The organism is Kitasatospora sp. NPDC057015, from assembly GCF_042673745.1.
Taxonomy (GTDB): Bacteria; Actinomycetota; Actinomycetes; order Streptomycetales; family Streptomycetaceae; genus Kitasatospora.
This window is the reverse complement of the sequence record NZ_JBHUSG010000004.1, coordinates 270,172-325,402: the sequence shown is the minus strand read 5'-3', so window position 1 is coordinate 325,402 and position 55,231 is coordinate 270,172. Positions and strand designations below refer to the sequence as shown.

At 74.0% G+C, this 55,231-nt stretch carries 44 protein-coding genes, 1 tRNA gene, 2 pseudogenes and 1 riboswitch; of the genes and pseudogenes, 30 read left to right on the top strand and 17 right to left on the bottom strand.

Annotated elements, in window-relative coordinates:
* Positions 1–160 precede the first annotated feature (160 nt).
* Positions 161–1,225, bottom strand: a pseudogene (locus tag ACFTWP_RS06285) (sugar phosphate nucleotidyltransferase); the annotation flags it as partial.
* Between the two features lie 354 nt (positions 1,226–1,579).
* Positions 1,580–3,799, bottom strand: coding sequence for a (Fe-S)-binding protein (locus tag ACFTWP_RS06280; RefSeq protein WP_380263082.1), 2,220 nt, complete (start codon positions 3,797–3,799; stop codon positions 1,580–1,582).
* A gap of 617 nt (positions 3,800–4,416) precedes the next feature.
* Between ACFTWP_RS06280 and dnaK the strand changes: the two genes are divergently transcribed.
* The 5 genes from dnaK to ACFTWP_RS06255 all read left to right on the top strand — a co-directional run bounded on the left by dnaK (position 4,417) and on the right by ACFTWP_RS06255 (position 9,926).
* Positions 4,417–6,261, top strand: coding sequence for a molecular chaperone DnaK (gene dnaK / locus ACFTWP_RS06275; protein ID WP_380263081.1), 1,845 nt, complete (start codon positions 4,417–4,419; stop codon positions 6,259–6,261).
* Positions 6,258–6,875: a nucleotide exchange factor GrpE gene (gene grpE / locus ACFTWP_RS06270; RefSeq protein ID WP_380263080.1), complete on the top strand. Its 618-nt coding sequence runs from the start codon at positions 6,258–6,260 to the stop codon at positions 6,873–6,875. Before dnaK ends, grpE begins: the two co-directional genes overlap by 4 nt.
* A gap of 150 nt (positions 6,876–7,025) precedes the next feature.
* The gene (gene dnaJ / locus ACFTWP_RS06265) at positions 7,026–8,183 is read left to right on the top strand and encodes a molecular chaperone DnaJ (RefSeq protein ID WP_380263079.1); all 1,158 of its coding nucleotides are present in this window, start codon (positions 7,026–7,028) and stop codon (positions 8,181–8,183) included.
* 7 nt (positions 8,184–8,190) lie between these two features.
* Positions 8,191–8,700: a heat shock protein transcriptional repressor HspR gene (locus tag ACFTWP_RS06260; protein ID WP_380263078.1), complete on the top strand. Its 510-nt coding sequence runs from the start codon at positions 8,191–8,193 to the stop codon at positions 8,698–8,700.
* A gap of 197 nt (positions 8,701–8,897) precedes the next feature.
* Positions 8,898–9,926 carry a LuxR family transcriptional regulator gene (locus tag ACFTWP_RS06255; protein ID WP_380263077.1) on the top strand — a complete coding sequence of 343 codons (1,029 nt, stop codon included), beginning with the start codon at positions 8,898–8,900 and terminating at the stop codon, positions 9,924–9,926.
* Positions 9,927–10,006: 80 nt separating this feature from the next.
* Here the strand turns inward: ACFTWP_RS06255 and ACFTWP_RS06250 are convergent, their stop codons facing one another.
* Positions 10,007–10,201, bottom strand: coding sequence for a hypothetical protein (locus tag ACFTWP_RS06250; RefSeq protein WP_380263076.1), 195 nt, complete (start codon positions 10,199–10,201; stop codon positions 10,007–10,009).
* Between the two features lie 371 nt (positions 10,202–10,572).
* On the opposite strand from ACFTWP_RS06250, the gene ACFTWP_RS06245 reads away from it, so the two are divergent.
* Positions 10,573–11,202 (top strand): hypothetical protein, encoded by a 630-nt coding sequence (locus ACFTWP_RS06245; protein ID WP_380263075.1) that lies wholly within the window; start codon positions 10,573–10,575, stop codon positions 11,200–11,202.
* Between the two features lie 364 nt (positions 11,203–11,566).
* Here ACFTWP_RS06245 and ACFTWP_RS06240 read toward each other — a convergent pair whose 3' ends face one another.
* Positions 11,567–12,544, bottom strand: a complete 978-nt coding sequence (locus ACFTWP_RS06240; RefSeq protein WP_380263074.1) for a LuxR C-terminal-related transcriptional regulator — start codon at positions 12,542–12,544, stop codon at positions 11,567–11,569.
* A 798-nt stretch (positions 12,545–13,342) separates the two neighbouring features.
* Here ACFTWP_RS06240 and ACFTWP_RS06235 point away from each other — a divergent pair.
* The gene (locus ACFTWP_RS06235; protein ID WP_380263073.1) at positions 13,343–14,995 is read left to right on the top strand and encodes a hypothetical protein; all 1,653 of its coding nucleotides are present in this window, start codon (positions 13,343–13,345) and stop codon (positions 14,993–14,995) included.
* A 69-nt stretch (positions 14,996–15,064) separates the two neighbouring features.
* On the opposite strand, the gene ACFTWP_RS06230 is transcribed toward ACFTWP_RS06235, so the two are convergent.
* Positions 15,065–15,502 carry an HPP family protein gene (locus tag ACFTWP_RS06230; protein WP_380263098.1) on the bottom strand — a complete coding sequence of 146 codons (438 nt, stop codon included), beginning with the start codon at positions 15,500–15,502 and terminating at the stop codon, positions 15,065–15,067.
* Positions 15,503–15,859: 357 nt separating this feature from the next.
* Between ACFTWP_RS06230 and ACFTWP_RS06225 the strand changes: the two genes are divergently transcribed.
* From ACFTWP_RS06225 to ACFTWP_RS06215, 3 genes are all read left to right on the top strand, one after another.
* Positions 15,860–16,513 (top strand): CGNR zinc finger domain-containing protein, encoded by a 654-nt coding sequence (locus ACFTWP_RS06225; protein ID WP_380263072.1) that lies wholly within the window; start codon positions 15,860–15,862, stop codon positions 16,511–16,513.
* Positions 16,514–16,692: 179 nt separating this feature from the next.
* Positions 16,693–17,109: a YciI family protein gene (locus ACFTWP_RS06220; protein ID WP_380263071.1), complete on the top strand. Its 417-nt coding sequence runs from the start codon at positions 16,693–16,695 to the stop codon at positions 17,107–17,109.
* 317 nt (positions 17,110–17,426) lie between these two features.
* On the top strand, positions 17,427–18,860 hold the full coding sequence (locus ACFTWP_RS06215) for an RNA polymerase sigma factor (protein WP_380263097.1): 1,434 nt from the start codon (positions 17,427–17,429) through the stop codon (positions 18,858–18,860).
* A gap of 94 nt (positions 18,861–18,954) precedes the next feature.
* Here the strand turns inward: ACFTWP_RS06215 and ACFTWP_RS06210 are convergent, their stop codons facing one another.
* On the bottom strand, positions 18,955–19,584 hold the full coding sequence (locus ACFTWP_RS06210; protein WP_380263070.1) for a response regulator: 630 nt from the start codon (positions 19,582–19,584) through the stop codon (positions 18,955–18,957).
* Complete coding sequence (locus ACFTWP_RS06205; RefSeq protein ID WP_380263069.1) at positions 19,581–20,840, bottom strand: sensor histidine kinase; 1,260 nt, start codon at positions 20,838–20,840, stop codon at positions 19,581–19,583. Before ACFTWP_RS06205 ends, ACFTWP_RS06210 begins: the two co-directional genes overlap by 4 nt.
* Before the next feature lie 304 nt (positions 20,841–21,144).
* On the opposite strand from ACFTWP_RS06205, the gene ACFTWP_RS06200 reads away from it, so the two are divergent.
* The 7 genes and pseudogenes from ACFTWP_RS06200 (at position 21,145) to ACFTWP_RS06170 (ending at position 26,973) form a co-directional block, all read left to right on the top strand.
* Entirely contained in the window at positions 21,145–21,705 is a 561-nt protein-coding gene (locus ACFTWP_RS06200) for a heme-binding protein (RefSeq protein WP_380263068.1), read from the top strand.
* A 126-nt stretch (positions 21,706–21,831) separates the two neighbouring features.
* A complete protein-coding gene (locus tag ACFTWP_RS06195; protein WP_380263067.1) occupies positions 21,832–22,257 on the top strand; it encodes a PPOX class F420-dependent oxidoreductase in 426 nt (141 codons plus the stop codon).
* Between the two features lie 163 nt (positions 22,258–22,420).
* The gene (locus ACFTWP_RS06190) at positions 22,421–22,858 is read left to right on the top strand and encodes a hypothetical protein (protein WP_380263066.1); all 438 of its coding nucleotides are present in this window, start codon (positions 22,421–22,423) and stop codon (positions 22,856–22,858) included.
* Between the two features lie 182 nt (positions 22,859–23,040).
* Positions 23,041–23,517 (top strand): annotated as a pseudogene (locus ACFTWP_RS06185) (NAD(P)-dependent oxidoreductase); the annotation flags it as partial.
* The gene (locus ACFTWP_RS06180) at positions 23,512–23,940 is read left to right on the top strand and encodes an NAD-binding protein (protein ID WP_380263096.1); all 429 of its coding nucleotides are present in this window, start codon (positions 23,512–23,514) and stop codon (positions 23,938–23,940) included. The pseudogene ACFTWP_RS06185 and the gene ACFTWP_RS06180, both read left to right, overlap by 6 nt.
* A gap of 413 nt (positions 23,941–24,353) precedes the next feature.
* Complete coding sequence (locus ACFTWP_RS06175) at positions 24,354–25,457, top strand: LPXTG cell wall anchor domain-containing protein (protein WP_380263065.1); 1,104 nt, start codon at positions 24,354–24,356, stop codon at positions 25,455–25,457.
* Between the two features lie 289 nt (positions 25,458–25,746).
* Positions 25,747–26,973 carry a hypothetical protein gene (locus ACFTWP_RS06170; protein ID WP_380263064.1) on the top strand — a complete coding sequence of 409 codons (1,227 nt, stop codon included), beginning with the start codon at positions 25,747–25,749 and terminating at the stop codon, positions 26,971–26,973.
* A 32-nt stretch (positions 26,974–27,005) separates the two neighbouring features.
* Here ACFTWP_RS06170 and ACFTWP_RS06165 read toward each other — a convergent pair whose 3' ends face one another.
* Positions 27,006–27,740 carry an aquaporin gene (locus ACFTWP_RS06165; RefSeq protein WP_380263063.1) on the bottom strand — a complete coding sequence of 245 codons (735 nt, stop codon included), beginning with the start codon at positions 27,738–27,740 and terminating at the stop codon, positions 27,006–27,008.
* 205 nt (positions 27,741–27,945) lie between these two features.
* On the opposite strand from ACFTWP_RS06165, the gene ACFTWP_RS06160 reads away from it, so the two are divergent.
* Positions 27,946–28,716: a MerR family transcriptional regulator gene (locus ACFTWP_RS06160; RefSeq protein WP_380263062.1), complete on the top strand. Its 771-nt coding sequence runs from the start codon at positions 27,946–27,948 to the stop codon at positions 28,714–28,716.
* Between the two features lie 57 nt (positions 28,717–28,773).
* Here ACFTWP_RS06160 and ACFTWP_RS06155 read toward each other — a convergent pair whose 3' ends face one another.
* Complete coding sequence (locus ACFTWP_RS06155) at positions 28,774–29,811, bottom strand: helix-turn-helix domain-containing protein (protein WP_380263061.1); 1,038 nt, start codon at positions 29,809–29,811, stop codon at positions 28,774–28,776.
* 440 nt (positions 29,812–30,251) lie between these two features.
* Between ACFTWP_RS06155 and ACFTWP_RS06150 the strand changes: the two genes are divergently transcribed.
* The gene (locus ACFTWP_RS06150) at positions 30,252–30,941 is read left to right on the top strand and encodes an RNA polymerase sigma factor (RefSeq protein WP_380263060.1); all 690 of its coding nucleotides are present in this window, start codon (positions 30,252–30,254) and stop codon (positions 30,939–30,941) included.
* A complete protein-coding gene (locus ACFTWP_RS06145) occupies positions 30,938–32,335 on the top strand; it encodes a hypothetical protein (RefSeq protein WP_380263059.1) in 1,398 nt (465 codons plus the stop codon). The genes ACFTWP_RS06150 and ACFTWP_RS06145 overlap by 4 nt, the downstream gene beginning before the upstream one ends.
* Before the next feature lie 81 nt (positions 32,336–32,416).
* Here ACFTWP_RS06145 and ACFTWP_RS06140 read toward each other — a convergent pair whose 3' ends face one another.
* Both ACFTWP_RS06140 and ACFTWP_RS06135 read right to left on the bottom strand, forming a co-directional pair.
* Positions 32,417–33,907, bottom strand: coding sequence for an aminopeptidase P family protein (locus ACFTWP_RS06140; RefSeq protein ID WP_380263058.1), 1,491 nt, complete (start codon positions 33,905–33,907; stop codon positions 32,417–32,419).
* A 184-nt stretch (positions 33,908–34,091) separates the two neighbouring features.
* The gene (locus ACFTWP_RS06135) at positions 34,092–35,549 is read right to left on the bottom strand and encodes a PP2C family protein-serine/threonine phosphatase (protein ID WP_380263057.1); all 1,458 of its coding nucleotides are present in this window, start codon (positions 35,547–35,549) and stop codon (positions 34,092–34,094) included.
* Between the two features lie 647 nt (positions 35,550–36,196).
* Here ACFTWP_RS06135 and ACFTWP_RS06130 point away from each other — a divergent pair.
* Positions 36,197–36,832 carry a bifunctional DNA primase/polymerase gene (locus tag ACFTWP_RS06130; protein ID WP_380263056.1) on the top strand — a complete coding sequence of 212 codons (636 nt, stop codon included), beginning with the start codon at positions 36,197–36,199 and terminating at the stop codon, positions 36,830–36,832.
* Positions 36,833–37,194: 362 nt separating this feature from the next.
* Here ACFTWP_RS06130 and ACFTWP_RS06125 read toward each other — a convergent pair whose 3' ends face one another.
* The 4 genes from ACFTWP_RS06125 to ACFTWP_RS06110 form a co-directional block, all read right to left on the bottom strand.
* On the bottom strand, positions 37,195–38,190 hold the full coding sequence (locus tag ACFTWP_RS06125) for a DUF5926 family protein (protein WP_380263055.1): 996 nt from the start codon (positions 38,188–38,190) through the stop codon (positions 37,195–37,197).
* A 112-nt stretch (positions 38,191–38,302) separates the two neighbouring features.
* The gene (locus tag ACFTWP_RS06120) at positions 38,303–38,776 is read right to left on the bottom strand and encodes an ATP-binding protein (RefSeq protein WP_380263054.1); all 474 of its coding nucleotides are present in this window, start codon (positions 38,774–38,776) and stop codon (positions 38,303–38,305) included.
* Between the two features lie 473 nt (positions 38,777–39,249).
* Entirely contained in the window at positions 39,250–40,074 is an 825-nt protein-coding gene (locus ACFTWP_RS06115; RefSeq protein ID WP_380263053.1) for a glycerophosphodiester phosphodiesterase family protein, read from the bottom strand.
* A 135-nt stretch (positions 40,075–40,209) separates the two neighbouring features.
* Complete coding sequence (locus ACFTWP_RS06110; RefSeq protein ID WP_380263052.1) at positions 40,210–41,574, bottom strand: purine-cytosine permease family protein; 1,365 nt, start codon at positions 41,572–41,574, stop codon at positions 40,210–40,212.
* 82 nt (positions 41,575–41,656) lie between these two features.
* Positions 41,657–41,806, bottom strand: a riboswitch (TPP riboswitch).
* 323 nt (positions 41,807–42,129) lie between these two features.
* Between ACFTWP_RS06110 and ACFTWP_RS06105 the strand changes: the two genes are divergently transcribed.
* The gene (locus tag ACFTWP_RS06105; protein WP_380263051.1) at positions 42,130–43,866 is read left to right on the top strand and encodes a S1C family serine protease; all 1,737 of its coding nucleotides are present in this window, start codon (positions 42,130–42,132) and stop codon (positions 43,864–43,866) included.
* Positions 43,867–43,963: 97 nt separating this feature from the next.
* Positions 43,964–44,051: transfer RNA gene (locus ACFTWP_RS06100), tRNA-Ser, on the top strand.
* Between the two features lie 194 nt (positions 44,052–44,245).
* Here the strand turns inward: ACFTWP_RS06100 and ACFTWP_RS06095 are convergent.
* The gene (locus ACFTWP_RS06095) at positions 44,246–44,908 is read right to left on the bottom strand and encodes an HAD family hydrolase (protein WP_380263050.1); all 663 of its coding nucleotides are present in this window, start codon (positions 44,906–44,908) and stop codon (positions 44,246–44,248) included.
* A gap of 286 nt (positions 44,909–45,194) precedes the next feature.
* Here ACFTWP_RS06095 and ACFTWP_RS06090 point away from each other — a divergent pair, with 286 nt between their 5' ends.
* The 5 genes from ACFTWP_RS06090 to ACFTWP_RS06070 all read left to right on the top strand — a co-directional run bounded on the left by ACFTWP_RS06090 (position 45,195) and on the right by ACFTWP_RS06070 (position 50,942).
* Positions 45,195–46,328, top strand: a complete 1,134-nt coding sequence (locus tag ACFTWP_RS06090) for a peptidoglycan-binding protein (RefSeq protein ID WP_380263049.1) — start codon at positions 45,195–45,197, stop codon at positions 46,326–46,328.
* A 181-nt stretch (positions 46,329–46,509) separates the two neighbouring features.
* Complete coding sequence (locus tag ACFTWP_RS06085; RefSeq protein WP_380263048.1) at positions 46,510–47,334, top strand: MerR family transcriptional regulator; 825 nt, start codon at positions 46,510–46,512, stop codon at positions 47,332–47,334.
* 172 nt (positions 47,335–47,506) lie between these two features.
* Positions 47,507–48,871: an FAD-binding oxidoreductase gene (locus tag ACFTWP_RS06080; RefSeq protein WP_380263047.1), complete on the top strand. Its 1,365-nt coding sequence runs from the start codon at positions 47,507–47,509 to the stop codon at positions 48,869–48,871.
* A gap of 509 nt (positions 48,872–49,380) precedes the next feature.
* The gene (locus tag ACFTWP_RS06075) at positions 49,381–49,722 is read left to right on the top strand and encodes a hypothetical protein (RefSeq protein ID WP_380263046.1); all 342 of its coding nucleotides are present in this window, start codon (positions 49,381–49,383) and stop codon (positions 49,720–49,722) included.
* Between the two features lie 497 nt (positions 49,723–50,219).
* The gene (locus ACFTWP_RS06070; protein ID WP_380263045.1) at positions 50,220–50,942 is read left to right on the top strand and encodes a pyridoxal 5'-phosphate synthase; all 723 of its coding nucleotides are present in this window, start codon (positions 50,220–50,222) and stop codon (positions 50,940–50,942) included.
* Positions 50,943–51,050: 108 nt separating this feature from the next.
* On the opposite strand, the gene ACFTWP_RS06065 is transcribed toward ACFTWP_RS06070, so the two are convergent.
* Positions 51,051–52,145: a DMT family transporter gene (locus tag ACFTWP_RS06065; protein WP_380263044.1), complete on the bottom strand. Its 1,095-nt coding sequence runs from the start codon at positions 52,143–52,145 to the stop codon at positions 51,051–51,053.
* Between the two features lie 130 nt (positions 52,146–52,275).
* Between ACFTWP_RS06065 and ACFTWP_RS06060 the strand changes: the two genes are divergently transcribed.
* Both ACFTWP_RS06060 and ACFTWP_RS06055 read left to right on the top strand, forming a co-directional pair.
* The gene (locus ACFTWP_RS06060) at positions 52,276–53,190 is read left to right on the top strand and encodes a DUF1906 domain-containing protein (protein WP_380263043.1); all 915 of its coding nucleotides are present in this window, start codon (positions 52,276–52,278) and stop codon (positions 53,188–53,190) included.
* Positions 53,191–53,443: 253 nt separating this feature from the next.
* Positions 53,444–55,102, top strand: a complete 1,659-nt coding sequence (locus ACFTWP_RS06055) for a long-chain fatty acid--CoA ligase (protein ID WP_380263042.1) — start codon at positions 53,444–53,446, stop codon at positions 55,100–55,102.
* Positions 55,103–55,231: the final 129 nt, after the last annotated feature.

Here is a 55,231-nt window from a genome sequence, read left to right as displayed (position 1 = left end):
GAACCCGAGGGTTCCGGCCCGAGCCGGCGGGCGCCGCTGCGGCTGCTACCGGGCCGTGCCCGGTGCCGGGCCGCTTCTAGTGCTGGGCGCCGACCCGCGGGGCGTGGACGGCCGCCGCGGCCGAGGCGCCGGCCGGGCAGCCGCCCGGGCCGGCGGTGGTCCGGACCGCGCCGACCGGCAGCAGGGTGCCGCAGGCGATCCGGATGCCGTTCGGGAGCTCGTTGTCGGCCTCGACGGTCGCGCCGTCGCCGATCACCGCGCCGTCCAGCGAGGTGCGGGCGCCGATGACGGCGTACGCGCCGACGATGGAGTCCTTCACGTAGGCGTCCGCGGCGATGGTCGCGCCCGGCAGCACCACGCTGCCCTCGACGATGGCGCCGGCCTCGACGACCGCGCCCTCGGAGACCACGGTGCCGGAGCTGAGCACCGAGCCGGGGTGCACGCTGGCGCCCGGCAGCAGCAGCGCCTCACCGGTCGGGCCGGGCACGGCGGGGGAGTCGACCCGGCCGAGGACGAGGTCCGCGGAGCCGCGCACGAAGGCGGCGGGCGTGCCCAGGTCCAGCCAGTACGAGGTGTCCACCACGCCGCGCAGCAGGGCGCCGGTGGCCAGCAGCTCGGGGAAGGTCTCGCGCTCGACCGAGACCTCGCGGCCGGCCGGGATGCGGTCGATCACCGAACGGGTGAAGACGTAGCAGCCGGCGTTGATCTGGTCCGTGACGATCTGCTCGGGCGTCTCCGGCTTCTCCAGGAACTCCAGCACCCGGCCGTCCTCGTCGGTCGGGACGAGGCCGAAGGCGCGCGGGTCCTCCACCCGGGTGAGGTGCAGGGTCACGTCCGCGCCGGCGGCCACGTGACCGTCGCGCAGGGCGGCGATGTCGACGCCCGACAGGATGTCGCCGTTGAAGACCAGGACGGGCTCGTCCGGTCCGCAGGTCAGCCCGGACGCGGCGTTGCGGATGGCCCCGCCGGTGCCGAGCGGCTCGCGCTCGGTCAGGTAGACCAGCTCGATCCCGTACGGGGTGCCGTCCTGGAAGTGGTCCTCGAACACCTCGGCCAGGTACGACGTGGCGAGCACGACCCGGGTGACGCCGGCGGCCGCGGCGCGGGCCAGCTGGTGTGCGATGAACGGGACACCCGCCACGGGGAGCATGGGCTTGGGGGTGTGGGTCGTCAACGGGCGCAGTCGTGTGCCCTTGCCGCCGACCAGCATGATCGCCTCGGTCATGGTCTGCGCTGTTCCCCTTGTGCTCCGGTGTGGCGCCGCCGCCGGTGCGGCTGCAGCCTCCGCTGGTGGTGTGACCCCCCCGGTCGGTCCGGGTGCGGATCAGGCCCGCACGGCGCGGGTCAGGCGCCTACTGTATTTCCTTCCCGCGCGGGCCTGACCAGGCGCCTGCCCGATTGGCGGGACGTCCAGCCGCAAACGCCCCTCGCGGGCCCCTGTCACGACCGGGCCCGGCCGACGCCGAGAAGGCGTCGACCGGGCCCGGTGCAGCGGAAGTTGTGGCAGAACTGTCGAACAACAGGGCGGTCGGGTGCCGAACCGCGCCGACTCCCGGCGCCGTTCGGCGGTCCGTCCGGATCAGGCGTCGACGGTCTCGGACTGCGCCTCGGCGGGCGGCGCGGCCTTGACGGAGTCCAGCAGCAGCTGGGCGACGTCGACCACCTTCAGGTGCTCCTTGGCCGCGCCCTCGTTCTTCTTGCCGTTGGCCGAGTCGGAGAGCATCACCAGGCAGAACGGGCAGGCGGTGGAGACGATGTCGGGGTTGAGCGACAGCGCCTCGTCCATCCGCTCGTTGTTGATGCGCTTGCCGATCCGCTCCTCCATCCACATCCGGGCACCGCCGGCGCCGCAGCAGAAGCCGCGCTCCTTGTGACGGTGCATCTCCTGCTGGCGCAGACCCGGGACCTTGTCCATGATCTCGCGCGGCGGGGTGTAGACCTTGTTGTGCCGGCCCAGGTAGCAGGGGTCGTGGTAGGTGATCAGGCCCTCGACCGGGTTGACCGGCAGCAGCCGGCCCTCGTCGATCAGGTGCTGCAGCAGCTGGGTGTGGTGGATGACCTCGAAGTGGCCGCCCAGCTGGGGGTACTCGTTGGCGATGGTGTTGAAGCAGTGCGGGCAGGTCGCCACGATCCGCTTGGTCGGCGCGTCCTCCAGCGCGGCGTTCAGCGTCTCGACGTTCTGCGCGCCGAGCATCTGGAACAGGAACTCGTTGCCCAGGCGGCGCGGGGAGTCACCCGAGCAGGTTTCCTCCTTGCCGAGGATCGCGAACTTGACGCCCGCGGTGTGCAGCAGCTCGGCGAAGGCCTTGGTGGTCTTCTTCGCGCGGTCCTCCAGCGCGCCGGCGCAGCCGACCCAGTAGAGGTACTCCACCTCGGCGGGGTCGATGTCCTCACCGATCACCGGCACCTCGATGCCGGTCTCCTTCTTCAGCTCCTTGACCCAGTCGAGGCGCGCCTTGGTGGCCATGCCCCACGGGTTGCCCTTGTTCTCCAGGTTCTTGAGCATCGTCCCGGCCTCGGTCGGGAAGGAGCTCTCGATCATCACCTGGTAGCGGCGCATGTCGACGATGTGGTCGATGTGCTCGATGTCCACCGGGCACTGCTCGACGCAGGCGCCGCAGCTGGTGCAGGACCAGAGCACGTCCGGGTCGATGACGCCGTTCTCCTCGGCGGTGCCGATCAGCGGGCGCTCGGCCTCGGCCAGCGCGGCCGCCGGGACGTCCTTGAGCTGCTCGGCGGTGGCGATCTCGTTGCCCTCGGCGTCCTTGCCGCCGCCGGCCAGCAGGTACGGCGCCTTGGCGAACGCGTGCTCCCGCAGGCTCATGATCAGCAGCTTGGGGGAGAGCGGCTTGCCGGTGTTCCAGGCGGGGCACTGCGACTGGCAGCGACCGCACTCGGTGCAGGTGGAGAAGTCGAGGATGCCCTTCCAGGAGAAGTGCTCGACCTGGGAGACGCCGAAGACGGCGTCCTCGGCCGGGTCCTCGAAGTCGATCGGGGCGCCGGCGCTGGTCATCGGGCGCAGCGCGCCGAGGGCGACGCCGCCCTGCTCCTCGCGCTTGAAGAAGATGTTGAAGAAGGCGAGGAAGCGGTGCCAGGCGACACCCATCGACGGGTTGATGCCGATGGTGGCGGCCCACGCGAAGGAGATGCAGATCTTCAGCATCGCGAAGAGGTAGATCAGGTTTTCCAGCGTGCCGTGCGACAGGCCCTTGAAGGCCAGCACCAGCGGGTACGAGACCAGGTACGCCGCCTCGTACGACTCGACGCCCGCGAGGGCGCCCTCCAGGCCGCGCAGCACCATGATGCAGATGCCGATGCCGAGGATCGTGTACTCGACGTAGAAGGCCTGCCAGGCGATGGAGCCGGCGAAGCGGGACTTGCGGCCGGCCCGGCCGGGCAGGCTGAGCAGCCGGATCACGATCAGGGTCGCGATGCCCAGCGTGGTGAGGGTGCCGACCAGTTCGGTGAAGACCTCGAACGGCAGCCAGTGCCCGATCACCGGGATCGTCCACTCGGCGTCGAAGAGCTGCCCGAAGGCCGTGACCAGGGTCGTGACCAGGGTGAAGAACCCGACCGCGACGAACCAGTGGGCGATGCCGACGATGCCCCACTGGTTCATCCGGGTGTGGCCGAGGAACTCGACGGCCACCGTCCTCGTCCTGCGTACCGGGTTGCCGGTACGGGTGGCGTCCGGCGAACCGGTCTTCACCACCCGGTAGATGTACGCGGCCGCACGGGCGGCGAGCGCGGTGCCGATCACAGTGGTGACCAGCGAGATGACGATCGCTGCTAGCTGCATCGGCTCTCCGTCTCCTGCGGCTGGGGTCGAGCTGTGTGTAGAGGGGTCCGACCGATTGTACTCATCGGTAACTTGCAGGTGGACCTCGGCGGAGACTATCGCTCGTTAACGCTCGTTCAGAAGATGCGCAAGGTATGGCGGCAGTCACTTAGGGCTCACTCACCCGCCTGGTCGAGGCTCGCTCGCCGCCGGGGCTGATTGTTTGGGCTCGCTCGCCGCCGGGGCTGATTGTTTGAGTTCACTCGCCGCCGGGGCGCTTCGGTCCGGTGCCGACGGTCGTCGCTTCGTCGCTCCTTCGTCGCTCCCGCGCTCCTCCCTTTCGGCACCGGCGCGCCCCTTTGGCTCGCTCACGGGGCGCCCTGTCGTCCGTCGCCGGGTTGTCGGGTCACTCGTACGTGTCGCGGGGGGCGGGCGGTGGGGGTGACGGGTGAGAGTGGTGGGAGGCGATGGGGGTGGACGTGCGCCGGTGAGCCGGGTCGGGGCGGCGTGGCGCAGGGTGTCGTACAGGCGAGCGCGCAGTAAAGTTGAGCGGTGCCGACTCAAGCCTGTTGACGCCTCGGATCCGGTCAGGCATGCTTGAGCCTGTAAAGCTCAACTCTTCCGTGGAGGTATTTACGATGGCACGCGCGGTCGGCATCGACCTCGGTACGACGAACTCGGTCGTCAGCGTTCTGGAGGGCGGCGAGCCCACCGTCATCACGAACGCCGAGGGCGCTCGGACCACGCCGTCCGTCGTCGCCTTCGCCAAGAACGGCGAGGTGCTGGTCGGCGAGGTCGCCAAGCGCCAGGCGGTCACGAACGTCGACCGGACCATCCGCTCGGTCAAGCGCCACATGGGCACCGGGTGGAAGGTCAACCTGGACGGCAAGGACTTCAACCCCCAGCAGATCAGCGCCTTCATCCTGCAGAAGCTCAAGCGGGACGCCGAGGCCTACCTGGGCGAGACGGTCACCGACGCCGTCATCACCGTTCCGGCGTACTTCTCGGACTCCGAGCGCCAGGCCACCAAGGAGGCCGGTGAGATCGCGGGCCTCAACGTCCTGCGCATCGTCAACGAGCCCACCGCGGCGGCGCTGGCCTACGGCCTCGACAAGGACGACCAGACCATCCTGGTCTTCGACCTCGGCGGCGGCACCTTCGACGTCTCCCTGCTGGAGATCGGCGACGGGGTCGTCGAGGTGAAGGCCACCAACGGTGACAACCACCTCGGTGGTGACGACTGGGACCAGAAGGTCGTCGACCACCTGGTCAAGGTCTTCCAGTCCGGTCACGGCGTCGACCTGTCCAAGGACAAGATGGCCCTGCAGCGTCTGCGCGAGGCGGCCGAGAAGGCCAAGATCGAGCTGTCCTCGTCCTCCGAGACCTCGATCAACCTGCCCTACATCACGGCCTCCGCCGAGGGTCCGCTGCACCTGGACGAGAAGCTCACCCGGGCCCAGTTCCAGCAGCTCACCGCCGACCTGCTGGAGCGCTGCAAGACGCCGTTCCACAACGTGATCAAGGACGCCGGCATCTCGCTCTCCGAGATCGACCACGTCGTCCTGGTCGGTGGCTCGACCCGTATGCCGGCCGTCGCCGAGCTGGTCAAGGAGATGACCGGCGGGCAGGACGCCAACAAGGGCGTGAACCCGGACGAGGTCGTCGCCATCGGCGCCGCCCTGCAGGCCGGTGTCCTGAAGGGCGAGGTCAAGGACGTCCTGCTGCTCGACGTCACCCCGCTGTCCCTGGGCATCGAGACCAAGGGCGGCATCATGACCAAGCTGATCGAGCGCAACACCACGATCCCGACCAAGCGCTCCGAGATCTTCACCACGGCCGAGGACAACCAGCCGTCGGTGCAGATCCAGGTCTACCAGGGCGAGCGCGAGATCGCCTCGTACAACAAGAAGCTCGGCATGTTCGAGCTGACCGGCCTGCCCCCGGCCCCCCGTGGCCTGCCGCAGATCGAGGTCACCTTCGACATCGACGCCAACGGCATCATGCACGTCGGCGCGAAGGACCTCGGCACCGGCAAGGAGCAGCGGATGACCGTCACCGGCGGCTCCGCGCTGCCGAAGGACGACATCGAGCGCATGATGCGCGAGGCCGAGCAGTACGCCGAGGAGGACCACAAGCGTCGCGAGTCGGTCGAGACCCGCAACCAGGCCGAGCAGCTCGTCTACTCGACCGAGAAGTTCATCGCGGACAACACCGACAAGCTCCCGGCCGACGTCAAGACCGAGGTCGAGACCGCGATCGGCGAGCTCAAGGAAGCCCTCAAGGGTGAGGACATCGCGGCCATCCGCGAGGCCACCGAGAAGGTCTCCACCACCGCCCAGAAGCTCGGCACGGCGCTCTACGCCAACGCCGACGCCGCCGGTGCGGCCGCTGCCGGCGACGGCGCCGCGGCCGGTGCCCCCGAGGACGACGTGGTCGACGCCGAGATCGTCGACGACGAGAAGCCCAAGGGTGGTGCGGCATGACGGAGAAGCCGCAGGGCGCTGAGCCCGGCGACGACTCCACCGCTGAGGAGGCCGTCCTCAAGGCTGCCGAAGAGGCGGTCTCGGGCGGTGCCTCGGAGGAGCTCGCCGCGGCCAAGCGCGAGGTGGCCGAGCGCACTGGTGACCTCCAGCGCCTCCAGGCCGAGTACCAGAACTACCGCAAGCGGGTCGAGCGGGACCGCATGACGGTCCGCGAGATCGCGGTCTCCAACATCCTGGAGAGCCTGATCCCGGTGCTGGACGACATCGGCCGGGCCCGCGAGCACGGCGAGGTGACGGGCGGTTTCAAGTCCGTCTCCGACAGCCTGGAGACGGTCGTCGCCAAGCTGGGCCTGCAGCAGTTCGGCAAGGAGGGCGAGCCCTTCGACCCGACGATGCACGAGGCGCTGATGCACAGCTACTCCTCGGACGTCACCGAGGACACCTGTGTGCAGATCCTCCAGCCGGGCTACCGGATCGGCGAGCGGATCATCCGCCCGGCGATGGTGGCGGTCGCGGAGCCCCAGCCGGGCACCCAGACCACGTCCGCGCCGGACGACGCCGAGCAGGCGGCGGACGGCGACGCCGACAAGGCTGACGGTGGCGCGGAAAGCTGACAACCTGTGCGCTGCGGAGTCGTACGTCGTCCAGTACGGCGAACGGCTCCGCAGCGCCGTATCCGCGGGCGGTGCCGGCAGTGCCCCCGGCGCCGCCGGCACCGCCCGCGGGTACCGCGGACCTATTGACTCCGGGAGGTGGCGGCAGCCATGAGCGGCAAGGACTACGTGGAAAAGGACTACTACAAGGTCCTCGGCGTGCCCAAGGACGCCTCCGCAGCCGAGATCAAGAAGACGTACCGGAAGCTGGCGCGGGAGTTCCACCCCGACGCCAACAAGGGCGACGTCAAGGCGGAGGACCGCTTCAAGGACATCTCCGAGGCCTATGACGTCCTGTCGGACGACAAGCGCCGCAAGGAGTACGACGAGGCGCGCACGCTCTTCGCCAACGGCGGCTACCGCTCCGGCGGCCCCGGCGGCGGCAACTACAGCTTCGACTTCGGCGACCTGTTCAACGGCACCCAGGGCGGCCCGGGTGCCGGGGGCGGCGGGATCGGCGACGTCTTCGGCGGCCTGTTCGGCCGCGGCGGCCGGCAGGCCCAGCCGCGCCGGGGCGCCGACGTCGAGACCGAGGTGACCCTCAGTTTCGAGGAGGCGGTGGACGGCGCGACCGTCCCGCTGCGGATGACCAGCCAGGCGCCCTGCCGCTCGTGCAGCGGCACCGGTGCCAGGGCCGGCACCACCCCGCGGGTCTGTCCGACCTGCGTCGGCGCCGGGACCGTCAGCCGTGGTCAGGGCGCCTTCGCGCTCTCCGAGCCCTGCCGGGACTGCCGCGGCCGCGGCATGATCGTCGACGATCCGTGCCCCGACTGCCACGGCAGCGGTCGGGCCAGCTCGGCCCGCACCATGCAGGTCCGGATCCCGGCCGGGGTGCAGGACGGTCAGAAGATCCGGCTCAAGGGCAAGGGCGCCCAGGGCGAACGCGGTGGCCAGCCCGGCGACCTGTTCGTCCTGGTGCACGTCGACCCGCACCCGGTCTTCGGCCGCAAGGGCGACAACCTGACGGTGACCGTGCCGGTGTCCTTCCCCGAAGCGGCGTTGGGCGGCACCATCGAGGTGCCGACGCTCAAGGGCCCGGCGGTGAAACTCAGACTGCCCGCCGGGAGTGCCAACGGCCTCACCCTGCGGGCCCGGGGCAAGGGCGCCACCCGTAAGGACGGCACCCGCGGGGACCTCCTGGTCACCGTGGAGGTCGTGGTGCCGCAGCACGTCATCGGCGACGCGCTGGCGGCTCTGGAGCAGTACCGCGAGGCCACCGCCTCGGACGACCCGCGGGCCGCCCTGTTCCGGGCGGCGGAGGGAGCGTGACCAGCTCATGAACCGTGACTCGATCGGTGTCGGCCTCGGCGACGGCCTCCCCGGAGGCCCCCGTCCCGGCCGGCCCACCCGCAATCCGGCCGGGGCCGCCGCGTACGTGCTGACCGAGGACACCCCGGTCTACGTCATCTCGGTCGCCGCCGAGCTGTCCGGCCTGCACCCGCAGACCCTGCGCCAGTACGACCGGCTCGGCCTGGTCTGCCCCGACCGCACGGCCGGTCGCGGCCGGCGCTACTCGGCCCGGGACATCCAGCAGCTGCGCGAGGTGCAGCGGCTGTCCCAGGACGAGGGCATCAACCTGGCCGGCATCAAGCGGATCATCGAGCTGGAGAACCAGGTGGCTGCCCTCCAGTCCCGGATCGGCGAGCTCGCCGACTCCCTGGAGGGCGCCGCCAGCGCGCTGCAGCAGCGTGAGGCCGCGGTGCACGCCTCCTACCGCCGGGACCTGGTGCCGTACCAGCAGGTCAGCCAGTCCAGTGCGCTGGTGGTCTGGCGACCGAAGCGATAACCGGATATTTCGGGTCAAGCCGTCGGGTCCCCCTCCTGGGGGGTGCCGGCGGCTTGTCTGGAATGAGAGAGTGCCATCCAACGGACCCTGCCGCGTGCTGGACGCGACTCCAGCGGGCACCTCGACACTTAGGATCCCCAGTGGGGGTGACTGCGGTCCACCTTCAACGTCGGTTCAATTGTCGATGAGGAGCCGAAATGAGCGGGAGGGACGACGCCGGTCTGAGCGGGAGCGGACCCGGCATGTTGTCGAGTGGAGCCCACACGCTCTACCTGTCCGTCATTCGCGCCCACGGCCGGATCGCCCGTGGCGAGGTCGACCAGAGAGACACCAGCCAGCTGCTGGAGCTGCTGGACATCGGGCTGCTGGTGCCCGACACGGACGACCCGTCGGTGCTGGTGGCCGTCGATCCCAAGCAGCTCGGCTCCGGGCTGAGCGCCGTCTGGCAGCGCCAGGCGCTGGAGCTGCTCTCCCGGGCGATCGCGCTGCCGGCCGAGCTGAACAGTCTCGCGGAGGCGTTCCACACTCCGGAGCCGGTGGGCGGCACGATCGAGTACGTGCGGGGCAAGGCGCTGATCAACCAGCGGCTCAAGCACGCCGTCGCCAGTGCCAAGGAGGAGGTCCTGGCGGCCCAGCCCGGGGGCCCCCGCCCCCCGGAGGCCCTCTCGGGCAGTCTGGCGGGGGACCTGGAGGATCTCCGCCGCGGGGTCGCCGCGCGGACGATCTACCATCCGAGTACCCGCTACCACGCTCCGACGCGTGACTACGTCGCCACGATCACCCAGGCCGGAGGGCTGTTCCGGACCCTGGACGAGCCCTACACCCGGCTGATCGTGATCGACCGGCGGCTGGCCGTGATACCCGTGGTCGAGGACCTCAACCTGGCCGCCTTCATCCATGACCAGGCCGTCATCAACTACCTGACGGACGAGGTGTTCGAGCGCAACTGGAACCGGGGCCTGGATTTCAACGGCGGGCGGACGGTGCCGCAACAGGTGGTCTCCCGGCTGCGGCAGACGATCGTCGACCTGCTGCTGAAGGGGACCAATCACCGGGTGATAGCCCGCAGACTGGGTATCAGCGAGCGCACCCTGGCCCGGCATCTGGCCGAGATGCGCGAGGACTACAACGTGGAATCGCTGTTCCAGCTCGGCTACATCCTGGCGCGCTCCTCACAGGAAACCCCGGAGTGCCCGCCCGCCTCGGTCTCGTTCGGGGATAATTGACCTGAACCTGACGATTTCTGATCCCGGTATTTCCACCGGTCGCCGACGTCGTTGTTCAATCAATTCGGCCCGCCGGCCGATCAGGTCCAGTTGTACTCCATGGCGATTGCCTGCTGGGCCTGCAGTGAGAAGTCGGCCGAGTCTGCCGAAGTCACTCGACTGACATGGACAGGTCCGCCATCATGGTCGAGAGTGACCGTGCCGGCCAGTAGTGCCATTGCGCCAACGGCCAGCGACACCAGGGCTGCACGAACGTTCGCACGGGTACGGGACATGGGCACCTCATTCTGTAGGGACATGTCAGATCGAACAGATATGTGACATGCGGGCAATCGATCCGATGATGCCGCACTCGCGGTACCGGTGTCACGAGGGGGCCACCTTTGAGGGGTGTCATCTCTCTGCCAGTCAGACGGATGACACCGCGTGCCAGTGGACGCTGCGGGCGTGGGCGTTGGACGATCAACTCGCCCATCTCGACCCGACGGCATTGTCGGGCCGCCCGATGGCTCCCCCCTTTGACTGCGATTCAGTTGTCGCCGCCAACGCCTTTCGGTTTCTGATATTCCCTACGAAACCAGCCCAAAAGCCGCATAGCCTACCAAGGTGCGTCTCTCCTGTGGTGGGCCATTCCCCCGGAGTCGACATGAGTGAGCCCTACCAGCGCGATCACGCCGGCCACGCCCCCGAGGGCCGGCGAGCCCGAGTGTTCCTCGCCGCGCCGCTGATGCGACTGACCGGGCCGGCCGACAGCGTGGTGACCCTGGCGAGCCGCACCCGGCTGACCACCCTGCGCTCCACGCTGCTGCGCAGCGGCGCCGCCGTGTACAGCGCGCACCACAGCGACGCCTGGACGGTGGCCGGCCGGGCACCCGAGCCGAGGGTCCCGTCCGACTTCCGCGCGCTGCAGACCGCCGACCTGGTCTTCGCCTACGTCGGGGCGCCGCTCAGCGCCGGGGTCAGCCTGGAGCTCGGCTGGGCGTCGGCGCTGCGCAAGCCCGTCGTGCTGCTGGTCGACGAGGCGATCACCCACAACCCGCTGATCGCCACCATCGAGCAGGTCGCCCCGGTGCTGCCGCTCGTCTTCGACGACACCTGGTCGCAGGAGGCCCTGCGGCACACCGTGGAGACCGCGCTGGACTGGGCCGGCATGGCGCTGTCGCTGCGCGAGGGCTTCTGGACGGCTCCCGGCGAGCACTTCACCATCCCGCGCCAGCAGCAGCCGCCGGCCGTCGGGCCGTTCGACTTCTGGACCACCGGCGCGGCCACCGGCTGATCCGCGGCGGCACCCGTCCGTCCGGCCGACCCCGGCTCCCCGCACCGGTCGGCCCGCCCGGAAGGGCGTCCGCGCGCCGTACGGCTCCCCGGGCCGCGCGACGCGCACCACCGGCACGGACCCGCAGGAGCTCGGCCCGGCGCCGAGCACCCGTCGGGAAGAACCAGGGGCCGGCGAGAATCGCCCGATCCGCTCGCGGACGGGCAGGCCGCATTCGCACCCGGCGCCGGACCGTGTCCGGCGGACCGGCCCCGCACACCTCCGCTCCGTACGGTCCGGCTCCCCCGACACGGGCTCCGCAGGCGTCCGCTCCGGGCGCGGCCCGGCCGGCGGGCATCCGCTCCGGGCCGCGGTGGTACACCGGTCACTCACCGCGGCCACCGCGCATCAGCCAGCCGAGTTGGAACAGGGTCTGCGCGCCGTGCCGTTCGCGCAGCCGGGCGATGTGGGCGGCGACGGTGCGCTCGCTCAGCCCGAGGCGGGTGGCGACCGCGCGCTGGGTGAGCCCGGTGGCGAGCAGGCGCCCGACGCGGTCGGCGGCGAGGCGGGCGGGCCCCTTGGAGAGGGCGGCGTCCCACTCGACCGAGTCGGCCCGGGCCCAGTCGCGTTCGAAGACGGCGACCAGGAAGGCGACGGCCGCGGGGTCGGAGATGAACGCGGCCCTGCTGTGGTCGTCGGCGGCCGGCACCACGGCGATCGACCGGTCGATGATGATCATGCGCTGGAAGGGTTCGTCCAGCACCCGGAGCCGGGCCCCGAGCCGGGTGACCTCCAGCGCGTAGTCGGCCGCGGTCCCGTCCAGGACGGCCATCGGCTGGTAGAGCGTGCGCAGCGTCCGGCCGCTGGCCAGCAGGGGCACGTCCTGACGCAGCGACAGCGCCATCGTCATCGGCGGCCGGGAGCCGGGCTGCGCGGTGAGCAGGCCCTCCTTGCAGTCCGAGAGCAGCTCCGCGATCCGCTGCCGGATCGCCTCGCGGCCCTCCACCAGGGTGGCGTCGCCGTGCTGGCCCGGTAGGCGGGGCACGGACTCGTAGGCCTTGGTGAGGCTCTCCAGCTCGGTCGGCAGGCCCTCCGCCCGGACGAGCAGCCGGGTGGCCTCCGAGCGGAGTTCGGCGCCGATCCGGTCGCTGACGGCGCGTGGGCTGACGGCCGTGTAGGAGGCGTCCACCGCGTTGGGCATGAGCAGTCCGGTGTCGATGAGCTGGCGCAGGGCGGCCTCGTCGGAGGGATCCACGGTGGTGACCGGGATGGCTCCGCCTTCGGCCAGGATCGCCAGGTACAGCTGACGGGCCGCCTCGTCGGGCACGCCCGCGTCCGGGGCGGCCGTCGGATCCGCAGTCACTCGAACACTCCCTGCCGGATGTCCCTCAAGGTCCGTTCATGATCGCAGGGCCGTCGGACGGCCGCGATCCCGGACTCCGTCGCCGACGGCCCCCCGGGCCGGTCGTGCGTATGCACGTCCGGCCCCAGGGGCGCGCCGGTGAACGCCGAAGCCGAAGGCGCTTCCGGCGAGGCGGAGCAGCAACGCCTCGCCGATTCCGGAGCGGGACGCCATCACCACACATGGCCTCCCGCCGGAGCTCTTCCCCCCGTGTGCCACGGCACGGACGTACCGGGTGCACCCATGTGAAGAGCAAGTCGCCGTCATCAGGCTGCGGTGGCCCGGACGACTTGGCGTGTCTCCACCATCACAGTGTGTCGGCCGGTGAACAAGTGGCGCCGGTTGCAGGTTCCCGCAAGTGCAGGAACCTGCAGGCCCGCGCTGCGGCGATCCGGGGGAAATTCGCCGCGTTCCGCTCACTTCCGCTGTTCCGCGACGGCCGGGGCCGGCAACCGACCGAACATTCGGCGGAAAGCGCGGTTCGCGGCGCCGCCGTAAGCACGGCGCCGCCCTTTATCGGGAATTCCCCCCCGCCCGGTTCGCCTGTTCGGGCAGCGCCCCGCCGGCCGGCCCCGGGGCGATGCCCGGTCACCGCCCGTACAGGCGTTGTTCCGGCGGGCGTACCGGTGGCGTCGCGCGCTGCTGGCAGGGTGCTGCGTATACGAGTCGCAGGTCGGTGGAACGAAGTGGCGCCGCCGGGTCCGGAGTGGTTTGATCCGGTGGGCTGTGCGTCGTGTTCTGTGGGGGAGTGGGCTTTTCATGGGGGACTCGCCGGTACGCCGGAGACCTTGGACGGGCGGCGCCGCCGCGGCTTTCTCGGTCGCCGCACTGGCGACCTGGTCGGGTGCCCTGCCCGCGCTGGCCGAGGACTCCAGGACGCTCTTCACCGTGACGGCGAGCACGACCACCCTGGTCGCACCGGCCGGCGGCGACGGCGCCTACGCCGAACTGCCCGTCTCCTTCACGGCCGACGACGGCCGCAGCACGCTCACCGGGGTGCGGGTCGCGGTCGACGGCCGCCTGCTCGCCGGGATCGCGGAGCTGAGCCTGCCCGCGCCGTGCGCCTTCACCGATGCCGGGCACCTGCAGGCGCTCTGCTCGCCCGGGGACACCACCGGCGGCGGGCACCTCGGGCTCGGCGTGCGGGCGCTCCCCGGCGCGCCGGCCGGCGCCGCCGGGCAGGTGCGCTTCACCGTCACGGCGACGAACGCCACCGCCGACCGCGCGGCGGGCCGGGACGTCACCGAGATCCGCGTGGGGGACGGCCCGCAGCTCACGGCCGCCCGGCTCCCGGTGCTCACCCGCACCACGGCGGGCGCCGCCGCCACGCTCGGCGTCGCCCTCGCCAACCAGGGCAACCGGGACGCCCGCGGAGTCCTGCTCTGGTTCCGGATACCGGAGGGCTACGGCCTCCCCGCCGCCCTCGCCGACTTCGACAACTGCACCTACCCGGCCGGGCCCGCGGGCCTGGTGCTCTGCCGCTTCGAGGACGCCGTGGTCCGCCCCGGCCAGGTGCTGCGCCCGTCCGTCCCCGTGGCGCTGCTGGCGGGGGACGGCTCGCCCGAAGGGCGGTTCGAGTACGGCGTGGACGTCGCCGCCGGGCCGGTGGACCGGCAGCTGTCGGCCCTGGCGGGCGGCGGACACCGGGGTGCGGGCGCGCCCCTGGGGCTGATCGCCGGGTCGGGCGCCGACTTCGCCGGCGACAGTGCGTCCAGCCTGCTGCAGGCCGACCGGCGCCACCTGCTGGCGGCCGTCGCCGGCGACCTCTCGGGCCTGCTGGGCACGACCCTGCCGGCCGCCTTCGAGCTGCGCAACGACGGAGACGCGCCGCTGGCCGCGCCGACCGGGCCGGCGACGGAGGGCGGCACGCCGTACGGGCTGCTGGTGAGCTTCCCCCAGGGGGTCCGGATCACCGGCGCACCGGCCGACTGCGCCCAGCGGCCGGGCGAGCCGGACGTCTACCTGTGCGTGCAGACCCGGACGCTGGCGCCCGGTGCCTCGCAGGACTACGCCTTCCGCCTGGTGCTGGCCGAACTGCTCGACCGGGCCCCGGGCCGGGCCTCCGTGCAGGGGCCGGGGCAGGCGGCCACGGCCGCGTTCGCGGTCACGTCGAGCGCCGCGCCCGCGCCGTCCCTCACCGTCCCGAACCTCCCCTCCGAACCCGCTCTCCGGGCCGCCGGGCCGGCGCAGGACGCGGCGACCGCCGAGCCGTCCGCCACGCCGGTGGCCCTGGTGCTGGCCGCCCCCACCTCGCCGTCCCCGATCGCGCAGGCCACCCTCGGCGGCGGGCTGGCGGAGAGCGGCGGCGACAGCGGACTGTCGCTGGCCGCCACCGGCGGCCTGGCCGTCGGCCTCGGGCTGGGCCTGATCGGCCTGGCAGCGCGCCGCCACTGGGCCGGTAACCGGGGCTGAGGGCCGACCCGGCCGGGGGCCGGGGCCGGGGGGTCGGGGCTGAGCGTCCCCGTACGTCCGCGGCCGGCGCTACCACCAGTAGGCGGGGTAGCGGGCGGTCCGTCCGGTGCGGCCGGCCAGGATGCCGGCGAGCACCAGCAGCACGGTGGCGAGGGCCAGCAGGGCCAGGAACCGCAGGGCCGGCGGCTGGCCGAGCACCACGATGACCGAGGTCGCCGCCGCCGGGGAGTGCGGCGTCCGGGCCGCCGCCATCGCGCCGATCGCCAGGCCGCCCGCGATCGCGGCGGTCCAGAGCGAGCTGCCGCCGACCGCGAGGGCGGCGAAACCCACCAGGGCCGAGACGAGCTGTCCGCCGACGACGCTCCGCGGCTGGGCGAGCGGCAGCGCCGGTGCGGCGAGGACGAGGGCGGCGCTGGCGGCCAGCGGCGGGATCAGGACGGGCATCGCCAGCAGCTTTCCGACCGCCACCAGGAGCACCAGAGCGGCCACGCCTCCGGCGGTGGCCACGGCGAGGAAGGCGGCCGGCGGCCGGCCGGGGGCCCTGGAGGCGAGCCGTGCGAAGCGGCGCCGGGGTGCCGCGGCGGTCGGGTCGGCCGCCCGGCTCGCGGTGGTCGCGGTGGCTGCTGCGGCGGGTGTGACTGATGCGGCGGGTACGGCGTCGACGGGTACGGCGGTGGTGCCGGGCCCGGCGGTGGTCGTGGCCGTGCCGGTGGTGGCGACGGTGGCTGCGTCGGACATGGGGCTCCCTGCGTCGGCGGTCCCTGACTCGGGTCAAGATAATGCATCAGAGGTGATACTTGCATTAGTAGAGCGGGCGAGCGGTCGCCGGCCGGGCCCGCACCCGGCGCGCGGGATGATGGAGCGATGGACGGCGGTGGCATGGCGGACGCGCAGGAGCCGGAGCAGGCCCGGTCGGTGGCTGACGGGATGCCGCTCACCGGCGAGCCGCTCGCGCTCGAACTGGTCAACACCACGTTCGTCCGGGGCGGGCTCCGGGGGGCCTTGATCGACGCACTGCGGACGCCGGACGACCTCGACGGCTGGCTGGCGGACCGGGAGCCGCTGTTCAGCGAGCCGCTGCGAACCGAACTCCCCGGGGCGGCCGCCACCGAGGGCCACCTGGCCCGGTTCCTGGAGCTGCGGCAGGCCCTGCGGGACCTCGCGGCCGCACACGTCGCGGGGCGAGCACCCGCCGGCCCGCCCGTCGACCTCCTCAACGCCTCGGCCCCGCTGGCCGCGTGCTGGCTCCAACTCGCCCCGGCGGCCGACGGCCCGGCTCGGGCGGTGACCCGCCGCGCCGAGCCCGATCCGCACCTGGCCGCCCTCGGGGAGGTGGCGACGGCGGGCATCGCGCTCTTCGCGGGCGAGGCGGCCGACCGGATCAGGGCCTGCCCGGCGCCGGGCTGCATCCTCTACTTCGTCCAGAGCCACCGGCGCCGGGAGTGGTGCACGGTGGCCTGCGGAAACCGCGTCCGGGTGGCCAGGCACAGCAGGCGGGCCAAGGGGGACACCCCCTAGCGGGGGCACGCCCGGCCACTCCCGCCCGGTGGATACCGCCCGGCGGGAGTGCCGGCCGTCGCTCCGCCGATCGTGTCGATGTCACCGGGTGCCGTTCGACGTCCTGGTGGAGGCTGGAGGGAGGCGCCGGGCGACCGCCCGGCGACCGGGCTCCGGCCGGTACCGAGGAGGAGACGGTCATGCGATTCATGATGCTGGTCAGGGCGAACGGGGAGACCGAGGCGGGAGCGCCGCCCACCACGGAGATGGTCGAGGCGATGGACCGCTACAACGACGAGCTGATCAAGGCCGGTGTGCTGCTCGCCGCCGAGGGGCTGCACCCGAGCTCGAAGGGCGCGCTGGTCTCCTACTCGGGCGGCGGCGCCACCGTGACCGACGGGCCGTTCGCCGAGGCGAAGGAGCTCGTCGCGGGGTACTGGCTGATCCAGGTCTCGTCCAGGGACGAGGCGCTCCAGTGGGCCACCCGGATCCCGTTCGAGGACGGCGCCGTGGAGGTGCGGCAGGTGTTCGAGGCGGCGGACTTCCCGCCCGGCGTGGTTCCGCCCGAGATCGCCGCCAAGGAGCAGGCGTTCCGGGACGGGCAGTCGGGCGGCTGACCGAAGGCCTAGGTCGTGCGCGGTGTCGGGCTCGGCCTCCGACCCCGACACCGGGCGCGTTCGCGCAGCAGCAGCAGCAGCAGAAGAAGCAGCAGCGGACCGGGCGGGGCGCCGTCGACGAGCCCCGCCCCCGGGCGGACAGGCGCGTCGGTGTTGGCCCGGCACACCGCGAGCTGCTCTGATGGGTGGCCGTGACGGCTCCCGAGGACAGCACCGACCGCCCCCGCGACCCGGCCGGTCCGCCGTCGGACGACGCCACCGCGGCCGGAACTGCCGACTCCACCGAGTCCACCGACACCAGCGGCGCCGACGCCACCATCGACACCACCGGTGCCGACGCCACCGGTGCCGACGCCACCGCGGCCGTGCACCGGGCGATCGAGGCGGTCTGGCGGATCGAGTCGGCCAAGGTGATCGCCGCGGTGGCCAGGCTGGTGCGCGATGTCGGGCTGGCCGAGGAGCTGGCGCAGGACGCGCTGGTGGCGGCACTGGAGAAGTGGCCGCGGACGGGTGTCCCGCGCAACCCGGGGGCCTGGCTGACGACCACCGCCAAGCACCGGGCGGTGGACGCGGTGCGCCGCCGGGAGGTGCTGCGCCGCAAGATCGACCAGCTCGGCCACGAGCTCGCCGTCGCGGGCGAGGGCGTGCCTGGGCCGGACATCGACGCGGCCCTCGACGACGACATCGGCGACGACCTGCTGCGGTTGGTGTTCACCGCCTGCCATCCGGTGCTGTCCACCGAGGCTAGGGTGGCGCTCACCCTGCGCATGCTGGGCGGGCTGAGCACGAAGGAGATCGCGCGGGCCTTCCTCGTCCCCGAGCCGACCGTGGCGCAGCGGATCGTCCGGGCGAAGCGCACCCTCGCCGACGCGGGAGTGCCCTTCGAGGTGCCGCAGGGCGGTGAGCTCGCCGCCCGGCTCGCGTCGGTGCTGGAGGTGGTCTACCTGATCTTCAACGAGGGGTACTCGGCGACGGTCGGTGAGGACTGGATGCGGCCGGCGCTGTGCGAGGAGGCACTGCGGCTCGGCCGGATCCTGGCCGAGCTGGCGCCCGCCGAGGCCGAGGTGCACGGGCTGGTCGCCCTGATGGAGATCCAGGCCTCCCGCGCGGGCGCCCGGACCGGACCCCGCGGGGAGCCGGTGCTGCTGCTCGACCAGGACCGCGCGCGCTGGGACCGCGTCCTCATCGGGCGCGGGCTGGCGGCGCTGGAGCGCGCCGAGGCGCTCGGCAGCCCGTACGGCCCGTACCGGCTGCAGGCCGCGATCGCCGCCTGCCACGCCCGGGCCCGGACCGCCGGGGAGACCGACTGGGTGCGGATCGCCGCGCTGTACGCCGTGCTCGCCCGGCTGACGCCGTCACCGGTGGTGGAGCTGAACCGGGCGGTGGCCCTCGGAATGGCGTTCGGGCCGGCCAGCGGGCTGGCCCTGGTGGACCGGCTGACCTCGGAGCCCGCGCTCAAGGCCTACCACCTGCTGCCGAGCGTGCGCGGGGACCTGCTCGCCCGGCTGGGCCGGCATCCGGAGGCCGCCGAGGAGTTCCGCCGGGCGGCCTCGCTGACCCGCAACGGCCGGGAGCGGACCCTGCTGCTGGAGCGCGCGGCGGCGTCCGCGGCCGAGGCGGGCGGCGGGGCGCCGGCCGCCGGGGCGTCGGTGCGGACCGCGGTCGGGCCCTCGGAAGAGACCGGGGCCGGGCGGGCGCCGGAGCGGGCGGGAGGGGGAGAGGGAGCGGGGGACCGGGAGGGGGAGCGCTGAGCGGCACCGTCGGCGCGGCCCGCCGCCGGTCCGCCCGCCGACTGCGCCGGCGGCTCAGCGGCTCAGCGGCTCAGCGGCTCAACGGCTCAACGGATCAGCGGATCAGCCGGCGCTCCTTGGCGGCGGCGACCGCGCCGGCCCGGGTGTCCACCCCCAACTTGTCGTAGATCCGTCCGAGGTGGGTCTTCACGGTCGCCTCGCTGATGAACAGGGCGCGGGCGATCTCGCGGTTGCCCAGGCCCTGGGCGAGCTGGGCGAGGATGTCCTGCTCGCGGTCGGTCAGCTGGGGCGCGGGTGCGCGCATCTGCGCCATCACCCGGGAGGCGACCGGCGGGGAGAGGGTGGTGCGGCCCCGGGCCGCCGCGTGCACGGCGGCGAAGAGCTCCTCCGGCCGCTCCGCCTTGAGCAGGTAGCCGGTCGCGCCGGCGCCGATCGCGCGGGTGATGTCCGCGTCGGTGTCGTACGTGGTGAGGACCAGCACGTGCGGCGCGCCGGGCGCGCCGCTGATCCGCCGGGTGGCCTCGACCCCGTCGATGCCCTCGCCGAGCTGGAGGTCCATCAGGACGACCTGCGGCCGGAGCCTGGCGGCCAGTGCCACGGCCTCCTCGCCGCTGCTGGCCTCGCCCACCACCTCGATGTCGCCCGCGCTGGCGAGCAGGGCGAGCAGGCCGGCGCGCACCACGGCGTGGTCGTCGCAGACCAGCAGGCGGACGGGCGGGGTCATGCGGCCTCCAGGGGGATCGCGGCGGAGACGACGGTGCCCTCGCCGGGAGTGCTCTCGACGGTCAGCGTGCCACCGAGCTGGCGGAGCCGGGCGCGCATCGCCGGGAGTCCGTGGCCGCGCCCCGTTCCGGGATCCGGCTCGGCGCCCGGCCCGGCCGCGGCGAAGCCCCGGCCGTCGTCGGCGATGTCCAGCACCACCTGGTCGCCCAGGTAGGAGAGGGTCAGGGCGGCGGCCGACGCGCCGGCGTGCTCGCGGACGTTGGCCAGCGCGCCCTGCGCGATCCGCAGCAGCGCCGACTGGGCGGCGGCCGGCAGCCGGGTGGGGGCGCCGTCGAGCAGGAAGCGGACCGGCAGGCCGCTCTCGGCGGACTCGCGCTCGGCGAGCGCCCGCAGCGCCTGGTCGAGGGTCCGGCCGTCGGCGAGCTCGGCCGGGGCCAGGTCGTGGACGAAGCGGCGGGCCTCGGCGAGGTTGCGGGCGGCCACCGAACCCGCGGTACGGACGTGGCCGCGGGCGGTGGACGGGTCGGTGTCCCAGGTGCGGTCCGCGGCCTGGAGCAGCATCCGCTGGCTGGACAGCCCCTGGGCGAGGGTGTCGTGGATCTCCATCGCCAGGCGCTCGCGCTCGGCCAGGGTGCCCTCGCGGCGTTCGGTGGCGGCGAGCTCGCGCCGGGTGCGGACCAGGTCGTCGATCAGCGCCCGCTGCCGGGCGGCCTGGCGCTCCATGTACAGGAAGACGGCGGTGGCGAGCGCGGCCACGGCCGGCGGCACCAGCAGCTGGATCGGGTCCGGACTGCGGGCGAGCCGGGCCTGCGCCACCATCACCAGCGCGGTGAGCGCGGCCACCAGCGGGATCGCGGCCCGGGCGGGGAGGGCGCGCAGGGCGGTGTACACGAGCGGGACGGCGCACCAGGCGAAGCTCGGGGCCAGCAGCACCAGCACCACCCAGAGCGCCACCACGACGATCAGCGCGAGCAGGCGTCGGCGGGCGGTGTCCGGCCCGCCGTCCGCGCCGGTGCCGCCCGTCCGCGGGGGCGGTCCCGAGGTGTCCGGCCGGCCCCGGAGCAGCCAGGAGCCGGCCGACTGCGCCACCGCGAGCGCGGCGCTCAGACCGAGCACCCAGGGCACCCGCGGATTGCCCGGGTGGTGGGTCAGGTAGCGGACCAGGGAGGCGGCGAGCAGCAGCAGGAAGGCGGAGTCGAGCACCGCGGTCAGCCAGCCCGCGTCCGGGTCGGTGCCGGAGCGGCGGGGGTGCTGCACCGGGTGCTCCTTCGGTTGCGGCGGGCGGGGTCGGGCGGTGGGGCCGGGAGCCCGCGTCCGGTGGCGGTCGGCGGCGTACGGACACCGCCCGACCCGGCTGCGGACACGGCCCCCGAGCTGCGTCGACACCAGAATCCTGACTCGCCGGGAGGGGGCGCGCATCAACCGATCGGCTGACCCCGCCGTCCTCCATGATGCTTCAGCGAGCGGGCCGGACCGCCGATCCGGCGCGGGCGGTCGCGGCCCGAGGATCGAAGCAGAGCGGGAGCCGCGGAGCTCCGCCCGATCCACGAGGAGCTGGACCATGAAGAAGATCAGCATGCGTACCCGGGTACTGACCGGTGCCGTCGCCGCGGCCGCTCTGGGTGCCGGCACCCTCGGCGCCGTCTCGGCCAGCGCCGACACCGCGCAGACCCCGGCGGTGCGGGCCGAGGCCAAGGCCGACCCGCAGAACAAGAACCTGATCGAGACCACCGAGCTGACCGTCGAGGCCGCCACCAAGGCCGCGCAGGCCACGCTGGACGCCGCCGCCAAGGCCGGCCAGCACGTCTCGGTCGCGGTGGTCGACCGCGACGGCATCACCCGGGTGCTGCTCAAGGGCGACGGCGCCGGCCCGCAGTCCCCGGAGTCGGCCGAGCGCAAGGCCTTCACCGCGGTCTCGTGGAACGCCCCGACCTCCGAGCTGGCGAAGCGCCTCGCGCAGGCCCCCAACCTGAAGGACATCCCCGGCACGCTGTTCCTGGCCGGCGGCGCACCGGTGCAGGCCAAGGGCGCCCCGATCGCGGCGATCGGCGTCGCGGGCGCGCCCAGCGGCGACCTGGACGAGCAGTTCGCGCAGGCCGGCGTGGCGGCCCTCGGCAAGTGACCCGGGGGTCGGCCCCGGGGCGGCGGGGACGCCGCGGATCCGGGGGCCGGTCCCGTTCGCGGGCACCCGCCCCGTTCGCCGGTATGTCAGGGGCGCGGGCCCGCCGCCGTCCCGCAGGATGGGCGCATGGCACAGATGACCGAGACACAGTGGCGTGAGTTCCTCTCCGCCGGCACCCGCACCGCGAAGCTCGCCACCACCCGCGCGGACGGGCGTCCGCACGTCGCACCGGTGTGGTTCCTGCTGGACGGGGACGACATCGTCCTCAACACCGGCAAGGAGACCGTCAAGGGCCGCACCCTGGCCCGCGACGGCCGGGTGATGCTCTGCGTGGACGACGACCGGCCGCCGTTCTCCTTCGCCCTGGTACAGGGCACCGCGACGCTGAGCGAGGACCTGCCGGAGGTCCGGGCCTGGGCCACCCGGATCGCCGCCCGTTACATGGGCGAGGAGCGTGCCGAGGAGTACGGGGCCCGCAACGGCGTCCCCGGCGAGCTGCTGGTGCGGGTGCGGATCGAGAAGGTGACGGGGCAGCTGGGGGTGGCCGACTGACGCGGGCGCGGCCGGTCTCCGGGCTCCTGGGGCCCCGTTCCGGCCGCTCCCGCCCCGAGCACCGCGGTGGCGCCGGCCCGTCCGGCGTCCGTCGGCGCGACCCGGCGCCGCCACCGGCCGGTGTGCACGCCGATTGTCGGTGCCGCGTGGCAGGCTTCCCGGCATGACCCCGTGGACCCTCACCGACATCGAACGCGCGATCCGCTCCTCCTGGGGCGTCGACACCTGTGCGCCCGAGGACCTGGGGCGGTGGCATCCGGGCAATCCCGCGCGCGGCCAGTGCGGTGTGGTCGCGATGGTGCTGAACGACCTCCTCGGCGGCGAGCTGATGATGGGCGAGGTGCACGTGGACGGCGTCCGCACGGATCTGCACTGGTGGAACCGCTTCGCCGGCGGCGTGGAGATCGACCTCACCCGCGAGCAGTTCGACGCCTGCGAGGAGGTCGGCCCGGGTCGGCCCGTCGCGCGCCCGACGCGGCCGGGCCGGCTCCAGGCGGAGTACGAGCTGCTGCGCGGGCGGGTGCTCGCGGCGCTCGCCGCCGGCGCCCGGGAGGGCGGGCCGGGCCGGTCGGCCGTTCCGGTCCACGCCGCCGCGCGCTGAACCCTGAACGCCGCACGCTGGACCCGCGCGCTGAACGCCGAACGCTCCCGAGCCGTACGGACCGCGGGCGCCGGTCCAGCGGGCGTGCCCGTCCTGCGCCGACCCTTCCGGCCGGTGGTTCGCGCGCTGATCCGGTATCCGGGGCCGGGACGCCCTAGGGTCGTCGCAGGACACCGCAGCGGGAGCAGGGAGTGACCATGTCCGTGAAGTCGGTCGGATTCGTCGGCCTCGGCGCGATGGGCCGGGGGATGGCCGCCAGCCTGCTCGCGGCCGGCCTCCCGGTGCGGGTGTGGAACCGCTCCTCGGGGCCGGTGGACGAGCTGGTGGCGAAGGGCGCCACCGCGGCCGCCGGCCTTGCCGACGTCTTCGCCGCCGAGGTCGTCGTCTCGATGCTGGCCGACGACCGGGCGGTCGAGGCCCTCCTGCTGGACCGGGAGCTGCTCGCCGGCGCCGCCGCGGCGGTGCACGTCAACATGGCGACGGTCTCGATCGAGCTCGCCGAACGCGCCGCCGCCCTGCACGCCGAGCACGGCATCGGGTACGTGGCCGCGCCGGTCCTCGGCCGACCCGGTGTCGCGGCGGCGGGGGAGCTCAACGTCCTGGCGGCGGGCGACGCGGCCGCGCTGGAGCGGGTCGGACCGCTGCTGGCCGCGATGGGCCGCCGGACCTGGTACTTCGGGGACCGGCCGGTGCAGGCCAACACCGCGAAGATCAGCACCAACTTCCTGCTGGCCTGCGCCATCGAGTCGCTGGCCGAGGCCTGCAGCCTGGCCGACGCCAACGGCGTGCGGCCCACCGACCTGGTCGAGATGCTGACGGGGACGCTCTTCCCCGGCCCGGTCTACTCGGGCTACGGCTCGATGGTGGCCGAGCGCCGCTACGAGCCGGCCGGATTCCGGCTGCCGCTCGGCCTGAAGGACGTCAACCTCGCGCTCGCGGCGGGCGAGGCGCGCAACGTCCCGCTCCCGATCGGGAGCGTGCTGCGGGACGCCTTCCTGGACGCGCTCGCGCACGGCGACGGCGACAAGGACTGGGCGGCGGTGGCCGCTGTCGCCCGTCGCCGCGCGGGCCTGCCGGCCTGACCCGTCGGCACCCGCTCCGCGTGCCCCGGGCCGTGCCACCGGCCCGGGCACCAGGGGGCAGGCTGGGCATGTACCTGATTGTCGTGTGAGGGGCGGGACGTTGACGACACGTCGGGTGCCCGAACGGTGGGACGTGTGCGCCGGGCCCCGGGTGCGCGACTGCCGCCGGAGGGGGCGTGCGGACGAAATTTCGGGCCCTCGAACAGGTGGCACAAAAGCCCTGCGAGGTGACGGAATTGGGTTAATCGGACATCAATTTCGCGTTTCAAGGGCACAAGATGGTATTCGAGTGTGAAAGGCGGCGGCCCATTCGGTATCGTCCGTCGGACTTCAACTTCGCGGGGGCTCTGCTGCACGGCGGCGGATCCGTGCCGCCTTCCGGGTCGACCCGGACTTCTTCGTGAGGTATCCCAGTGTCCATTCGTCGCAGTTTCGCCCTCGCGGGCGCCGTCGCGCTTGCTTCCTCCATCGTGCTGGGCGGCGCGCAGGGTGCGCTCGCCGTCGGCAGCGCCGCCTCCCCCTCGGCCGCGGCCAAGGCCGAGAAGGCGGCCCACACCGCCCTCGACCTGTCCGTGAAGGGCGTGCCGAACGAGTTCGTCGCCGGTGGCGACGCCCGCGAGTTCACCTTCACGATCGACAACGCCACGGCCCACGACTTCGCCTTCGTGCCGCTGCTCAAGTTCAAGGACAGCAAGGGCAAGCTGCACTCGGCCGACTTCAAGGCCGAGTACCAGCTCCCCAAGACCACCGCCTGGCTGCCGACCGTCCCGCCGCCGGGTGTCGACAACAGCGACGACGCCGGTCTCACCGCGCTGGCCGCGCTGACCCCCGAGGGCGAGCTCACCGACGACAGCGTGCTCTTCGTCGGCAAGGGCACCAACGTGACCATCAAGGTCCGGGTGTCCTTCACCAAGGACGCGCCGCTCGGCAAGGCCGCCGTGGTGCCGGTCGTGGTCTCCGCCGAGCTCGACGACCAGACCGGTGAGGCGAACGGCGACGGTGTCTGGTCCTGCGACCAGATCAAGGGCGCGGGCTTCGTCATCAAGGCGCCCAAGCCGGTGCCGAGCCCGAGCGCGACCACGACCAAGCCGAGCCCGAGCGCCACCGCCTCGTCCTCGCCGTCCGCGACCGCGTCGCCGTCCGCCTCCCCGTCGCCGACGGCCACGGCCACGCAGACCGAGACGCCGACCACCCCGGCCACCAGCCCGGCCGCCTCGACGAGCTCCGCGCCCGCCCCGGCCACCTCCAGCGCCCCGGCGCCGTCGACCAGCACCACGGACGGTGCCCAGACGCCGATCGACTTCCCGGTCAACGTCCCGACCGTCACCCCGCCGAAGATCACCGACACGGCCGCGACCAAGGCCAAGGCCAAGGCCGAGGCCGCCGCCAAGGACCTCGCCGCGACCGGTGGCGGCAGCGACAGCACGCCGATCGCCATCGCGGGCGGCGCCGTCCTGGCCGCCGGTGTCGGCACCCTCGTGGTGCTCCGTCGCCGCAAGAGCGCCCAGCACGGCTGAGCCCGGCCACCGGTGAGCCGGGCGTCCGCCGACCAGGCGGCCGCCCGGCGCTCCGAGGCCTGACGCAAGCCCCCCGTTCACTCCGGCCGCCCGCCGGAGCGACGGGGGGCTTGCGCGTTCCCCCGGTGCCCTCGCCGGTCTGCCCGCCGTCCTGCGGGCCACGGGCATCCCGGCGCCCGGCCGTCACCGGGTCCACACCCGGTCGGCACCCTCCCGACTCGGCAGGTCACATAGGATGACCGGCCGATGGGGACGGCCCCGGGCGACCGGGGGTGGGGAAGAGGTAGCGGTGCGGACAGCGAGGCCCGGCAGGGCGACCGGTGACTACGAGGCGGCCACCGGCCGGATCGCGGGTCTGCCGGTCCGCAGACACCATGTGCTGCTGATCGCCTGGACGGTGCTCTGGTTCCTCGTGGTCGAACCCAGCGGCGGGGTCTCCTGGCACTACCTGCGGCAGGGCGAGCAACTGCTCTTCGACCAGCAGCCCGGCGGCGGGCTCTCCCTCTACGCCCACCACCCGGAGCTCCAGATCGGACCGGTCAGCCTGACCGCGGCCCGGCTGTTCGCGCCCTTCCCCGAGCACGTCGGGCAACTGCTGGCCGAGGCGGCCATGTCCGGGCTCGGCCTGGTGATGCTGGTGCTGGTCGGCCGCACCGCGGCCTGGTACTACCTGGGCACCGGGACCAACCACCGGCGCCTGCAGCAGCGGCTGCTGGTGGCCGGGCTGGCCTTCATCCCGATGTGGGTCGAGGTCTCGGTGCGGTTCGCACACCTGGACGACGTGCTGGCGCTGTTCTTCACCACGCTCGCCGCGTACGCGCTCAGCCGCGGCCGGGCCACCGCCGTCGGCGTCTACCTGGCGCTTGCGGTGGACTCCAAGCCCTGGGCGCTGTCGTTCGTCCCGCTGATCCTGGCGCTGCCCCGCCCGCAGTGGCGGCGCGCCGCGCTGTGGCTGGCCGGGCTGGTGGCGGTGGCCTGGCTGCCGTTCTACCTGGGGACGTCCGGCTCCTTCGCCGCGGCCCGGTTCACCATCCCCAACCAGGCCGCCTCCTCGCTCCGCTGGCTGGGCGTCTCCGATCCCGCGACGCCCTGGTGGGACCGCCCGGCGCAGGCCCTGCTGGGGCTCGGGCTGGGCACCCTGGCGGTGTGGCGGGGCCGCTGGCCGGCCGTCGTCCTGCTCGGCGCCGACGCCCGGATCCTGTTCGATCCCAGCGTCTACACCTACTACTCGGCGTCGATCCTGCTCGGCACCCTGCTCTGGGACGCGGTCGGGCAGAAGCGTCTCGTCCCGTGGTGGAGCTGGATCGCGCTGGCGATGCTCTACGGGGGCACCCTGGTGATCCCCTCGGACTCGGCCTGCGGCCTGGTCCGACTGGCCTTCGTGGTCCTCTCCGCGGCGTACGTGCTGCTCCGGCCGGCCAAGCGGGTGCGCGGGAGCGGCGCCCGGACCGCCGGATCGCAGCGCGGCCGGGGCCGGGCGGGCGGCCGGCGCGTCCTGACCGGTGCCCGGAGCTGAGGCGCCCGGGCCCGGGCCCCGGTGGACCGGCCTCAGCCCGTGACCAGCTCGCGGGCGTCGTCCGGCACCGGGGCGGTCCGGCTCCGGCGGCCGAAGAGCACCGGGAGCAGGGCCAGCCCGACCAGCGCGCCGAGCAGCTGGGCCAGCAGGAAGGGCGGCACGGACCCGGCCGCGATGCCGGTGTAGCTGTCGGTGAACATCCGCGCCAGCGTGAGGGCGGGGTTGGCGAAGGCCCCCGAGGAAGTCGCCCAGCAGGCGGCCGCGATCCAGAGGCCGACCGCCGCGGGTACCAGCCGGCCGCGCCCCGTCCGGACCAGGCCGAAGACCAGCAGGACGAGCAGCCCGGTCGCCACCGCCTCGGCGAGCCACAGGTGGGCGCCGTCCCGGGCCTGGCCGGAGACCTGGAGGAAGGGGCGCTCGAACATCAGGTTCGCCAGCCCCGTCCCGGTGATCGCACCGGCCAGCTGGGCGCCCGCGTACACGCCCAGCTCGCGCACGGTCAGGCCGGTCCCCTCGTGCCGTTCGGTCCACCAGGCGGCGACCGAGACCAGCGGGTTGAAGTGGCCGCCGGACACCGGGCCCAGCGCGGCGATCAGCACCACCAGGGCCAGTGCGGAGGCGGTGACGTTGGCCAGGAACCGCACTCCCAGATCCGGGCTGAGGGCGGTGGCGCGGATGCCGGAGCCGACCACGACGGCCGCCAGCGCGGCGGTGCCGACCGCCTCCGCGGCCAGGCGTCGGTGCAGCGGCGGCGCAATCATGGTCATGGCCACATGGTCGCGGGGCCGGCCGGGGCGGGCAATTGGCTGCTTCGTCCAAACACCGCCCCGGGGTGGGCCTCCGGCTCGGAGACTCGTACGGCGCTGTGCACGCGCGGGGCGGCCGGGGTGCCCGGGGCGGCCGGAAACCGGGTTGACCCTTCCGTAACGTGAGGCGGCAGAGTCGGCGGCAGCACGAAGGGAGCGAACCCGAATGAGCACCGGCTACTCGGTGGGCCAGGTGGCCAGGGCCGCGGGCGTGACCGTCCGGACCCTGCACCACTACGACGAGATCGGCCTGCTGTCCCCGCGGGGCCGTACCGCGTCCGGCTACCGCCGCTACCAGGACGCCGATCTGGACCGGCTGCAGCAGGTCCTGTTCTACCGCGAACTCGGGTTCCCCCTGGAGGAGATCGCGGCGATCCTGGACGACGGCTCGGTGAGCCCGGACGAACACCTCCGACGCCAGCACGAGCTGCTGACGGCGAGGATCGGCCACCTCCAGGACCTGGCCGCGGCAGTCGAACGAGCGATGGAGGCAAGGACGATGGGAACCCAGCTGACGCCCGAGGAGAAGTTCGAGGTGTTCGGTGCCGACTACCGGGAGGAATGGGAGGAGGAGGCCGAGCAGCGGTGGGGCGACACCGAGGCCTGGAAGCAGTCCCAGCGCCGCACCGGCGGCTACCGGAAGGCGGACTGGCAGCGGGTGAAGGCCGAGATGGACGTCCTCAACGAGCGTCTCGTCCGGGCGGTTTCGGCCGGCCTCGCGCCGGACGCCGCCGAGGCGATGGACCTCGCCGAGGCGCACCGCGGCCACATCACCGCGAACTTCTACGACTGCGGGTACGGGATCCACCGCGGCCTGGCCGCGATGTACCTCGCCGATCCGCGGTTCACCGCCACCTACGAGCGGCTCGCCCCCGGTCTGGCCCGCTGGCTGCACGACGCGATCATCGCCAACGCCGACCGTGCCGAGGCCGGTTGAGGCCCGGTGGGCCCGAGTGACCCGGCCGGCCCGGGTGGTTCGGACGGCTTGCGGCGGTCACGCCACCGTCCGGCCGAAGCTGCGCCGGTACGCCGTCGGCGACGTCCGCATGGTGCGGCCGAAGTGGTGGCGGAAGGTGGCGGCGCTCTCGAATCCGACGGCGACGGCGATCTCCTCGACCGTGCCGTCCGGGGATTCGAGCAGCGGGAGGCTGGCGGCGATGCGCTGGGCGATCACCCAGCGCATCGGCGTCGTCCCGTTGCGCGCGGTGAAGTGGCGCAGGTAGGAGCGGTCGGACATCCGGGCGGCGCGGGCGAGCAGGGAGACGGTCAGCGGGGTGGCGAGGTGCTCCATCGCCCACCGCATGCTGCGGCCGATGCCGTCGTCCTCCTCCTCCACCGGGTTGACGGCCGCCTCGATGAACTGGGCCTGGCCGCCGTCGCGGTGCGGCGGGACCACGAACCGGCGGGCGACGCTGTTGGCCACCCTGGCGCCGTGGTCGCGTCGGACGAGGTGCAGGCAGAGGTCGATGCCGGCCGCGCTGCCGGCGCTGGTGAGCACGTCCCCGCCGTCCACGTACAGGACGTCGGGATTGACCTTCACCAGCGGGTGGCGCTGCTGGAGGAGTTCGGCGTAGCGCCAGTGGGTGGTGGCCTCCCGGCCGTCGAGGAGGCCGGCCGCCGCCAGGGCGAACGCGCCGGAGCAGATGGAGACGATCCGGGCCCCGCGCTCGTGCGCGGTGCGCAGGGCGGCGACCAGCGCGGGGGAGACCTCGCCGCTGAAGGCGTTGGGCACGCCGGGGATGACCACGGTGTCGGCGGCGGCGAGCGCGTCCAGGCCGTGGTGGGCGGTGATCGAGAAGCCGCCGACCGCGCCCAGGGTGGATCCCGGCCGGTCCGTGCAGACCGTCAGTCCGTACCAGGGGGCCGCCAGCAGGCCGCCGAGCTCGGGCCGGGCGAGCGCGAAGACCTCGACCACGACGCCGAGCTCGAACGGCGTCATGCCGTCGAAGGCGTACACGGCGACGTCGTGCACCGGCTCCGGTCGCCGCCCGATGGTGACGGCCACCGGCCCGGAGGTCTGCTGCTCGGCCACGGGATCCCCTCGATCGGACGAAGTGGCGGGATGACGGCGAGTGTAGTGGCCCGCGCCAGGGGCGCCGCCCGGGTTGGCGGCGGGGACCGGGTCGTCTCCCCGATGACCGTCGCCGACCGTCGCCGACCGCCGGGGGACCGGACCTGACCGCCTCGCTGCCATCACCGGGACGGTTCCTCCGGGCCCCCTCCCCGCGGTGCCTCGACCGGGCTTCGCGGAGAGGCCGCCGAGAACCGTCGGGAAGCCCTCGGGAAGCCACCGGGAATCCGCGGGGAAGTCGTCGGGAAATCCGGGAACCGCCTGCAACCCCGGTGGGGGATGGACGTCCTACGAGTGGGGGCGACGGCGCTGGCACAATCACCAGCGATCACGACCTCGATCACATGTCCTGACCGCCGTGATGGCTCGTCACCGCGGTCCCGGGGGAAAGCGACTCGTAGATGTCCATGGCCATCGTGCCGGCAGGGGGACCCTTCGCGGGGCGTGTCCCGTCGCTCCGAGGACTGCTGACGCTGCTCTTCGGCGCCCGGCCGGCGACGGACGGCGAAGGGGGGCCGCTCGGCGCACCGGCCGACGAGCAGGAGGCCACCCAGCGGCGGTCCGGCTTCCGGCTGCTGCGGGGCGGGCGCAGGCCCGCCGAGGAGAAGCCCACCCTGACCGACCTGTACCACGCGCACCGGCTCGGCCTGGTGCGGATGGCCGTCCTGCTGGTCGACCATCAGGACCTCGCCGAGGACGTGGTGCAGGAGGCCTTCACCGCCCTGTACCAACGGCACGGCGAGCAGCTGGACGACCTCGACAACGCGCTCGGCTACCTGCGCACCTCGGTGGTCAACGGCGCCCGCTCCATGCTGCGCCGCCGCAGGACGGCCCGGGAGTACGTCCCGCCGCACGAGGCCGACGCCCCCTCGGCCGAGGACCACGCCGTGCTCAACGACGAGCACCGCCGGGTGCTCGTCGCCCTCCAGGAGCTGACCACGCGCCAGCGCGAGGTGCTGGTGCTCCGCTACTGGTCCGACCTGTCGGAGGCCCAGATAGCCGAGACCCTCGGGCTGTCCCGGGGCGCTGTGAAGTCCACCGCGAGCCGGGCCCTGGACGCCCTCGAGAAGCAGCTGGAGAAGGTCCGATGAGCGAGAAGCATCCCCAGCCGCCCGGCGGCGACGGCGGATCCGGCGGCACCCCGCTGGAACGCCTGCTCCGCGACGCGCTCGACGCGCGGGCCGAACAGGTCGCCGCCCACGACCTGCGCCCGGCGGACCCGCCGAACCGCCGGGTCCGCCGGCTGCGCCCGGTGTACGTCGTGGCGGTGCCGCTCCTCGGCCTGGCCGCTGCGCTGGCGTTCGGCGTCCTCGGGTTCCGGGGCGACAGCGTGGCCAGGCACGACGAGGCGCCGCCGGCGGCCACGCTCACGGCCGGCCCGAGTCCGTCGGCGAGCGGGACGGCGCCGACCGCCAGCCCCTCGCCGAGTGCCACCGGCGCCTCCCCGCTGGCACCGCCGGACGGCTCGGCGGCCTCCACGGCGAGCGGCGCCGCGGTGCCGTACGACTTCCGGGGCGTCAGGTTCCTGGTGCCGGCCGGCTGGAGCGTGCCTTCCCAGGACCCGTCCGCGGTCACCCTCTGCGTGCTGAGCCCGGGCGCCCCGTCCGGCGCCGGCGCGAAGGACTGCGCCCCGTACGGCGTCCTGCTGGCGGCCTACAACACGGCCGAGGAGGTCGGCCGGGCCACCTGGCCGACGGCGGAGGCCCTGGACTCCGAGGCCGGCTGGTCGCCGCAGCCGTACTGCCCGGTCTGGGGGAACCCGCACGCGATCGGCGCCGGCGACTCGTACAAGCCGGTCGGTGCAGCCGTGCGGACCAGGGACATCGTGGCGGGCCAGGCGATCCGCAAGACCCAGTGGCAGGTCGCCTGCAACGGCCGGGAGAACTTCACCGCGCAGCTGTGGGGCCTGACGGGCGACCAGGTGTTCGTGGCGGCCGTCGGCCTGAAGCCGGAGTACCAGGCCGGGCTGGTGTCGATCCTGGACACGCTCGACCTGGGCGGCCGGCAGGCCCCCGTCCTCAAGCCGCACCAGAACGACATCGCGATCACGGTGGAGGGGCTCGGGGCGGGCCAGTCGGTGCCGAACGACGGGACGACGGTGACGGTCTCGGTCACCTACCGCAACACCGGTCAGACCGCCTACCCGTCGGTGCACCCGCTGCTCTTCGCCGAGAACTACGCGGGCTCGCCGGGCCAGGGGGTGCGGACCACCGAGGGCGCCCTGGAGCGGATGGACGGCACCGCCTGGAAGCAGCTGGAGCTCGGTGTGGGCGGCGGAATGGACTACGCGACGCAGGGCAAGGACGCGGCCTTCCCGCTGGCACCGGGGCAGAGCCGGACCGTCAGGTACCGGTTGAAGCTGACCTCCAAGGACGGCGCGGGCGTGCTGCCGGTGACGGCCCAGGCGGTGCTGCCCTACGACGGGACCGGGGACCTGGTGCTCCTGGGGGCCAGGACCGTCCCGGTGCGGGTGGTCGTGAAGTAGGCCGTACCCGGCCGGACACGACGGCGCGGGCCGGCCCCGGGGTTCCGGGGCCGGCCCGCGCCGTCGTACGGGCGGTGGCGGTCAGCCGGCGAGCTCGGCCATCCACGCCTCGACCTCGTCGGCCCGGCGGGGCAGCCCGGCCGAGAGGTTCTCGTTGCCGTCGGCGGTGACCAGGATGTCGTCCTCGATCCGCACGCCGATGCCGCGGTACTCCGCCGGGACGGTCAGGTCGTCCAGCTGGAAGTACAGGCCGGGCTCGACCGTCAGCACCATGCCGGGCTCCAGCAGGGCGTCGACGTACGACTCGCGGCGGGCCTGGGCGCAGTCGTGCACGTCGAGGCCGAGCATGTGGCCGGTGCCGTGCAGGGTCCAGCGGCGCTGGAGGCCGAGCTCCAGGACCTTCTCCACGTCGTAGACGGAGGCGTCGAGCAGGCCCCAGGCGAGCAGCCGCTCGGCGAGCACCCGCTGCGAGGCGTCGTGGAAGTCGCGGAAGCGGCCGCCCGGCTTCACCGCGGCGATGCCGGCCTCCTGGGCGTCGTAGACGGCCTGGTAGATGGTGCGCTGCAGGTCGTCGAAGCGGCCGTTGATCGGCAGCGTGCGGGTGACGTCGGCGGTGTAGAGGGTGTCGGTCTCCACGCCGGCGTCGAGCAGCAGCAGCTCGCCCGGGCGCACGTCGCCGTCGTTGCGGACCCAGTGCAGGGTGGTGGCGTGCGGGCCGGCGGCGCAGATGGAGCCGTAGCCGACGTCGTTGCCCTCGACCCGGGCCCGGCGCCAGAAGGTGCCCTCGATCCAGCGCTCGGAGGTCGCCACGGCCTGGCCGAGCTCCCGGACCACGTCGGTGAAGCCCTTGACGGTGGCGTCGCAGGCGGCGCGCAGCTCGCCGATCTCCCACTCGTCCTTGACCAGGCGCAGCCCGCTCAGGAACTCCTTGAGCTCGGCGTCCCGCTCCTCGTCCAGGACCTCGGCGAGGGCGCTCTCCAGGGCGGCGTCGTAGCCGCGGACGATCCGGGTGGGTGCCGGGGCGGCCGCCTTGAGCTCCTCGGCGGCCTTGCGGACGTCCCGGGCGGGCAGGCCGAGCAGCTGCTCGGCCTCGTCCAGGCTGTGCCGGCGGCCGACCCAGAGCTCGCCGTTGCCGTCGAGCCAGAACTCGCCGTTCTCGCGGTTCGAGCGGGGCAGCAGGTAGAGCCCGAACTCGTGGCCGGTGGCGCCGGTGGGCTCGGCGACCAGCACCGCGTCCTCGGTGCGGTCACCGGTGAGGTGGACGTACTCGCTGGCCGCGCGGAAGGAGTACTCGGTGTCGTTGGCGCGCACCCGCAGGTTGCCGGCGGGGACGACCAGGCGCTCACCGGGGAAGGCGGCGGACAGCCCGGCCCGCCGCTCGGCGGCGTACGCGGCCTGGGCGATCGGGGCGAGGCCGTGCAGCTCGGTGTCGTCCCAGCCGGTCTTCATGGACGCGGAGAGTTCCTCGGACACCTCGTCGTAGAGGCCGTTCTTGCGGCCCTTGGGCCGCTCGTCCTCGGTTCCGGCGGCCTCGGGGTTCTCGGCCACAGCCGGGGTGCGGTCCTCGGTCACGTACGTCGCCTCCTTGCGAGTCTCGCCGCCCCGGACGCGTCGGATCGCGACACCCGTGGGGCGGCCGTCCGTCCCATGGTACGGACGGCCGCCCGTTCACCTGTTCGGGGGCGCGGACCGGACCGCCCGGCGCGGCCCGCCCGCACCGCGACCGCCGCCGGTCGGGCCCGCCGCCCGGGCCCGGCTACTCGAAGCGCGCGGCCAGCAGGACCAGGTCGTCGGTGCCGACCGGGGCGTCGCCGGGCCGGGCGCTGCAGGCCAGCAGGTGCGCGCAGAGCCGGTCGGGGTCGGTCCGGACGTCCCGCGGAGCGTCCGCGGCCGCCCGGCGCAGGGCGGCCTGCCCGGCGTGCAGGGTCGGGCCGAAGCGCCGGGCCAGACCCTCGGTGTAGAGCACCAGGAGGTCGCCGCGCTCGGCGTCGAGCTCCACCCCGGGCGCCTCCCAGCAGCTGAGCATGCCGAGCGGGGCGGACAGCGAGGTCTCGACGAAGTTCGCACCGTGCCGGGTGACCAGCACCGGCGGGCAGTGGCCCGCGCCGGCCAGCGTGATCCGGCGCTCGTCCGGCTCGACCCAGGCGTAGACGGCGGTGGCGCTGCGGGCCGGCTCGGTGGTCTTGAGCAGCAGCTCCAGGTCGCCGAGGACGGAGACCGGGTCCTCGCCCTCCAGTACCGCGTAGGCCCGCAGGGCGGCGCGCACCCGGCCCATCGCCGCCGCCGCGCCCGGGGCGGAGCCGGGGCCGGCCCCGGGCCCGTCACCGGAGACGCTGCCGACGCTCAGGCCGAGGGTGCCGTCGGGCAGGGCGATGGCGTCGTACCAGTCGCTGCCCGCCGACCGGTCGAGGCCGGCGGGGACGCAGCGGGCGGCCAGCCGGACGCCGGGCAGCTGCGGGAGGCGGTCGGGCAGCAGGCCCCGGCGCAGGGCCTCGGCGGTGCGCCGGGCGCGCTCCGCCTCCAGCTGCTTGGCCAGCAGCGGCGCTGCGGCCTCGCAGTAGGCGCGGGCGAGCCGCAGCCGCCGCTCGTCGGGCTCGGCGGGGCCGTCGTGGAACCAGACGGCGGCGGCCAGCGGACCGTCCTCCTCGGTGGCGAGCGGCAGGCCGATGCTGGCGCCGAGCCCGAGGTGCGCGGCCACGTCGCGCAGCCGGGGGGCCGTGGCCGGCCCGGCGAGGTCGCCGTGCAGCACCTGGTGGGGGCGACCGTGCGGGCGCAGCAGGCCCGCGAAGGGGCCCTGGTCCGGGGGGACCGTCTCCAGTGCGCCGAGCCCGGGCCGGTCCAGTCCGAGGCCGACCGGCCGGCCGGGGCCGCCGGGCGAGGCGGTGACGACGAGCCCCCGACGGGCGCCGAGCAGCGCCGCCCCGGAGCCGAGCAGGGCGGCCAGCGCGTCGTCCAGGCTGCGGGCGCGGGCGAGCAGCGCGGTGTGCTCGTACAGCTCGGTGAGGTCGGCGAGCCGCTCGGCCGGCCCCGGCTGGTCCGGCGCGCCGTCGGCCGTCGGCGCGGCCGGGGCCGCGCCGGACCCGGCCGGCGGCCCGGCGGGCGGGAGGTCGAGCAGCGGGAGCCGGGTGCCGCGGCCGGGGTCGCCGGCGGCGGGCGCCGCCGCGGGCGGCTGTGTGGTGCAGAGTCCTGTCGCGGACGGGTGGGCCTCGGTCATGCCGCTACTCCCAGCACGGTGGTACGTGTCATGCGAAACCCCCAAGTCCGGCCGAGTCGTTGCTTCGCCGTCGATCGCTGCGAAACGCCACCCGGCGTCACCGCTCGGCACTACTCGTCATTTCTCGGCACTTCTGTTCATTGATCGACAGCACGGGCACTACTTCTGGACCGGCCATTCGGGGCATATCCCGGGCGGACCCGGTCGTGACCCGGAGCAGCCGATCCGGGGCCGGCCCGGCCCGGAGCACCGCCGGGCGGCCGTTTGCCGCCGGGCCTCGGCCCGGCGGCATGGAAGCCGGGAGAGCGGGCAAGACAGGCAGGGACGGTGTCTCGCGGCCTGCCCGCTCCGACCACGAAACCGGTGGCCGTCCGGATCGTATGCCTGCACCGCCCGTGGCCCGGGCCGGTCGCGGGTCACTCACTCGTACGGTGGAACCAGCAGCGTCTGAGCGGCGTCCATCTGGTCGCATGAGGGATTCTCGTTCCAGGGGCCGACCTCTCAGGGGCCCTTCGGCAAGTCCTGTTCCATGTCGTGTTCCACGTCGCGCGCTGTCCGGCGCGGCTGCGGTGATGGCCGGCCCTTGTGGCCGTATGGCTCCGTCGGGGCCGGCAAGCCCCAGCGGTCACGGAAAGGAACGAGTGCCCATGCGTGAGACCAGGAGAGACCGGCAGGAGGGCCGCTCCGCGCGGCTGGCCGCGGCCCTGGAGGCCGCCGTGGAATACCGCTGGCCGGTGGTGCCGGGCGCGGTCGCGCACGGCGGACGCTGCTCCTGCGACCGCCCCGACTGCTCGGTGCCGGGTGCGCACCCGCACGACCCGGAGCTGCTGGCGGCCACCACCGACGCCCGGATGGTGACCTGGTGGTGGGAGCGGCAGAGCCCGGACGCGCCCGTCCTGGTCGCCACCGGCCGGGCCGTCTCGGCGGTCAGCCTGCCCGCCACGGCGGCGACCCGGGCGCTCGCGTACTTCGAGGCGCTGCGGATGCCGCTCGGCCCGGTGCTGGCCACGCCCGGCCGGTACACGCTGCTGGTCGCCCCGTACTCGCTGGACACGCTCGCGGAACTGCTGGCCCAGCAGCCCTGGGTGCCGGGGTCGATGCGCTACCACGGGCCGGGCGGGTACCTGGCGCTGCCACCCGGGTACGACGGCGGCCGGGTGCGCTGGGTGCTGGCGCCGGAGCGGCTGGAGGGCGGCGGGGTCCTGCTGCCGGAGGTCGGGCCGATGCTGGAGGAACTGGTCGCGGCGACGGCCAAGCAGGACAGCGGTCGGCCGCGGTTCTAGGCCGCGGATCTCAGTGCCCGGCGCAGCGTCCGGTCGGCTCGGTTCGGGGCCCGGTTCGTGGTTCGGTTCCGGGCCGTTGTTCCAGGGCCGGGCAGCGGCCGCGGTGCGCTCGGCCACCGGCGGTTCCACGACCTGTGGGCCGCCGGTGGCGGCCCGGCCGGGCGGGATTCCGGCGTCGATTTCGGCGGCGCGGACCGGCCGGCCCGGGGCAGGAAAAAATCCGGCCGCTGGCGACGGGGGATGCACCAGCGACCGGACTATTTGAACAGTAACAAGGATCTGCGGCGGCGCCAATTTCCAAGACCCGGCCGCCGCCCGGAAATTGTGGGCGGCGGCCGGAATGTGACGCGTATCACACGTCGTCAGTTGAGCGTTACCTGACGGTTCACCAGGTTGGCACGGGCACGCCGCTCGTCGGCCGTCAGCGGGGCCGGGTCGGCCAGCGTGGCGGCGAGTCGCTCGGCGAACTCCGCCGCCGGCTTCTCGCAGTCGGCGGCCGTCATCGCCAGCGGCAGGTCCCACACCGGGACGGTCAGCCCGTGCGCGCGGAACGAGCCGACCAGGCGGGTGTCCGGGCCGATCGAGGACGCGTCGGCGGCGGTCAGCCGGGCCAGCGCGTCCAGCAGCTGCTCCTCGGGCACGGTCATCACCCAGCGGAGGTGGTTCTTGTCCGGGGTGCCGCACCAGTAGGCGGAGTCCACGCTCGACAGCTTCTCGGTCGGGATGGCCGAGGCGTTGGCCCGCTCCAGCGAGGCGGCGACCTCGCCGGTGGCGGACTCGGCGTCCTCCAGCCAGAACTCGAAGCCGGTGTGCACGGCCGGCACGAACGGGGCCGTCACGTCGAGCAGGTCCTGCAGGCGGCGGCCGCCCGCGACGGTCCGCCGGGACGGCACGGGCGCGCCGGGCTCGGCGGCCAGCGCCAGCTCCAGTGCGTCCGCCAGGTCGCGGCTCAGGTCGCCGGAGGAGGACTGGGTCTGCAGGCCCAGCAGGATCGAGCCGTCCTGGCGGCGCAGCGCCGGCCAGGCCAGCGGCAGCACGGTCGCCAGCGTCACCGACGGGACGTCACCGGTGGCCTCGTCCGCCACGCCGGCGGCCAGCGTCAGCGGCACCGTGGCGGCCGGCACCAGCTCGCGCAGGGCGACCCAGTCGGCCTCGCCCGCCAGGCCCTCGAACGGACGGTGCACCAGCTCCTGGACGGCGTGCGACGCCTCCCGGCCGTGACAGGCCTTGTACCGGCGGCCCGACCCGCAGGGGCAGTCCTCCCGGGCTCCGACCACGGGAATCGCGCCGGTGGCGGTCGTGGCGGTGGCGGACTGGCTGCGCTGCGGCGCCTTCTTGGCGGCGGCCTTCTTGCCCATGGTGCGGCTCTCCCGGGAACGGTGTCTTCGTGGGACCGGCCGGCACCGGGGGCGGCTTCACCCACCCCGGTGCCCCGGCCGGTCGTGCTCCCGGAAGCCTACTGAGGTTTCCTCACGCGCTTCGCGCGTCGCTCCCGCCCCGCCGGGCGTGCCGCGCCCGCGCCGGCAGTGCCGCCCAGACCGTGACCTCGCCGGGGGCGTCCCGCACCCCCCAGTCGCTCGCCAGCTGGCCGACGATGCTCAGTCCGCGCCCGCCGCGCGAGGTGAGCGAGGGGCTGGACGGCATCGGCCTGGTCGGCGCGCCGCCGTCGGTGACCTCCAGGGTGAGCATCCCGTCCGGGTGCAGGCCCCAGCGGACCAGGACGCCGCCGCCCGCCTCGCCCGTGCTCTCGCCGTCGCCGGTGGCGCGGCCCTGGTGCCCGCCGCCCTGAGGGCCCGACAGGTACCCCGAGGGCACGGCGACCAGGACCGGGTCGACCACCTCGGCCTCGGTGTCGCGGCCCAGGTCGAGCAGCGTCCCGAGCGGTCTCGCGTACCGGCAGGCGTTGCTGAGCAGTTCGGAGAGAATCAGAACCGCGTCGTCCACGACCGATTCCGGTATCTGCCGTTCGCCGAGATCCCGACGCAGCCGACGCCGCGCGACCCCGACGCTGGCCGGGCCGTGCGGCACCGCCATGGTCGATGAAGTCGGCACTTCGCGTGCCACCATCAACGCCACCCCCGGACCTCCTTCAGCGTATGCCGAGGGATGGATGCCCCTTGGGAATGGGTCGGAAACGGGTGCGGGGCGATCCTGCGCGGACATTTCAAGACTTGCGTCAAACATGGTGCGGGAGGTGATTCCGCGCTCACCCTCGGTACATTCCGGACATCGGGAGTCTTCCGACCCGTGGAACACTCCGGTCACCGGACAGTGGGCGATTCGGCGCCACGGCGGGGTCCGATCACCGCCCGCCGTCGGCCGGCGGTGGGCCGGCGCGCTCCGGCGTCCCGGCAGCCCCACGGCCGCCACCCGTCCGCCCCCCGGCCGCCTTCCCGCCCGCGGGCGGGCGGCGACCGTCAGCGGCCCAGTTGGGCGAGCACCTCGGCGGGGCGGTTGGTGATGATCGCGGACACCCCGAGTTCCAGGCACAGCTCGACGTCGGCCGACTCGTCCACCGTCCAGACGTGCACCTGGTGGCCGGCCCGCAGCAGGGCGGGCACCAGCTCGGGGCGGGCGCGGACCAGGTCGATGCCGGGCCCGGCGACGGTCGCGCCGCCCGGCAGCGAACCGCCCGGGCGCAGCCGCAGCGGCAGCATCCGGTCGAACAGGAACACCCGGGAGAACTCCGGGGCCGCCCGCCGCACCCTGCCCAGCGCCAGCGCGGAGAAGCTCATGATCCGCGCCTGCGGCCGGGTGCCGGGCCCGGTGCCGGGGCCGGAGATCCCGTACCGGTCGAGCGCCTTCAGCAGTTCCGACTCCACCCGGCCCCGGAACCGGACCGGGTGCTTGGTCTCGATCGCCAGGTCCACCCGGCGGCCGCAGTCGGCGACCAGCTCCAGCAGGCTCTCCAGCCGCAGCACCGTCCTGGCCTCCGGGTCGCCGACCCCGGCGGCGCCCTTCCAGGAGCCGAAGTCGTACGCCTCCAGCTGCGCCAGGGTCATCGCGGAGACCGCCCCGCGCCCGTCCGAGGTCCGCTGGATCCGGCGGTCGTGCACGCAGACGAGCCGTCCGTCCGCCGTCAGCCGGACGTCGCACTCGAACGCGTCCGCGCCCTCGGCGAGCGCGCGCCGGTACGCGGCGAGCGTGTGCTCGGGCAGGGCCCGGGAGGAGCCGCGGTGCGCCACCACCTGGACGGGCTGTGCGGTGCGGGCGGCGGCGGGGGACAGGTCGGGGCTGGTCACACGGCCAACGATAGGCGGCCCGGATGACGGAACGGCGACGGCGGCCCCAACGTGCGGGGCCGCCGTCGGCCGTGCGGTGAACGGTGCGGGCGGGCGGGCGGGGGTACGCGCTGCCGCCGCGCGGGGCGCCGGGCCTCAGGCCCCGGTGGCCGGGACGCCGCCGGCGCGCCCGGCGCGGGTCAGCGGGGTGAGCGCCAGGGTGATCAGCGCGGGCACCAGGAACCCGAACAGCGAGGCCGAGGTCCAGCTCTGCGGGGTGAAGTGCAGCGCCTCCTGGACGTCCCCCCAGAACCCGACCCACCAGTCCGCGACCGTGGTGGGCGCCAGGAACTGGTACACGGCGAAGCCCAGCACCCACGGCAGCAGCATCAGCCAGCGCGACGGCGCCCGCTCGGAGAGGTCCCAGCCGCGGCGGCCGGCGCCGAAGAAGTAGTCCACCGCGAGCACCGCGAACAGCGGCACGAAGACCGAGCCGATCAGGCCGAGGAAGGCGTAGTACGAGTCGCTGAACTGCTTGATCTGCAGGGCCAGCACCGTGGTCAGCACGCCGATCCCGCCGGTCAGCAGCCGCCGGTCGACCCGCGGGAACAGGTTGTGCACCGACATCGCCGTCGAGTACACGTTCGCGAAGGACTGGTCGGTCTCGCGCAGCACCAGGACCAGCAGGAAGGCCCAGCCGGCCCAGACCCCGGTGAACGAGGAGAAGATCTTCTCGGTGTCACCGCCGGACTGCAGCAGCGCGATCAGGCCGAGCACGTAGCACCAGACCTGGGCGACGGTGTAGCCCGAGAAGGTGCCCCAGAACGAGGCGGCCGCCGTCCGCGAGTGCCGGGTGTAGTCGGCGGCCAGCGGCACGAAGGAGATCGACAGCGCGATCACCGCGTCGGTCGCGCCGAGGAACCCGTGCCAGTTGCCGGCCCCCGGGTCGGGGAAGCCCTGGCGGCCCAGCTGGACGGTGAAGTACACCATCGCCACGCCCACCGCGACGGCGACGTACTTGCGCAGCACGGCGATCGACCCCAGCGGCCAGATCGTCAGCACGGTGGTCACGGCGCCGGCCAGCAGCACGAACAGCCAGCGGTAGCCCTCGGTGCCCGCCACCGTCTGGGCGCCCTGGGCGATCACGGTGAGTTCGAAGACGCCCCAGCCGACGCACTGCGCGATGTTCAGCACGGTCGGCAGGTAGCTCAGCCTGGTGCCGAACAGCCCGCGCAGGTTGGCCATCGCCGGCGCGCCGGTCTTGGCCCCGATCAGGGCGGCGACGCCGAGCGCGGCGGTGCCGATCGCGGTGCCGGCGAGGATCGCGACCACGGCGGCGGTGAAGGACAGCTCCGAGCCCGGTGCGCCCAGCACGGTCGCGGCGGTGCTGAAACCGATCAGGCTGACGCCCAGGTTCAGCCAGAGCGCGAACTGGTCCTTGAAGGACAGCGTGCGCGGCGGTTCGGTGTCGAGGACGAGCGGCGCCTCGGTGCGCCCCGGCGCCTGCGGACGGTCCAGCACGGCGACATCCGTGTGAAGACCCTCGGCGGGTGCGGGGAATTGCGTGGACGCGGACGCGTCCGAAGAAGAGGATGGCGAAGCAGGCGGCATGGCCGATACTCCCTACGCCGGCATTACCCGGACAGGTTCCGGCGGTCAGCGCTCCTTCGCCCGCCGTCCACGACTACCGTGGCGTACGGTCGACCAGCGCACTCTCAGCCTGGAAGAGGTCCAAGCTCCCGCGTGTTCAGATTGAAGCGACAGGCTAGCGGGAGCCGGGAGGAACGCCAAGGCCCGGGCCGCCGGCCGTCCGCATCGCGGGACGCCGGGGGCGGCCCGGCGGCGGCCCGCGGGTGGACCTCGGAGTCCGGTCGGTGGTCGACCGGACGGTCCGCGGGTGGACCGTCGGGGTGGTCCACCGGGGTGGTGCGCAGGCCGGTACGGGGGTGCCGTGTTCGGTGCCGTGTTCGGTCCGGCTAAGGATTCTTATGAGTTCTTCAGAGGGCCCCTTACGGCAATCGAATCCCCCATGAGAAAAACTATGGTTCTTGGTCCTGTCAGCTATGGAGGTCGTCAGTGAGCACCGAGCGCGAGAGTGGGTCCACCGGACCGCAGGAGGAGCAGACCTCCGGCGGTCACGGGGCGGTGGGCCCGGCGCCCGAGAGCCCGGCGCAGCCGCCCGCCGCCGGTACGCCGTCCGCCGGGGACTCCCCGCGGACGCTGGCCTTCGGCAAGCTGAGCGCGCCCGAGCCCGAGCCGGTCGCGGCCGTCGCCCCGGTCGCCCCCGCCGTTCCGGCAGCCGCGCCGTCCTACCTGGACGCGCCGCCGCCCGTGCTGCCCCCGGCGGCCGAGGTCGTCCCGGCAGCGCCGTCCTACCTGGACGCGCCGCCGCCGGCCAACCCGTACGCCACCCCGGCACCGGTCGCCGACCCGTACGCCGCGCCGGCCCCGATCGCCGCCGGCCCGTACGCGGCCGCCCCCGGCACGGGCAGCGACCCGTACGGCGCGCCCGCCGCCCCCGCTGCGGCGGAGCACGCCCACCACCCCTTCGGCGCCGGCCAGCCGCTCGGCGGCTGGGGCACCCAGGACACGGGCGCCGGCGGCACCTTCGGCGGCCCCGGCCAGCCCGGCGGCCCCGGCTACCCGGGCCAGTACCCCGGTCAGTACCCGGGCGGGGCGCCCGGCGGTCCGCGCAAGAAGCGCGGCGGCCTGATCGCCCTGATCGCCGCCGTGGCACTGGTCGCCGGTGTGGCCGGCGGCGCCGTGGGCGTCGCGGTCACCGACCGGGGCGACACGGTCAGCTCCGCCAACGACCACCGCAGCACCACCGTCCCGGCCGGGAACACCCAGAAGAACGAGGCCGCCCCCGGCTCGGTCGCCGCCATCGCGCAGAAGGCGCTGCCCAGCACCGTCACCATCAAGGCGCAGAGCAGCACCGAGTCCGGCACCGGCACCGGCTTCGTCTTCGACACCGAGGGCCACATCCTCACCAACAACCACGTGGTCGCCCCGGCCGCGAACGGCGGCAAACTGACCGTCAAGTTCGCCGACGGCTCGTCCTACAGCGCCTCGGTGCTCGGCCGCGCCGAGGGCTACGACGTCGCCGTGGTCAAGCTCGACAACCCGCCGAAGGACAAGCTCACGCCGCTCCCGGTGGGCAACTCCGACAAGGTCAACGTGGGCGACGCGACCATCGCGATCGGTGCGCCCTACGGGCTGGAGTCCACCGTCACGACCGGCATCGTCAGCGCCAAGGACCGCCCGGTCGCCTCCGGCGACGAGACCGGCGCGCAGGCCTCGTACATGAACGCCCTGCAGACCGACGCCTCGATCAACCCCGGCAACTCCGGCGGCCCGCTGCTCGACGCCACCGGCGCCGTGATCGGCATCAACTCGGCGATCCAGTCCAACTCCTCCGGCAGCGGCCGGGCCGGCAGCATCGGCCTCGGGTTCGCGATCCCGATCAACCAGGCCACCTGGGTCGCCGACACGCTGATCAAGACCGGCCGCCCGGTGTACGCCAAGCTGGACGTGCTGCGCAACGACGACTACAAGGGCGACGGCGCCCAGATCCAGACCAACGCCGTCCAGGGCACCCCCGCCGTCACCCCCGGCGGCGCGGCCGACAAGGCCGGCCTGAAGCCGGGCGACGTCATCACCAAGCTCGGCGGCAGCCCGATCGAGAACGGCCCGGCCCTGGTCAGCAAGATCTGGACGCACAAGCCCGGCGAGACGGTCGACGTGGAGTACGTCCGCGACGGCAAGACCGGCACCACCAAGGTCACCCTGGGCGAGCGCACCGGCGACAACTGACCCGCCGGCCCGGCCACCCACGCCCCCGGCGGCCCCGACCCGCCCGGCAAACCGGGTGCACCGAACCCCGCCGGAACCGTTAGGCTGACCTCCGCCTGGAGAGCTGCCCGAGCGGCCTAAGGGAACAGTCTTGAAAACTGTCGTGGCGTGACCCGTCACCGTGGGTTCGAATCCCACGCTCTCCGCCGGAGAACGGCCCCCGACCGCATGACGGTCGGGGGCCGTCGGCGTTCCCCGGCGGGTCTGCCCGGCGTCAGCGGGCCGGAGGTCGCCGGGCTCGTCCGGGCCGGTGGGGTCGACCGGGACGGTCCCCGGGGTGCACCGACGACCGGTCGATGCGTCGGGGCTGCCGCCGTCGGCCCGGTGGCCTGCCCCCGGCTCAGGCCCGGTGCCCGTCCAGCTCCAGCAGGTAGTCCGCCGCGCCCGCGACGTCGGCGGTGGCGTGGTCCGGGGTGGCCGGCTGGTCGGCGGTCCAGGGGTGGCCCGCGGAGATCCAGAGGGAGCGGATGCCGGCGGCGGTGGCGCCGGTGATGTCGGTGGCGGGGTTGTTGCCGACCATCCAGGTGGCGGGGGTGAGGGGGTGGCCGCAGCGTTCGGCGGCGATCCGGAAGACCTCGGGGTCGGGCTTGCGGGCGCCGGCCTCCTCGGAGATACAGACGGCGTCGACGTGGTGGTGGATCCCGGCCGAGACGATCTTGGCGCGTTGGACGTCGGTGACGCCGTTGCTGAGGATGCCGACGGTCCAGCCGGCCGCGCGGAGCCGGTCGAGGCCGGTGAGGTCGGCGGGTTCGTGGGTGACGTCGGCGGCCAGGGCGGCGACGTAGCCGGCCCACAGCTCCCCGGCGCTCTCGGCCAGGCCGAGGGGTTCGCGCAGGGCGGCGAAGGTCCGCGGGCCGGTGTGCTCCTTCAGTGCGGCCGCGACCCGGCGGGTGGCGTCCTCGTCGAGTCCGCGGGCCACGCAGAAGCGGGTCAGGGTGTCCGCGACCGGGACCTTGCGCTCGATCAGGGTGTGGTCGAGGTCGATCAGGACGAGCTTCGGCATGCGGCCGACCCTAGGCCCGCGCCGGCCTCCCGTCCGGGGCCGACACGGCGTCACCACCCGTTCTGTCGCAGGTCGCGGGTGTTCGTCGGGTGTGCGTCGGTCGGTGGGGCGGATGTTCGACTCAGGGGTCACGCCAGGTTCGGCGACCTACTCGATCGAGTGGTTTGAATACGATCTGAGGGCTTGCGTTCCGCTTTTGCCGTTCGCTGGTGGATCGCGGGCGAACGGATCCCGCACCGCCCCCGGACGCATCTCCGGGATCTTCGGTATGTCCAGGAGGCACCTCATGGCCTGGTACCCCGGCGCTGAGCGCATGGAGCTGCAACCCGAATCCGACGGCCAACCGGCCATCGTCCCGACCCAGTTGATCCTGCACAGTATTGCGGCGCCGTGGACGCCGCAGCGGATCTTCGAGTACTGGCGGGACAGCACCAACCTGGAGAGCCACTTCGGCCTCGGGTACGACGGCGCGATCGCCCAGTACATCGGCACCCAGACCCGCGCCGACGCGAACATGTACGCCAACCGCCGCCCGGACGGCACCGGCGCGGTCTCGGTCGAGACCGCCTCGAACCTCCAGCACACCGACCCGTGGACCGCCGCGCAGATCGAGACGCTGATCCAGCTCGGGGTCTGGCTGCACCAGCAGCACGGCATCCCGCTGCGGGTCTGCCGCACCTGGGACGACCCCGGGTACGGCTACCACCGGATGTTCCCGCAGTGGTCGGACGGCGGGACGGCCTGCCCGGGCGACGCCCGGGTGCGGCAGTTCCTGGAGGCGGTGCTGCCGGGGATCGTCGCGCGGGCGGGCGGCAGCGGCGTGCCCACCCCGCGCACGCCCCCCACCCCGGTCCCGGCTCCGGAGGCCACCCCGGCCCGCTACCAGGTGGTGATCAACCGGCTGGCGTACGGCTACGGCGCCCACGGCCCGCAGGTCCGCGAGGTGGGCGAGGCCCTGGTCGCCCGCGGCCACGGCTCGCACTACCGGTCCGGGCCGGACGAGGACTGGCGGGACGCCGACACCCTCAACTACGCCGACTACCAGCGCTCGCTCGGCTACCAGGGCGAGGACGCCGACGGCGTCCCGGGAGAGGAGTCGCTGCGCACCCTGCTGGGGTACATCCCGGCCCCGCGGGTCGTCTCGCTGGCGCACGTGCGCGCCGCCGCCCGTACGGACCCGGGTGCCGGGCAGGGCCACACGACGTACGGGGACGAGGTGCGGATCGTCGAGCAGGCCCTGGTCGACGAGGGCCTGCTCGATCCCGTCTGGGTGGACGGCTCGCTCGGCAGCAGGACGGTCGAGGCGTACGCCGGGTTCCAGCGCCGGCTGGGCTACCGGGGCGCCGAGGCCGACGGCATCCCGGGCCAGCGCAGCCTGACCGAGCTGGGCGACCGGCACGGCTTCACGGTCACGGACTGACCCGGGCGGCGCAGCGGAGAGGGGGCCGAACGGAGAGGGCGGTGCAGCGGAGAGGGGGGCGGAGCGGAGCGAGGGGGCCGGGGCGGAGTGAGGGGGCCGGGGTGGCGACCCGCCCGGAGGGTGGCGGGGCCGCCCGGGGGTTGACCATGACACCGTGTGAGGCCTTGGAGTAGGAGGCGTCATGTTCACCATCGGAGACTTCGCCAAACACGGCCGGGTGTCGGTCCGCATGCTGCGTCACTACGACGCGATCGGACTGCTGCGCCCCGCCCTGGTCGACCCGTTCAGCGGCTACCGCCACTACGAGGCGGAGCAGCTCGCGCGGCTCAACCGCGTCATCGCGCTCAAGGACCTCGGCTTCACGCTGCAGCAGGTGCAGGCCGTCCTGGACGAGCAGGTGGGCGCGGAGGAGCTGCGCGGGATGCTCCGGCTCCGCCGGGCGGAGCTGGCCGCCGCGATGGCCGCGGACGCCAGGCGGCTGGCCCAGGTCGAGGCGAGGCTCCGGACGATCGAGAGTGAGGGTCGGATGCCTGCCGACGACGTTGTGATGAAGAGCATTCCCCCCGTCCGGGTGGCCGAACTGACCGCCGTCGCGGCCGGTTACGGGCCGGAGGACATCGGCCCGGTGATCGGACCGCTGTACGACGAGCTGTGCCGCCGGCTGGTCGCGGCCGGGGTGGGGAACTTCGGTCCCGGGATCGCCTACTACGAGGACGCGCCCGGGGACGGCGAGGCCGTCCTGGTGCACGCCGGGATGACGGTCGCGGTGGAGCCGTCGGACGGGTACGACTTCGCGGTCGTCGACCTGCCCGCGGTCGAGAGTGCGGCGACCATCGTGCACCGGGGGTCGATGGACGGGATCATGCCGACCGTCCAGGCGATGGCCCGCTGGATCGACGGCAACGGGTACCGCTCGACCGGGTACGCCCGCGAGCTCTACCTGGAGTGCCCGGAGGACCGGGACAAGTGGGTCACCGAGATCCAGGAGCCGGTCACCAGGGGCTGACCCCCTAGTCCGGCCGGTCCCCCGGGATCCCCACCGCTCCTGCCGCGGTCGCCCCGACGCCCCTCGCGCCGGGGCGGTCCGCGGTGTGGGCGGGTGCTTGCCGGGGCCCGGGTGGCGGGGCAGAGTGCGGGGGAGGTGGGACGGCCCGCGCGGTGAGCGATCGGAGAACGCGATGAGTGACCTGACAGACCGTCTGGCGGAGGGACTGCCGCCCGGCGCGCTGGCGGTGGACCCGGACGTGACCGCCGCCTACCGACGCGACATGGCGGGCTTCTGCGAGGCCGGAGCCCCCGCCGTGGTGGCGTTCCCGGAGACGGTCGAGCAGGTGCAGCACGTCATGCGGGTCGCCACCGCCCTGCGGGTCCCGGTGGTGCCGCAGGGCGCCAGGACGGGACTGTCCGGCGGTGCCAACGCGGTGGACGACTGCATCGTGCTGTCGATGATCCGGATGAACCGGATCCTGGAACTGGACCCGGTGAACCGGATCGCCGTGGTCGAGCCGGGCGTGGTGAACGCCGAACTCTCCCGGGCGGCGGCCCGGTCGGGCCTGGCGTACCCGCCGGACCCGTCGAGTTGGGAGTCCTGCACGATCGGCGGCAACATCGGCACCGGCGCGGGCGGGCTCTGCTGCGTCAAGTACGGGGTGACCAGCGAGTACGTGCTGGGTCTCGACGTGGTGCTGGCGGACGGGCGGCTGCTGTCCACCGGCCGGCGGACGGCCAAGGGGGTCGCGGGCTACGACCTCACCCGGCTGCTGGTCGGCTCCGAGGGCACCCTGGGCGTGGTGGTGCGGGCCGTGGTGGCCCTGCGGCCGGCGCCCGCACCGCAGTTGGTGCTGGCGGCGGAGTTCCCGAGCACCGACGCGGCCTGCGCCGCGGTGTGCGAGGTGATGGCGAAGGGCTTCACGCCCTCGCTGATGGAGCTGATGGACGGCGTCACGGTGCGGGCCGTCAACGACCTCGCCCGGATGGGGCTACCGGAGTCGACCCGGGCGCTCCTGCTGGTGGCCTTCGACGGGCCGGACCCGGCGGCCGAGCTGGCGGCGGTGGGCGAGCTGTGCCTGGCGGCGGGGGCGACCGAGGTGGTCCCGGCCGAGGACCAGGCCGAGTCGGAGATGCTGCTGGAGGCGAGGCGGCTGTCGCTGACGGCCCTCGACCGGCTGGGTACCACGATGATCGACGACGTCGCGGTGCCGCGCTCGCGGATGGCCGAGATGCTGAACGGCGTGGCCGCGATCGCCGAGCGCTGCTCGCTGACCATCGGCGTGGTCTGCCACGCGGGCGACGGAAACACGCACCCGATCGTCATCTTCGACGCGGACGACCCCGAGCAGGCGGCCCGGGCGAAGCAGTCCTTCGACGAGATCATGGGGCTGGGGCTGGAGTTGGGCGGGACGATCACCGGCGAGCACGGGGTGGGCCTGTTGAAGCGGGACTGGCTGGAGCGGGAGCTGGGGCCGGTCGCGGTCGAGCTGCAGCGGCAGTTGAAGGCGGTCTTCGATCCGCTGGGCATCCTCAACCCGGGGAAGGCGGTCTGAGGTGCCCGCGGTCTGAGGTGGCTGTGGTCCGGGGCGGCCGTGCGACCGGGCCCGGCCCGGGGCAGGGCGGGGGTGCCGTGGATCCGAGTGGCTGAACAGATGATTTTCACCGCAATTCCTCTGCTTTCACGAATGGCTTGAAATATCGACTTGGATGGCTGACCGCACCCTGGAGGGGGCGTGTTGGCAACGGCTCGCGCCCGGGTGGTGCGGGCCGTTTCGCATGCGCGCCGTTCACGCCGCCTCCCGGGGCTCAGGAAAGGGCTCGCCGGGGCGGCCGTTCGGGCGAAATGGCAGCTGAATGCCCGTGTGTCGGTCGCCGATCGGTCGATCCGGCCGATATTCGGATCCGGCCCGATGTCACGCTAATGGGCGAAAAAGGATGGCGGGGGTGGTGCTTTGTCGATTTGTTGCGGAAGTCTGTTCCTCGGCGTCGCAGCCCGCAGATGTTCGTCTGGCCGCGAACTTCCGCACAGATGGCATGACTTACAGCTTTTACGGAGGATCTCATGACTCGATTCCGCACCGTTCGCACCCTCGGTCTGATCGCTGCCCTTCCGCTCGCGGCGGGGCTGCTACTGGTCGGCGCGGGTGCCGCGGTCGCCGACAACGGCGCACTGGCCGGTGACGGTTCGAACAGCAGCGTGGTGTCGAACATCGGCAGCGGCAACATCTTCGGATCGGTCGACGGCAACTACAACGCGACCCAGCAGACGGCGACGGGCTCCGGCGCCTCGAACCAGAACAACACCCTCGGGGTGAAGGACAACGCCGGCCTCGTCTTCGCCGACCAGTCCAACAAGAACCTCAGCGTGGTGTTCAACCCGGTCTTCGCGCCGACCTTCGACTGAGCAGCCACCGCGGCGACAGCCGCCCGAGCAGCACCTCGCGGAGCCGAAGGCGGCGCGAGGGAGCACGGCGACGGGCACCGCGGCGGTCCGACAGGTACACCGACGGCGGGGGCGCCGGAGGTGGCCAGGGGTCGGTCGGCCGGCGGCCGGGGGTGAGCTGAGCACCCCCGGAGCGAGCTCGAAGACCGTACGAGCCCGCACGACGACACCGTGCGGGCCTGCCTCACCGGGACAGCGGAAAGGGTCACCGCGTACCGGCCTCGTGGGCGGCGCCGAACACCGGCGCCGCCCACCGGCACGTCCGGCTGCGGTCGGTCACGCCGGGTGCGGCCGGTCACCCCGGTCACCCCGGTCACCCCGGTCACCCCGGTCACCCCGGTCCCGGTCGGGCCACGGCCGGGCCGTCCCGCGCGGACCGCTCCGCCGGCCGGACGCCGCCGGGTACGGTGGCGCTCGCGTGGTGGCGCCGCGCGACCGGTGAGTACGGAGGAGAGACCATGGCGAGTGACCCGGCGAACACCCCTCGGCCCGCCGGGCCGGACCCGAGCGCGGTCGCCGCACTGTTGGCCGGCCGGCCGCCGATGGCCCGCCCGCTGCCGTTCTTCGAGCCCGAGGGCGCGCCCGACGCGCCCGGGCCGCTGTTCGCGGACTGGCTCGCCGGGGCGTTCGCGGCCGGGGTGCTCGACCCGCAGGTGGTGACGCTGTCCACGATCGGCGCCGACGGCCTGCCGGACGCCCGGGCGCTGGTGCTGCGGGACGTGGACGCCGACGGCGGCGGCTGGATCTTCGCCATCGACGCGGACAGCCCCAAGGGCCGGCAGCTCGCCGGCCACCCGGTGGCGGCGATGACGCTGTACTGGCCGCTGCAGGGCCGGCAGGTCCGGGTCCGGGGGGCGGTCGAGGCGGCGCCGCGGGAGGTCTCGGCCGCCGAGTTCGCCACCCGGTCGCCGGGTGCGCGGGCCGCTGTGCTGGTCGGCCGGCAGAGCGAGCCGTTGGCGTCGCTCGCCGACTACGACCTCGCCGCGGACCGGGTCGGCCGCCTGCTGGACCTGGACCCGGCCGCCACCGCCCCGACCCACACCGTCTACACCCTGCGCGCCCGGGAGGTGGAGTTCTGGCAGGGCGACCAGAGCCGCCGGCACGTCCGCCTCCGCTACACCAGGACGGACGCCGGCGATCCCGCGGAGACCCGCTGGGAGCGGACGCTGCTCTGGCCCTGAGGCCGTGCGTACGGGACCCGGGGACCCCATGAGATCCGGTGCCCTGACGGCGCGTCCGGGCAGGGGATCGGTCGACCGGCGCCGGGGCCCGGCGCCGGTCGACCGGGGCTACCGGCGCCCGGTCAGGGTGGCGCCGACGCTCGCGGCGACCACGCAGCCGATCCCGACCAGCTCCGGCCAGCCGAGCAGCTGGTGCAGCACCAGGAGCCCGACCAGCGCGCTCACCGCCGGCTCCAGGCTCACCAGCACGCTGAACACGCGCTGCGGCATCCGCCGCAGCGCGGTCATCTCCAACGCGTACGGGATCACCGGCAGCAGCAGTGAGACGCCGGCCACGGCGAGCAGCAGCAGGACGGGGGAGACACCGGGCGCGGTCAGCCCGTGCCAGGCCTGGCCGAGGCCGAACGGCGCCAGCACGACCGTGCCGACGGCCATCGACACGGCCAGCCCCTGGAACCCCTGGAAGGCCGCGCCGACCTTGTCGGTGAACAGGATGTACACCGCGTAGCAGGAGGCCGCGCCGAAGGCGCACGCGAGGCCGACCGGGTCCAGCGAAGAGCCGCCGCCCCCGGCGCCGGTGAACAGGGTCAGCAGCGCCACCCCGCCGCCGGCCAGCAGGGCCCACAGCAGGTGGGCGGCCCGCCGGGCGAAGACCAGGGCGACGGCCAGCGGGCCGAGGAACTCGATGGTCGCGGCCGTCCCCATCGGCAGCCGGTCGACCGCCGCGGCGAACAGCAGGGTCATCCCGGCGGAGGCGACGCCGAGCAGGGCCGCCGCACCCAGGTCGCGCGGACTGCGCCCGCGCAGCCGGGGGCGGGCGACCGCGAGCAGGACGGCGGCGGCGAAGCCGAGCCGGAGGAAGGTCGTGCCGCCCACCCCCAGCTGCCCGAACAGCGGCTTGGAGAGGGCGGTGCCGATCTGCACGGTGAACATGGCCACCACACAGAGAAGCGGCGCCGGGATTCTCGCCGGGCGCCGCAGCAGCTTCGAGGTCCGTCGGCCGGGTGTCCGGCCGGCGGTGGTGCCCGGTGGTGCCGACGCCGGCCCGTCGGCCGTGCCGCTGTCGCCGCTTCGTCGCCAGCCGCCGCGCTCACCGGCGGGCTCGCCCTTGGGGGCGGGCGGCATGGCAAGGGACTCGGCCGTGGCGACGGTGGCGCCGGGCCGGGCCGGGGCGGCGGGAGCGGTCGGTTGGGGAGCGGGCATGCCAGCGAGTGTGCCGTAAGGAGTGCGGTGGCGGCAAGCTCGTTACCAATATATGGACGTACCAGGACGGGTCCGCCGAAAGAGTGGGCCGGGAAGGCCCCGACGGCCCTGTCGCCCGGATCATCGGACGATGCGTCAGTACCAAGGGACCGTGCGCTATCTCCGCCCGACCTCCCTCGCCGCCGCCTCCCTGGTGCTGCTCCTCGCCACCGACGGCGGCGCCGGTGGCGGTGCGGAGGCGCTCGCCGCCACGGCCGCCGCCAGCCAGGGCCCGCCCCCGCCGCCCCGGATCCGCGCCACCGTCCTGGACGACCCGGCCGGGCCGCCGGCGGGGCAGCCCGGGCAGGTCTTCAGCGGGGCCGGGTTCGACACCTGCACCGCCCCCTCACTGGAGACCATGAAGGCCTGGCGCACCGACTCGCCGTACGGCGCGGTCGGCATCTACACCAGCGGCGCCCAGCGGGCCTGCGCCCAGCCGAGGCTCACCGCCGACTGGATCCGGCAGGCCCGCGCGATGGGCTGGCGCTTCGTCCCCACCCACGTCGGCCGGCAGGCGCCCTGCCGCACCCAGCCCGGCAAGCCCGGGCACATCGACCTCGCCGACGCCGTCCGGCAGGGCCGGGAGGAGGCCGCCGCCGCGGTGCGCGGGCTGAAGGCGGTCGGGCTCGGCAAGGGGAGCCCGGTCTACCTGGACATCGAGGCCTACCCGCGCCAGGACGCGGCCTGCGGTCAGGCCGTGGTCGACTTCGCCCTGGGCTGGACCCAGGCCCTGCACGCCGCCGGGTACCGGTCCGGGTTCTACTCCAGCCTCGACTCCGGCATCGCCGACCTGGCCGCCGCCGCCCGGGCCGGCAGCTCCCCGCTCCCCGACGCCGTCTGGTACGCCCGCTGGGACGACCGCGCGACCACCGACACCGACTCCCTGCGCGGCCTCTGGAACGGACGGCAGCGCATCCACCAGTTCCACGGCGACGTCGAGGAGACCCACGGCGGCGCCACCCTCACCGTCGACCGCAACCAGCTGGACGCCCCGGTCGCGGCCTGAGCCCGAGCCGTGCGGACGCGCCGGGCGACAAGGGGTCGGAGCACCGGGGGAGACGGGTCCGGAGCGCCGGGCCCGCCCGCTCCCCGATCACGACGGACGGGGGCGGTGCGCCGGTCGCCGTGGCCCAGCCGTGACCGGCGCAACGGGGGTCGGATGCTGACATCCGCCCTCCTGAGCGGCAGAATCGGCCTCGGACGCCCCTCGTTACCGTCGGGTAGCCAAGCCAGGAGCCGCCAGGTCAAGGAGGACCCGCGTGTTCAGCACCATGCAGGACGTACCGCTCACCGTCGCCCGGATCCTCGTGCACGGATCCACCGTCCACGGCCGCTCCACCGTGACCACCTGGGACGGCACCGGCCCGGTGGTCAGGACGTACGCCGAGGTGGGCGCCCGGGCGGCCCGGCTCGCGCACGCGCTGCGCGACGAGCTCGGCGTCACGGGTGACGACCGGGTGGCGACCCTGATGTGGAACAACGCGGAGCACCTGGAGGCCTACCTGGCCGTCCCGTCCATGGGCGCGGTGCTGCACACCCTGAACCTGCGGCTGCCCGCGCACCAGCTGTCCTTCATCGTCAACCACGCCGCCGACCGCGTGATCGTGGCGGACGGCAGCCTGCTGCCGCTGCTCGCGGCCGTGCTGCCGCAGCTGAACCCGACCCTCCAGCACATCGTGGTCAACGGCGAGGGCGACCGCTCCGTCCTGGCCGGCTTCGCCGGGACCGTCCACGACTACGAGGCGCTGATCGAGGGCCGCCCGGCCGAGTACCCGTGGCAGACCGACATCGACGAGCGCCAGGCGGCGGCGCTCTGCTACACCTCCGGCACCACCGGGGACCCGAAGGGCGTGCTGTACAGCCACCGCTCGGTCTACCTGCACTGCCTCCAGGTGATCGCGGCCGACAGCTTCGGGCTGACCGCCCGGGACACCGCGCTGCCGGTCGTCCCGATGTTCCACGTCAACGCCTGGGGCATCCCGCACACCGCCTTCATGTCCGGGGCCAACCTGCTGATGCCGGACCGCTTCCTGCAGCCGAAGCCGCTGGCCGCGATGATCGACCGGATCAAGCCGACCGTCAGCGCCGCCGTCCCGACCATCTGGAGCGGCCTGCTCGACGAGCTGGACGCCGGTGACTACGACACCTCCACGCTGCGGATGGTCGTGATCGGCGGATCGGCCTGTCCGCCCGCCCTGATGAAGGCCTTCCAGGACCGTCACGGCATCAGCGTGGTGCACGCCTGGGGCATGACCGAGACCTCGCCGCTCGGCACCTTCGCCCTCCCGCCGGGCGGCCTGACCACCGAGCAGGAGTGGCCCTACCGCCTCACTCAGGGCCTGTTCCCCGCCTCCGTCGAGGCGCGGCTGGCCGGCCCGGCCGGCGAGTTCGTGCCGCACGACGGCGTCGCGGCCGGCGAGCTCGAAGTCCGCGGCCCGTGGATCGCCGGCGCCTACTACGGCGGCGCGGGCAACGACCCGGAGCGTCCGGACGACAAGTTCAGCGAGGACGGCTGGCTGCGCACCGGCGACGTCGGCACCATCACCGCGGACGGCTACCTGACGCTGACCGACCGGGCCAAGGACGTCATCAAGTCCGGCGGCGAGTGGATCTCCTCGGTCGAGCTGGAGAACGCCCTGATGGCCCACCCGGAGGTGGCCGAGGCCGCGGTGGTCGCCGTGCCCGACGAGAAGTGGGGCGAGCGCCCGCTGGCCACCGTCGTGCTGCGCCCCGGGGCGGTCGCGGGCCTGCCCGAGCTGCGGGCCTTCCTCGGCGAGCGGGTGGCCTCCTGGCAGCTGCCGGAGCGCTGGTCGATCGTGGCGGCGGTGCCGAAGACCTCGGTCGGCAAGTTCGACAAGAAGGTGATCCGGGCCTCGTACGCGGCCGAGGAGCTGCAGGTCACCGTCCTCGGCAAGTAGCCGCCGGACCCGTCCGGGCGCAACGCCGTCGGGGGCGGCCCCACCGCCGGGGGGGGCCGCGGGGGGTGGCGGGGCCCCCCGGCCCCCGGGGGGCCCCGCCCACCGAACGGGGGGCCCGCCCGGCCCCCG

What these genes read in the sequence shown, in the direction of transcription:
- ACFTWP_RS06195 (WP_380263067.1), top strand. Translation starts at nt 21,832, where the DNA reads ATGGCACAGATGACCGAGACACAGTGGCGTGAGTTCCTCTCCGCCGGC.
- ACFTWP_RS06180 (WP_380263096.1), top strand. Translation starts at nt 23,512, where the DNA reads ATGGGCCGCCGGACCTGGTACTTCGGGGACCGGCCGGTGCAGGCCAAC.
- ACFTWP_RS06150 (WP_380263060.1), top strand. Translation starts at nt 30,252, where the DNA reads ATGTCCATGGCCATCGTGCCGGCAGGGGGACCCTTCGCGGGGCGTGTC.
- ACFTWP_RS06190 (WP_380263066.1), top strand. Translation starts at nt 22,421, where the DNA reads ATGACCCCGTGGACCCTCACCGACATCGAACGCGCGATCCGCTCCTCC.
- ACFTWP_RS06225 (WP_380263072.1), top strand. Translation starts at nt 15,860, where the DNA reads ATGGACGGCGGTGGCATGGCGGACGCGCAGGAGCCGGAGCAGGCCCGG.
- ACFTWP_RS06280 (WP_380263082.1), bottom strand. Translation starts at nt 3,799, where the DNA reads ATGCAGCTAGCAGCGATCGTCATCTCGCTGGTCACCACTGTGATCGGC.
- ACFTWP_RS06200 (WP_380263068.1), top strand. Translation starts at nt 21,145, where the DNA reads ATGAAGAAGATCAGCATGCGTACCCGGGTACTGACCGGTGCCGTCGCC.
- ACFTWP_RS06250 (WP_380263076.1), bottom strand. Translation starts at nt 10,201, where the DNA reads ATGTCCCGTACCCGTGCGAACGTTCGTGCAGCCCTGGTGTCGCTGGCC.
- grpE (WP_380263080.1), top strand. Translation starts at nt 6,258, where the DNA reads ATGACGGAGAAGCCGCAGGGCGCTGAGCCCGGCGACGACTCCACCGCT.
- ACFTWP_RS06135 (WP_380263057.1), bottom strand. Translation starts at nt 35,549, where the DNA reads ATGACCGAGGCCCACCCGTCCGCGACAGGACTCTGCACCACACAGCCG.
- ACFTWP_RS06160 (WP_380263062.1), top strand. Translation starts at nt 27,946, where the DNA reads ATGAGCACCGGCTACTCGGTGGGCCAGGTGGCCAGGGCCGCGGGCGTG.
- ACFTWP_RS06080 (WP_380263047.1), top strand. Translation starts at nt 47,507, where the DNA reads ATGAGTGACCTGACAGACCGTCTGGCGGAGGGACTGCCGCCCGGCGCG.
- ACFTWP_RS06145 (WP_380263059.1), top strand. Translation starts at nt 30,938, where the DNA reads ATGAGCGAGAAGCATCCCCAGCCGCCCGGCGGCGACGGCGGATCCGGC.
- ACFTWP_RS06090 (WP_380263049.1), top strand. Translation starts at nt 45,195, where the DNA reads ATGGCCTGGTACCCCGGCGCTGAGCGCATGGAGCTGCAACCCGAATCC.
- ACFTWP_RS06060 (WP_380263043.1), top strand. Translation starts at nt 52,276, where the DNA reads ATGCGTCAGTACCAAGGGACCGTGCGCTATCTCCGCCCGACCTCCCTC.
- ACFTWP_RS06235 (WP_380263073.1), top strand. Translation starts at nt 13,343, where the DNA reads ATGGGGGACTCGCCGGTACGCCGGAGACCTTGGACGGGCGGCGCCGCC.
- ACFTWP_RS06085 (WP_380263048.1), top strand. Translation starts at nt 46,510, where the DNA reads ATGTTCACCATCGGAGACTTCGCCAAACACGGCCGGGTGTCGGTCCGC.
- ACFTWP_RS06095 (WP_380263050.1), bottom strand. Translation starts at nt 44,908, where the DNA reads ATGCCGAAGCTCGTCCTGATCGACCTCGACCACACCCTGATCGAGCGC.
- ACFTWP_RS06260 (WP_380263078.1), top strand. Translation starts at nt 8,191, where the DNA reads ATGAACCGTGACTCGATCGGTGTCGGCCTCGGCGACGGCCTCCCCGGA.
- ACFTWP_RS06210 (WP_380263070.1), bottom strand. Translation starts at nt 19,584, where the DNA reads ATGACCCCGCCCGTCCGCCTGCTGGTCTGCGACGACCACGCCGTGGTG.
- ACFTWP_RS06070 (WP_380263045.1), top strand. Translation starts at nt 50,220, where the DNA reads ATGGCGAGTGACCCGGCGAACACCCCTCGGCCCGCCGGGCCGGACCCG.
- ACFTWP_RS06220 (WP_380263071.1), top strand. Translation starts at nt 16,693, where the DNA reads ATGCGATTCATGATGCTGGTCAGGGCGAACGGGGAGACCGAGGCGGGA.
- ACFTWP_RS06075 (WP_380263046.1), top strand. Translation starts at nt 49,381, where the DNA reads ATGACTCGATTCCGCACCGTTCGCACCCTCGGTCTGATCGCTGCCCTT.
- ACFTWP_RS06130 (WP_380263056.1), top strand. Translation starts at nt 36,197, where the DNA reads ATGCGTGAGACCAGGAGAGACCGGCAGGAGGGCCGCTCCGCGCGGCTG.
- ACFTWP_RS06065 (WP_380263044.1), bottom strand. Translation starts at nt 52,145, where the DNA reads ATGCCCGCTCCCCAACCGACCGCTCCCGCCGCCCCGGCCCGGCCCGGC.
- ACFTWP_RS06125 (WP_380263055.1), bottom strand. Translation starts at nt 38,190, where the DNA reads ATGGGCAAGAAGGCCGCCGCCAAGAAGGCGCCGCAGCGCAGCCAGTCC.
- ACFTWP_RS06255 (WP_380263077.1), top strand. Translation starts at nt 8,898, where the DNA reads ATGAGCGGGAGGGACGACGCCGGTCTGAGCGGGAGCGGACCCGGCATG.
- ACFTWP_RS06245 (WP_380263075.1), top strand. Translation starts at nt 10,573, where the DNA reads ATGAGTGAGCCCTACCAGCGCGATCACGCCGGCCACGCCCCCGAGGGC.
- ACFTWP_RS06165 (WP_380263063.1), bottom strand. Translation starts at nt 27,740, where the DNA reads ATGACCATGATTGCGCCGCCGCTGCACCGACGCCTGGCCGCGGAGGCG.
- dnaK (WP_380263081.1), top strand. Translation starts at nt 4,417, where the DNA reads ATGGCACGCGCGGTCGGCATCGACCTCGGTACGACGAACTCGGTCGTC.
- dnaJ (WP_380263079.1), top strand. Translation starts at nt 7,026, where the DNA reads ATGAGCGGCAAGGACTACGTGGAAAAGGACTACTACAAGGTCCTCGGC.